The organism is Metapseudomonas cellulosilytica (genome assembly GCF_049334135.1).
GTDB lineage: Bacteria > Pseudomonadota > Gammaproteobacteria > Pseudomonadales > Pseudomonadaceae > Metapseudomonas.
The window spans coordinates 55,902-110,649 of the sequence record NZ_JBHZGN010000001.1 but is presented as its reverse complement, the minus strand read 5'-3'; the positions used below and the strand labels follow the sequence as shown (position 1 = coordinate 110,649).

Genomic DNA, 54,748 nt, shown 5'->3' with positions numbered 1-54,748 from the left:
CGTCGCCCGCTCCCAGGTGTCCGACTGGCGGCCGCTGACCGACCCGCTGGCGCCCCTGGCCCATCCCTGGATGCTCTGGGTGAACACCGCGCTGCTGGCCCTGGGCAGCGCCAGCCTGCAATGGGCCAAGGTGTCGATCGGACGCAATCAGGCGGGCACGGCGACCCTGGCCTTCCTGCTCGGTGGTGGCTTCGCCATCGCCTTCCTCGGCGGGCAGCTCTGGGTGTGGCAGCAGTTCGCCGCCTGGGGCTATTTCGTCTCGGGCAATCCGGCCAACAGCTTCTTCTACCTGCTCACCGGCCTGCATGGTCTGCACCTGGCGGGCGGCCTGGTGGCCTGGGGCGTGGTTGCGCAACGCCTGCTGCGCCACGGCGCCATGGAGCGGCTGCGCACCGGCATGGAACTCTGCGCCTTCTATTGGCACTACCTGCTGGGACTGTGGCTGGTGCTCTTCGCGCTGCTCACCAGTACGCCGGAAACCTACCAGGCCATCGCGGCCTTCTGCGGATTGAGGTAACGCCATGGCCACATCGACGCGGGAGACCCCGGCCGGGAACCCATCGGCCTGGCGGGGCATAGCCCAGGACTGGTCCTCGGATCGCGATGCCTTCAAGCAGGTGCCCTGGGGCAAGGCGATGATGTGGATCTTCCTGCTAAGCGACACCTTCATCTTCACCTGCTTCCTCACCGGCTACATGTCGGTGCGCATCAGCACCACTGCCACCTGGCCCAACCCCAGCGAGGTCTTCGCCCTCAACATAGGCGGCGCCCACATCCCGCTGATCCTGATCGCCATCATGACTTTCGTGCTCATCAGCAGCAGCGGCACCATGGCCATGGCGGTGAACTATGCCTATCGCCACGACCGCGTGCGCAGCGCCGCACTGATGCTGACTACCGCGGCCTTCGGCGCCACCTTCGTCAGTATGCAGGCCTTCGAGTGGAGCAAGCTGATCGCCGAAGGCGTGCGGCCCTGGGGCAACCCCATGGGCGCGGCGCAGTTCGGTGCCTGCTTCTTCATGATCACCGGGTTCCACGGCCTGCACGTGTCGGTGGGGGTGATCTATCTCAGCACCGTGGCCTTCAAGGTGCTGCGCGGGGACTACGAGAAGCGCGGGAACTACCAGATCGTCGAGATCGCCGGCCTCTATTGGCACTTCGTGGACCTGGTCTGGGTGTTCATCTTCGCGTTTTTCTATCTGTGGTAAGGGCAGGGGAGTGATGCAGATGGCGCATGCGCAAGGTCAACAACACCCGATCAGCCTGTACCTGAAGATATGGGGGCTGCTGTTTATCCTCAGCACCCTGTCCTACCTGGTGGACTACTTCCATTTCGTTGGTCTTTTCCGCTGGTCGATGATCATCATCCTGATGCTGTTGAAAGCGGGGCTGATCGTCTCGATCTTCATGCACATGGCATGGGAGCGCCTGGCGCTGGTCTACGCCATTCTGGTGCCGCCGCTGTGCCTGCTGGTGCTGGTGGGGCTGATGGCCGCCGAGGCGGACTACGTGTTCTTCACACGCGGACTGTTCCTTGGCCAGTAGCCCCACGGTTCCCCCGGAGGATTGCTAGATGGTCCGCTTGAACTGATGCCAGCGGTGCAGCCAGGCGACTATCCAGTGCGGTGAAGCCGATCCCGTTCCGGCCAGCCGCAGCTGCGGGTGGTGAACGATGATCCGGTCGAGAGTGGATTCCTGCTCCGGCTCCACATCGACGAAGAAGATGTGTTCGCCTTCCTTCACCTTCTCTTTCAGATTGCGGAAGTGCGCATTGGGCACCTGAATGCCGAAGAAGCCGCCTTCCCAGATGCAGAAGCCCAGCACCACCACGGCCAGGAACACGAAAGGCACCCAGCCTGCCGGCGTATCGGTCCAGCCCGCCAACCAGGCACCCAGCAGGATCAGGGCGGCCAGCGGCACACCGATCACCGCGCCGATTTCGCCGGAGTGGACGACGTCCTGCTTCATGAAGGAATTCACATCATGGAGATGGTGCTGTTCAACGTCCGCATCCCTGTCGCTCAATACATGGATCTGCTCGGTGTTGATGCCGTTGGCCTCGAGCTCGGACTCAACGGTTTCGAGGTCATCGAGATTGTCACTGATGTAGTAGTGCCGATTCATGACACACCTCCGGGCGCTTGCTCAAAGTTGTCGGCCGTCCCCCGCAACAGATGGTTTTATTCCTGGTGGTTATCCTCGAAACATCAATAGAAATTCAGGGTTCTTTCACCGGGAAATTATAGCACCCGGACTTTTTTGCAATTCCGCGAGCCCTTGCCACGCGCGGCTTTGGCGATGGCTGACGCATTCGCACTGCGGGGCTTGTCTAAACTGGGGATTGAACATCAGGCGCGGCAACGCCCAAGTCAGGAGGTCGCTAGATGAATACCTTGACCATCAAAAGCTGGTGCAAGCCCCAGGGGGCGGAAAAGTCCATCCCGATGGGTGATCTTCATTTCCACGTCAACGACTCCGATCACCTGCGGCTCGAAGCGGCGGAAGAAAGCCTGCAGAAGTCCCACGAGCGGGAAGTGATGATCGACGCCGACATGGAACACATGGAATTGATCACACCCGCCGAATGCGGCTCGCTGTCCGACCTGCAGTTCCGCGTCTACCTGAGCAAGGGCGACGAGCGCGGGCAGTTCCACCTGGTAGGGCATCGGGAGAGCGACGGCAGCCTGGTGTACACCAATTCGGTGATGATCGATCAGCTGGGGTAGGGCGCGATGCAGCCCGGACCGGCGCCCGGTCCCGGTCCGGGGCCTTTCGATTGTCCGCCGCGGCAATCCCGATCATCAATTTCCAATCTGGCTCGCCGATCGGTGCGTCGTCATTCCGCGCCGCCATGAAGCCCCACTGATCCATTCGAGCAATACCGATCTGCCCCTGCCGCTTCACCCTGCCTCCGCACAGGCCATTCACTTCTGTGCGACAGGATCAATCAACTGTCATTTTCGATCATTGAGCCTGTGTATTTAGGACCGTATCGTCCATTGCCACTGACCTGATCAGTGAATGGATGTGCGGCCGGGAATCGCCTGATTCACCTCCATCCCTTCGCGGCCCTCGACCCGGGTTCGCGCCTGGCCGCATACCTCTGACCGGACTTCCAGAACAAGAACAACTGAAGGGGAACAGCATGTCTGAGCTGAAACTGCATCCCAAGGCGGCTGCTTCGCTGCACCGCTGGCACACCATGGTCGCCCAGGGCGATCTCTCCGCCCTGCCCGAACTGCTGGATTCGAACGCGGTGTTTCGTTCGCCCATGGCGCATACACCCTATCCTGGCGCCGAAGTGGTTTCGACCATTCTCAATACCGTGATCAAGGTCTTTACTGACTTTTCCTATCACCGCGAATTGGTTACGGGCGATGGCCTCAATGTGGTGCTGGAGTTCAGTGCCCGTGTCGACGGACGCGATCTGAAGGGCATCGACATGATCCGCTTCGATGAAAACGGAAAGATCGTCGAGTTCGAGGTGATGGTCCGTCCCATGAGCGGACTGCAGGCCCTGGGCGAAGAGATGGGGCGGCGCCTGGCCCCCTATCTGGCCGCAGCCAAGGCTTCAGCCTGAGGACCATGTGGGGGAGCGTCAGGCTCCCCCGATCATTTTCAGGAGGTGTGCAGATGAAGCAGACAGCCGAGTTCGACCTTATCGTCTACGGCGCTACCGGCTACACCGGTCGGCTGGTGGCCGAGTATCTCAGCCAGGCCTATGCCGATGGCGCCAACTTGCGTTGGGCAATGGCCGGCCGCGATGCCGGCAAGCTGGCCATGGTGCGCCAGGAGATCGGCGCGCCGACCGATACCCCCCTGGTGGTCGCGGACATTGGCGACCCTGCCAGCCTGCGGGCGATGGTCGGGCGTACCCGCGTGGTGCTGACCACCGTCGGGCCCTACCAGTTGTACGGCGAACCGCTGGTGGCTGCGTGTGCCGAGATGGGAGCCGACTATGTAGACCTCTGCGGCGAGCCCGCCTGGATGCGCAAGATGATCGACACCTACGGCGAGGCCGCAGGTCGTAGTGGCGCGCGTATCGTCTTTTCCTGCGGCTTCGACTCCATTCCCTTCGACCTCGGCGTGTTCTACCTGCAGCAGGCCGCACGGCAGCGCTTCGGCGCCCCGCTTCCGCGGATCAAGGGCCGGGTACGCAAGATGAAGGGCACCTTTTCCGGCGGCACGGCGGCCAGTCTCAAGGCCACCCTGGCGGCCGCCAAGGCCGATCCACAGGTACTCCGGTTGCTGGGCGATCCCTTCGCCCTGACACCCGGTTTCAATGGCCCGCCCCAACCCGCCGCGGACCGCCCGGCCTACGACGACTCCCTGGGCAGCTGGGCGGCGCCGTTCATCATGGCGGCCATCAACACCCGTAATGTGCACCGCTCCAATTTCCTGCTGGGCCACGCCTATGGTGAGGACTTCGCCTATGACGAGATGCTCCTTACCGGCCCGGGCGAGCAGGGCAGGGCGACCGCCGAGGCGGTGGCCAGCGACCGTTCCCTGGCCAGCGACAAGGCACCCAAGCCCGGCGAAGGCCCGAGCCGGGAGGAACGGGAGAATGGTTTCTACGATCTGCTGTTCATCGGCGAGATGGCGGATGGGCGTACCCTCCGGGCGAGTGTCGCCGGCAAGCGCGACCCGGGTTACGGCTCCACCTCGCGGATGATCGCCGAGGCCGCCCTGTGCCTGGTTTGGGAAGCCCAGGAAACGCCAGGCGGCATCTGGACCGCGGCGCCGGCAATGGGCGAGAAACTGATCCGGCGGCTGACCGAGCGCGCCGGGTTGACCTTCAGGATGGAGGCGTGAGGCCCAATGGCAACCACGACTGTGCGGGACTTCCTGGTCGACCGTTCCGACCTGGCGCGCTGCGAACTCCGGGAGACATCGCTCGCCCCGGATTCCCTTGAACCGGGGCAGGTGCTGCTACGAGTCGACCGCTTCGCCTTCACGGCCAACAACATCACCTACGCAGCCATGGGTGAAGCCATGCACTACTGGCGATTCTTCCCGGCCCGGGAGGGTTGGGGGATCGTCCCGGTGTGGGGCTTCGCCGAGGTCCAGGCCTCGCGCTGCGAAGGGGTCGAGACGGGCGAGCGCTTCTACGGCTACTACCCGATGTCCACGCACTTGCTGGTTACCCCGGTGCAGGTGAAGGAGGGTGGCTTCGTCGATGGTACCGCCCACCGTCGGCAACTGCCGATCATCTACAACCAGTACCTGCGCTGTACGCGCGACCCGCTCTACAGCCAGAGCAGTGAAGCCTTGCAGATGTTGCTACGCCCGCTGTTCACCACTTCCTTCCTGCTCGACGATTTCTTTGCCGACAACCGCTTCTTCGAGGCCGAGTGCCTGGTGCTGACCAGCGCCTCCAGCAAGACGGCCATCGGCATGGCGTACCTGCTGCATCACGAGCGCGTCCGGCGCGATCGACAGTGCGAGATCGTCGGCCTGACCTCGCCGGGACACCGGGCGTTTGTCGAGGACCTGGGCTGCTACGACCGGGTACTCGATTATGGCCAGGTGGCCGAACTGGACGCTGGAACGCCAACGGCGACCGTGGATTTCGCCGGCAATGGCGAGCTGCTCGGTCGCCTGCACACCCACCTTGCTCCGCAGTTGCGCTTCAGCTGCCTGGTGGGGGCGGCACACTGGGACCAACGCCGTGGTCTGCCCAAGGAGCTACCCGGTCCGGCGCCGCAACTGTTCTTCGCGCCCGCGCAGGCCGAACACCGCTTGAAGGAGTGGGGTGGGGCGGTTTTCCAGCAGCGCCTTGCCGAGTGCTGGCAGGCCTTCCTCGGCTTCGCAGGGCAATGGCTTCTCGTCGAGCAGGGCGCGGGGGCGGATGCGGTCGAAGGCGTGTATCGGGAAATGCTGACCGGCCGCGCCAGCCCGCAGGCCGGCCATATCCTGTCGTTAGCGGTGGATCCCAGTCGGTAGACCCTGTGAATGGCCGGGCCAAGGACATTTCGTAGGCTGGTGCTGAGCCTGCGAAGCCCCGCGATGTGCGGGTTGTTGGGCCTCGCTGCGCTCGGCACCAACCTACGGAATCCGAGGTGGTCACGCTCCCTTCCAGGGTCAAAGGCAAGTCCAGGTTCCAGGAACGTGGATCCTTACTCCTGCTTCTGTCGCATCTGGACGAACAACGCTTCCACCTTTTCCCGTGCCCAGGGCGTCTTGCGCAGGAAGGTCAGGCTGGATTTGATGCTGGGGTCGCTTTTGAAGCAGCGGATGTCGATGCGCTTGGCCAGCCCTTCCCAGCCATAGTGGGCCACCAGTTCGTTGAGCAGCTTTTCCAGGGTGATGCCGTGGAGCGGATTTTTCGGGGGCTGGGTCATGGCGTGTCTTGATCGGTGGCTGGTGAAAGGTGGGCACTATGTGCGCTTTTGGCCATAAGTTGAAGCCGGACCGATAACCCGAGGCGCTGCCGAAAGCCGGCAGCGCCTGTGTCCCTGCTCAGTACCGGCCCACTGCCGTCTCGGCAAGGCCCTCCTCGCGTTCGGCGCTCTGCGGTGACCTGGCGCCCTTGGCCGGCCAGGCGCCCGGGTCCAGGTCGAGGTCGGCGAAGCGGCTGGGGTCGAACAGCGGGGCCTTGATGCCGGCCTTGCGTTGCGCGTCGTAGTCCTGCATCACCCGCAAGCCGACCTTGAACAGCAGGGCCAGGGCGAGCAGGTTGACCAGCGCCAGCAGGGTCATGGTGATGTCGGCGAAGGCGAACACGGTGCCCAGGTCCTCGATGGCGCCCCAGAAGATCAGCACAAGCACCAGGGCGCGGTAGCCGATCACCAGCGGCCGTTTGTTGCCGAACAGGAAGCGCAGGTTGTTCTCGCCGAGGTAGTAGTTGTAGAGGATCGAGGTGAACACGAAGAGGGCCAACGCCACGCTGATGAAGGTGCGGCCCCAGTCACCGACCACCGCTGCCAGGGAGTCCTGGGTCAGCACCAGGCCATCGCCTTCGAAGCCGGGGGTGTAGAAGCCCGAGAGCAGGATCAGCAGTGCGGTGCAGGTGCAGATGACGAAGGTGTCGAAGAACACGCTGAAGGCCTGGACCACGCCCTGGGAGGCGGGATGGTCCACCTTGGCGACGGCGGCGACATTCGGCGCACTACCCAGACCCGCCTCGTTGGCGAACACGCCGCGCTTCACGCCCATCACGATGGCACTGCCCACCAGGCCGGAGAACGCCTGGTCGAGGCCGAAGGCGCTGCGGAAGATGGTCAGCAGCATGTCGGGCACGTGCTCGAACTGCACCACGATCACGTACAGGGTGACGCCAATGTAGGCGAGCGTCTTCAGCGGCACCAGCAGGTCCGACACGGCGGCGATGCGTTTGATGCCGCCGATGAACACCAGGGCCAGCAGCACTGAAAGTGCTATGCCGGTGTAAGTGGTGGAGAAGCCGAAGGCATTGTTCAGCGAGTGGGTCACTGCATGGGATTGCAGCCCGTTGAAGGCGAAGCCGAAGGTGACCAGCAGCAGGGCGGCAATCAGCATGGCCAGCGCGCGGCTCTTCAGGCCGTACTGGATGTAGTAGGACGGGCCGCCACGGAACTGGCCGTTGGCGTCGCAGCGTTTGTAGAGCTGCCCCAGGGAACACTCGAAGTAGCTGGTGGACATGCCCACCAGTGCCGTCAGCCACATCCAGAACACTGCGCCGGGGCCACCCAGGGTGACGGCGACGCCGACCCCGGCGATATTCCCGGCGCCGACCCGGCCGGCGAGGCTGAGCATGAGCGCCTGAAAGGAGCTGATTTCACCCGCGCTCTTGCGCAGGCTGTCGCGGAACACGCCGAACATGTGGGGGAAGTGGCGTATCTGGACGAAGTTGGAGCGGATGGTGAAGTAGGCGCCGAGCCCTACGATGAGCACGATCAGGACCTTGCCGGAAAGAAAGGCGTTGAGGGTTTCGAGCATGTGAGTCTCCTCGTTCTTGTTCTGCTGGAGTGTTTGCACAAGGCGTACGGAGCCGCTGCGACCGGCGGGCCGGGCGCAGGGAAATCCGTCAGCGATGGAAGGGTCGATTGGCCTGCGTCAGCCGGTGGCGCAGAAGCGTTGCAGGTGGGCGATGCGTTCCCACATGGCGGTGGGGTTGGAGTACATGGGGAAGTGGCCGCAGTTGCGGATTTCGGCCAGGTGCACGCCCTGGCTCTGGATGTAGGCCAGGTAGGACAGCGAGGTGTTCTGCTCGCCATACATGAACATGCGCGGGAAGGGCAGGGAGAGGAACTTGTCCATCAGCTCGCCGTGGTCGGACAGCTCCACCATTGACTCGAAGATCCCGCGCACCGCGCCAGCACGCACCTTGTGGCGCAGGCTGGCGGCGTAGAGCGCGCTGGCGTAGGCAGGGGCATGGCGGGTGCGTTCGATGAAGTCCTCGAAGAAGCGCTCGGCGTCGTCCTGCGGGTAGTCGTGGATCTGCCGGCTGAGGAAGCAGTCTTCCGGGGCGATATTGCCTTCGATGTCGACGAAGCTGAGTACTCGATCTGGGTGCTGGTGGGCCAGCAGCAGCGAGGTGAGGCCGCCCATGGAGTGACCGACCAGATGGAAGCGCTGGATGCCGAAGTGTTCCAGCATCGCCAGGGCGGTCTTGACCAGGAAGGGGATGGAGATGCGCGACAGGTCGGCGCAGGTGGTCTCGCCGCATCCCGGGGCGTCATAGGCGAGGAAGGGGTGCCCATTGAACGCGGCGTATCGGACGACGTCGGCATAGTCCTCCTTGGTGGAGCCGAAACCGTGGAGGAAGACGATGGGCGCCTTGTCGCCGTCGCGATGCAGGGCGGCAACCCGCAGGTCGACCCCGGCGATGCTCAGCGGCACGCAAGAACGGATGAATTCTTCTTGTTTGGACACGTTGGCGGCTCCTGGGAATTGGCGTTGGCGCAATGCCCTTCACTCTCGGGTCAGGCGATCCTTCTGTAAATTCCTAAGGTGGTAAGCCATCCATATGCTGAACCTATGGATTCCAGCTGTGCACAGGAAGTGTGGGGGCGATTTCATTCGCCAAGCAGGACGTAGTCCTGCCGCACTGCAAGTAGGAGCGAGCTCTGCTCGCGAACGAGTCCCCTTCGCGAGCAGAGCTCGCTCCTACGATGGATTTGGCCAGCCTCAACATTCAACGCAGGCAGAGCCATATCAATCGCGAATGAACGCGCTTCCACCCATCAGGCTTTCGTCGAAAGCTGCGCCACCATCGCCTCCACAAGCGGGTTGGCCCGCGCGGCATTCCACACCACGGCGGTGGTCACCACGCTGAGCTTGGGCGTCAGAGGCTTGAGCACCACATTGTCCGGCGCCAGTTTCTTCATCGAGGCGGGCACCAGGGCGACGCCCTGGCCGCAACTGACGAAGGCGATCTGCGACGCCACCGAGCGAACCTCGTGCAGCACGCGGGGGTTGAGGCCGTTGGCCTTGCACACGCCGATCAGGTAGTCGAAATAGTTCGGGCTGACCTGCCGTGAGGACATCACCAGCGCCTCGTCCGCCAGGTTGGCAAGGGTCAGGCGAGTGCGGGCGGCGAGGGGGTGGTCGCGGGGAATGGCCACGGCCAGACGGTCTTCGGTCAGCGGCACGGAGCGGATGTCCTTGCCCAGATTGCCTTCCAGCCGGGCGAAGGCAAGGTCGATATCACCGGACTCCAGGGCGGGGATGGCTTCAGCGCTGTCGATCTCGCGCACGGCGACGGTGATCTGCGGATGCTCGGCCTTGAAGCGGTCGATCAGGGGCGGCAGCACATCGATCATGGCGTTGGTGATGGCGCCGATGGTCAGCACCCCGGCCTGGCCGGACACCGCCTCCAGCACCGCCAGCTCCAGGCGCTCCAGCTGGTCGGCGAACTTGCGCACGGCGGGGAGGATGGCGGCGCCGACCGGGGTCAGCTGCGCGCCCCTTCGCGAGCGTTCGAACAGCTTGATCTTCAGGGAGTGTTCGAGGATCTGGATCTGCTCGGTCAGCGGCGGCTGGGACATCCCCAGGCGCTTGGCGGCGCGGCTGAAGCTCTGCTCCTCGGCCACCGCGAGGAACAGCCAGAGGTGCCGGATCAGGCGAAAGTTGATCATGTTCTTTCCATAGGTTGGGCATATGGGAGCCTTACTTGATCAGGAATATACCTATGGTACGCGGCTGTCGATACTCGGGGCTCCACACAACAAGGTCCGCTTCCCATGAACGCAACCAACCCCCTCACTCGACTGTCCGCGCTGGACACCAACACGGTGTCGGACGCGTTGGACTTCCTCGGCCTGCCCGGCGCCACTGTCGGGCTGCGGCCGCTCTGGAACTGCCCGAAGATCGTCGGCCGCGCCAGTACCGTGCAGCTGGCGCCCAAGCAGGACGCCGCGCCCACCGTTCACCTGATCACCCCGGTGGTGGCGCGCATCGAAACCGATGACCGTGTACTGGTGATCGCCGGCGGCGTGGAGGGCATCTCCAGCTGGGGCGACATCCTCGCCAACGCGGCCCGCCGGAAGGGCATCCGTGGCTCGGTGATCGACGGATTCAGCCGCGATATCAAGGGCAGCGAAGCGATCGGTTATCCGGTGTTCGGCCGTGGTGTGACCATGATCAGCGCGCGCAACCGTCTGGTGCAGGTGGATGCCGGCTGCACCGTGACCGTGGCAGGCGTGACGGTGAAGGAAGACGACTACGTGATCGCCGACGAATGCGGCACCGTCTTCGTACCGGCCGAGGCCATCGAAGACGTGCTCGACCTCGCCGAGCGCATCGACCGGCGCCAGGCGGGCATGGTGGAGGCGGTGAGGGCAGGGCGCTCGGTGGAGAGCGTGATGCATGACAGCCAGTTCGAAGCCATCAAAGCGGAGGCCCAATGATGATCCTTGAAGACAAGGAACTGGTCGCCCTGTTCGAGGGCCTGGATACGCCGGCGGTGTCAGATGCCATGGACAAGCTGGGCCTGCCCGGCCAGTGCCTGGACATCGCGCCCCTGGCCGATTACCCGCAGGTCACCGTGGGCCCGGCGTTCACCGTGCAATACGTTTCCGCCAGCACGCCGCCCGGTACCGTGGGCGACTTCATCGACGATGTGGCGCCGGGTGATGTGGTGGTGATCGCCAACGGCGGGCGCACCGACTGCACCGTATGGGGCGACATCATGACCCAGTACGCCCTGGCCCGCGGCATCGCCGGCACCGTGATCGACGGCGTCTGCCGCGACGTGAACAAGGCCCTGGGCGAAGGCTACCCGCTATTCACCAGGGGGCGCTTCATGCGCACCGGCAAGGACCGCGTCGAGGTGGTGGCGGTGAACCAGCCTGTGAGTATCGGTACGGCACGCGCCTGCGCCCGCGACATCGTGGTCGCCGATGCCAATGGCGTGGTGGTGGTGCCCCGTGGCCGCGCCCGTGAAGTCGCCGAATGCGCACGGCAGATCGAGCAGGTGGAAGCTCGGATCCGCGAACAGATCGCCAGCGGCAAGACCCTGAAAGAAGCCCGCGCCGCACTCGGCTACCACGACCTGCAGAGGAAATCCTGATGAGCGCCAACTTCGAAAGCACCATCGCCCAGCGCGCCCAGGCGCTCGGCAGTTCCACCCTCTACGAAGCCTCCGGGTTGCCGACCGCCGTCGACCCGGCGATTCGCCCTCTCTGGCGCGGCGCCTTCATCGCTGCCCCGGCCTTTCCGCTGGAGTGCTCGCCAGGGGACAACCTGGCTTTGCACCTGGCCCTGGAGCGCGCGCCGAAAGGCAGCGTGCTGGTGGTGGGCACCGGCAACTTCGTGGCCGGCTACTGGGGCGAGGTGCTGACCGTGGCGGCCCAGGCGGCGGGCGTGGTCGGCCTGGTGATCGACGGCGGCGTGCGTGATATCCAGGCCATCGAGAAGCTCGGCTTCCCGGTGTTCTCCCGTGGCGTGTCGGTGAAGGGCACGGTCAAGGCCACCGCGCCTTCCATTGGCGAATCGATGCCGTTCAATGGCGCGCAGGTCGCACCGGGCGATCTGGTGGTGGCCGATGACGATGGTGTGGTGATCATTCCCCGGGCCGAAGTGGAGCGCACCCTGGCCGAGGGTGAGGCGCGCGCTGACAACGAGGCGCGGATGATGGCCGCCCTGCGTGCCGGAAGCACCACCGTCGAACTGATGGGCCTCAAGCGCCAGGAGGTGGGCCAGTGAGCCGGGACTTTCAGGGCCTCAATCGCCGTCTTGCGGTTGCTCAGCCCTCAGCAACTTATCGAATCATTGATCGTGTCGCCGCACGCCGCGCGGAAGGCGCCCGCATCATCTCCCTGTGCGCTGGAGAGCCCGATTTCGATACCCCCGCGCATATCCGCGAGGCCGCCATCGCCGCGATAGACGCGGGCCACACCCGCTACACCCAGGTAGCTGGCCTGCGCACCCTGCGCGAGGCCATCGCCGCCAAGTACCGCGACGAGAACGGGCTGGCGGCTGGCTGGGAAAACACGCTGGTGTGCAGCGGCGGCAAGCAGGTGATCTACAACGCGCTGGCCGCCACGCTGAACGAAGGGGACGAGGTCATCATCCCGGCGCCTTACTGGGTGAGCTACCCGGAGATGGTCCAGCTGTGTGGTGGCCGATCGCGCATCGTCACCTGCGGCGCCGACAGCGGCTTCAAGCTGACGCCACAGGCGCTGCAGGGCGCCATCGGCCCGGACACCCGTTGGCTGATCCTCAACTCGCCTTCGAACCCCACCGGTGCGGTGTACAGCCGTGAGGAACTGCGCGCCCTGGCCGAGGTATTGCTGGAACATCCGCAGGTGCTGATTCTCTCGGACGACATCTATGAACACCTGATCTTCGACGCTGCCGAGTTCCACACCCTGGCCCAGGTCGAACCGCTTCTCGCCGAACGCACCCTGACCATGAATGGAGTCTCCAAGGCCTACGCCATGACCGGCTGGCGCATCGGTTTCGCCACCGGCCCGCGCTGGCTGCTGGAGGCCATGGAGAAGCTGCAGGGGCAGCAGACTTCCGGGGCCTGTTCGATCTCCCAGCACGCGGCGGTGGCGGCACTGAATGGCCCCAAGGACTTCATTCGCGAGAGCCGCGAAGTATTCCAGCGCCGCCGGGACTTCATGGTGGCGATGCTCAACGACACCCCCGGCCTCCAGTGCGACCTGCCGGCGGGGGCTTTCTATGCATTCGCCGACTGCTCCGCGCTGATCGGCAAGGTGTCGCCTGGCGGTCGTGGGCTGTTCAGCGACGAAGACGTGGCCCACGCCCTGCTGGACGAGGTCAATGTGGCGGTGGTGCCGGGCAGCGCCTTTGGCCTGGCCGGATACATACGCATCGCCTATGCGCTGGATGATGAGTCGCTGCGCGCGGCCTGCGAGGCGATCCGGAGCTTCTGCCTGAAGGCGAAATAGCACACAGCCAGTAGGATGGGTAGAGCGGAGCGAAACCCATGCTGTCGGATTGATGGGTTTCGCAAGCTCGCGGAACGCCGCCCGACCCATCCTACAAAGCTGACTCGGTGTGATGGGTGAGGTCTCTACTGTGGGAGTGATTCATTCGCGATGGTCTTCGCCGGTAATGCATTTCGATCACTCCTGTACGACTCCAACCTCCTGTCGCAATGCCGCCGCCAGTGCCCGAAAAGCGTCCACCAGCAACCCGTCATCATGGGATGCATTACTGACGCTGGCTCGCACGAACTGGGGCACCGCCGCCCGGCCCACTGCGAAAGCTTCAGCCGTTGAGATCAGGTAGTCCTTCGATTTCAGCTCTGCCTCCACATCCGAGGCGCGCCAGGGCTCCGGTACTTCGATCCAGAAATGCGGGCTCTGTGGATGCGTTCGGTAGTTCAGCCCCTCCAGCATCTCCTGTACCAGCGCCTTGCGCCGCTCTATCTCGCATATCTGCTGGTGCAGCAACTGCTCCGCGATACCATTTTCGATCCAGTCACTGGCCAACTCCATCGCCAGCGGTGTGGCCATCCAGCAAGATCCGCGCAGGGCCGCCGCCAGCCGCCCCACCAGCGCCGCCGGAGCGTGCAGGTAGCCCACGCGCAGACCCGCCGCTACCGCCTTGCTCAGGCCACTGATCAGGATGCTGCGCTCTGGCGCGCAGTGGCTCAACGGCAGCGGTCGGTCCTCCAGCAGAACAGCGTGAGCCTCGTCCTCGATAATAAGTAGGTTGTGTTCCCGACATAGTTCGGCAATTGCTTGTCGTCGCGTAGGCGACATCACCGCCGTCGTGGGGTTCTGTAGGGTAGGGGTGCAATAGAGGGCGCTCACCCGGTTGTGCCGACAGAGATCGTCCAGGGCTGCCGGGACCAGCCCTTCATCGTCCATTTCAACACCCAACAGCCGGATGCCCAGCATGCGCGCGGCGGTGATCAGGCCGGGATAGGTGAGTTGCTCGGTGACGACGGTATCGCCGGGTCTCAGCAGCGCCATCAGCGTACAGAGCAAGCCGTGCTGGCCACCGTTGGTGCACAGCACCTGCTCTGTCCGCGGCTGGAACTTGCCGTTGGCCAGCCAGTGGGCGCCATTCTGGCGGTGGCGCGGCAGGCCCTGTTCCGGGCTGTAGACCATCAGTTCGTACAACCGCTGTGGATCGCCGGCCAACTGCAACAGGCTCCTGGCGAGGAAGGCGGTTTCCTGCCCCGGGATATGCATGTTGCGGCTCATGTCGAAATGCCCGTTCGTCTCTTCCGTAGCGTTGCGAAAGCCCTCATCCCGCTTGTGGGCGAGCTCGCGGTGAAGCACGAAGGTCCCGTCGCCCACCCTGGCGATCACCAGCCCCAGGTGCTCCAGTTCGGCATAGGCGCGGCTGACCGTACCGGCGGTGACGCCCAGGCGATCGGCGAGGATGCGATGGGGCGGCAGCTTGCTGCCGGCCTCCAGGCTGCCGCTGCGAATCTGCTTCTCCATTGCATCGGCCAGGCGCTTGTACTTGGACCCCTGGCCCGACTCCAGCGCATTTTTGAGTAATGACAGGGTGTCATTAATTGGATTGACAGCCATTTCAAGTCCAAATAGCGTGAATTGATCGCACAAATCTAGCAAATTGGATGCATTGATATCATGTCAATTCTAGAGTCCACCACTAATCTGGCCACGACAAAATCACCCTGGTTAGCCGGATTGGTCAGCGCGCTCCTGTTTCTCATTGTCTGCGTCAGCTGGGGCACCACCTGGCTGGGCATCAAGATCGCCGTGGAAACCGTGCCGCCGCTCACCGCCTCCGGCCTGCGTTTCCTGATCGCTTTCCCGCTGTTTCTCGGCTTTGCCCTGCTGCGAGGCGACTCGATCCTCTTTCCTCGACGGGGGCTGGGCTTCTTTACCTTCGTGACCCTGTGTTACTTCGGTTTGCCGTACTACCTGTTGAACTACGGTGAGTTGCATGTTTCTTCGGGGCTCACCGCGCTGCTGTTCAGCTGCATGCCGGTATTCATCCTGATCTTCTCGGCGCTCTTTCTCCGCGAGCGAATCTACCTGTCCCAGGTGCTTGGTATTGCCATCGGATTCGGCAGCCTGTTCATGATCCTCCGTAGCCAGGGCATGAACCTGGAGAGTTCTGGTTTCGGCGGCGTGCTGGCCATCCTTGCCGCCGCACTTATGCATGCGCTGTGCTACGTGGTGACCAAGCAAAGGGGCACTGAGATCAGCGTCATCACTTACAACACGCTGCCCATAGGTGTAGCCGGACTAATGCTGTTCCTCATGGGGCTCGCAATTGAGCGGCCAGACTTCCTGGCCATAAGCGCTCGATCCTGGGGGGCGCTGGCCTACCTTGGGCTGTGCGCCTCGGTGGGCGGCTTCATCGTCTATTTCTTCCTGCTTAAGCGCATGAGCCCGGTGGTGCTGTCGTTCGTCTTCATCATCTTTCCAGTGTTTGCCGTCATCATCGGCGCCTGGTACGAGGGCCAACCAATCTCTTACGACCTCGCGGTCTTTTCCGCACTTCTATTGGCCGGCTTCGCCATCACCAAGGTGCCGCTGGAAAGGTTCCTGCTGAAGGGGGAATAACAACTTGGCCTATAAGTACGCGAGGACGGAGACAAGGTGCTGTTCCCGCGCTCCCCCGCATCCACTGATGGGTATCGCTTCGCTCCACCGCATCCTACGCAGGCGGAATCCGTTACCGGGATTCCACCCTGGGCGCTACGAAGTCTGAACTTGTGGGAGTGAGTTCAATCGCGAAAGGACGGCGGATCTTCGATCTGCAATCGCGATCGGGGCTACGGATCGCTCCCACAGGCAGTCGGCGCCGTCAGGAATCCAGCCATTCGCGGAGCAGCGAAAGCGTCCGTTCCGGCATTTCCAGCGGCGGCAGGTGCCCGCATTCCGGCAGGATTTCCAGGCGCGAGCCGGCGATGCGCTCATGCATCAGGCGTGCCTCGGCAACCGGAGTGAGCTGGTCGTCGGCGCCTACCACTATCAGGGTCGGGACGCGGATATCCGCGAGCAGGGGCAGGGAATCGGCGCGGTCGATGATCGCCTGCTGCTGGCGGATGAAGCCTTCCTTGCCCACGGCCGCCGCCATCTGCTGCACCGTGGCAGAGACATGGGAGTCCAGCCAGCGCGGATGGATCAGGCGCGGCATCAGTTGCGGGCTGACGCCGATGAAGCGGCCGCGATGGGCCAGCTGCAGCAGCCCCCGGCGAGTGGCGGCGCGTTCCGCCGAGTCGAGGCTCGCCATGGTGTCGAACAGGGCCAGGCGCAACACCCGCTCCGGCGCCTGGCGCATGATCTCGAAGGCGACGTAGCCGCCCATGGACAGCGCCGCCAGGGCGAAGCGGGGAGGGGCCTCGTCGAGCACGCGCCGGGCCATGGCGCCGATGCTGTCGTCCTGGCTGAGGTCGGCGATGTGAGTGTCCACGTCCGCGGACAAGGCGTCGGCCTGTTGCGCCCAGAGGCGCTCATCGTTGAGCAGACCCGGCAACAGGACCAGGGCGGGAAGGTTCGCTTGCATAGGGAACTCGAAGGGGTTGCGTGACAAGCCGGGGCCGGGCGCGCACCCGCCCCGGGGATTCAGAGCATGTGGCCAGCCCAGATGTTGCGCTCCACCAGGTCGGCGATGATCTCGATGAATGATTCGCCGACGAACCTGGCGGCGGGGCTGACCCGGCGGTCGGCCGGATAGACCAGCACCAGCCTGCGCGTCGGTTGCGGGTCCACCAGCGGGGCGGCGCTGAGGGCGCCATTCTGCACCTGAGCATAGATGGGAGCCAGCGGCAGGATGGTCAGGCCGAAGCCATTGCGCACCAGGTCGATCATGGCGCCGAACGAGTCGGCCTCGACGTTGCAACGCAGCTTGATCTCGGCCTGGCGCGCGCAATCCTCGACTATGTTGCGCAGGCCGTGGCGGTTGCTCGGCACCACCACCTGGCTCTCCTTGATGTCGGCGAAGCGCACCGGGGTGTCCAGGCGCAGGCCCGCGTCGGCCGGCCCGACCAGCATCAGGTTCTCCATCATCACCGGCTGGATGCGCAGGGTGTGCAGCGGTTGCGGGTCGTAGGACAGCGCCAGGTCCAGCTCGCCACGCTGCAGCCAGTCCAGCAGGTAGCCGCTGAAGGCAGAGGAAAAGCGCACCGCCAGGTGCGGGTGCCCGTCGCGGATCTTGCGCACCAGGGGCACGGTGATGATCTCGGCGACGGTCGGCGTGGTGCCGATGGTGACCGTACCTCGATAGGACGATCGCCCGCCCGTCGCCGTGGTGCGGATCGACTCCATCTCCTCGAGGATGCGCGAGGCATGGGCCAGCACCTCGCGGCCGATGTCGGTGATCACCATGCCCCGGCCGTGGCGCTCGAACAGGTAGGTGCCGAGCTCCTGCTCCAGCTGGCGGATCTGCCGGCTCAGGGCCGGCTGGGCGATGTGCAGGCGATCGGCGGCCTTGCTGAGGCTGCCCAGTTCGGCGACGTGGATCAGGGTCTTGAGCTGAACGATGTCCATCGAGGAACCATTGGCGAGGGGCAGATGACGCGCCGGGCCCGGTCGGGAGCGGCTGCGCTGAAAGTGTAATGCCATTCGCTGCGGAACAAACCCGCACTTCCCCTTGCGAGGCAATCCGCCGTTGCCGCGAAAGGGGCGCCAGGGCCCTGTCTTCGGGCCTTGGCGGGCGAGCGATAGAATTTGGGTATAGCTGATAGATGCAGGCGCGGCTTATTCGCCAGCCCCGGCTGGCGTAGCGTGGTTTCCGTGAGTATTCGCCGCTCCCCGGGAGCAGGCACAAGACAACAATAAAAGCTCGAGGGCATGCCCGATGACCTGTAACGCCGCTTCACTCCCTGTCCCGTTCTTCCGAGCTTGTGGGCTCGCCCGTATTCCCGCCCAGCATCCACCGACCTGACTACCGGCATCCGTTCGCTCGCCGATGCAGCGCTGATCCCGCGTTCCATCGCCCGACAATCCGCAGCCGAGCATTGCGAGCCTGCCCCGTGGCCAGCGCTCAGTCCCGGCTCGCCTCGAAGAAAGGACAACAACAATGACCTCACCCGCTTCCGAGCCCCTCCGCGCCGCCAACGACACAAGCCCGAAGTCGGCTTCCAGTCGCGCCCGCTCCATCCTCGGGGCCTGCTCCGGCAACCTGGTGGAGTGGTACGACTTCTTCATCTACGCCTACACCTCGATCTATTTCGCCGCAGCCTTCTTCCCCAAGGGCGACCAGACCACCCAACTGCTGGCCACCGCCGGGGTGTTCGCCGTGGGCTTCTTCATGCGGCCGCTGGGAGGTTGGTTGTTCGGCTGGATCGCCGATACCCGGGGCCGCAAGGTCTCGATGATCATCTCGGTATTCCTGATGTGCGCCGGCTCCCTGCTGATCGCGCTGATGCCCACCTACGACAGCATCGGCATCGCCGCACCTGTCCTGCTGCTGATCGCCAGGCTCATCCAGGGCCTTTCGGTGGGCGCCGAGTACGGCACGGGAGCCACCTACATCAGCGAAATGGCGACTCCCGGGCGGCGCGGTTTCTTCGGCTCGTTCCAGTACTTCACCATCATCGCCGGGCAGATCCTAGCGCTGCTCACGGTGGTCGTCCTGCAGCAGACCCTGAGCAAGGAAGAGCTGACCGAGTGGGGCTGGCGCATTCCATTCTTCATCGGGGCGCTGAGTGCGATCGTGGTCGTCTACCTGCGTCGCGCGATGCATGAGAGCGCCTCGAAAAAGGACATGCACAGGAAGGAGGCCGGCTCGCTGAAGGGGCTGTTGATGCACAAGCGCGCCGTGGCCCTGGTGATCGCCTTCACCATAGGCGGCTCGCTCTACTTCTATACCTTCACCACCTACATGCAGAAGTTCCTGGTGATCTCGGTGGGGTTGCCAGCCGAGACGGTGAGCTTCGTCATGACTGCGGCGCTGCTGTGCTTCATGTGCTGCCAGCCGTTCTTCGGCATGCTCGCCGACCGCTTGGGGGTGAAGACCCATATGCTGCTGTTCTCGGGCATCGGCATGCTGATGGTGGTGCCACTGCTGTTCGCCCTGCGCTCCGTTGGCAATCCCTATGTCGCGTTCCTCCTGGTGTTCACCGGCCTCGTCGTCGCCTCGCTCTACACACCCATCTCCGGCCTGGTGAAGGCCGAACTCTTTCCGGCATCCGTCCGAGCGCTTGGGGTGGGCTTTCCCTATGCCATCGGCAATGCGCTGTTCGGTGGTACGGCGGAGTACGTGGCGCTGTCGTTCCGCTCCCAGGGCCTGGAGACCTGGTTCTTCTTCTACGTCGCCTGTGTGCTGGTCGTGACGTTCATCGCCTCGCTGCTGATGCCGGACCTGACCCGCTACGGCTACCTCGACGGTACTGGCGAAATCGAGCAGAAGACCGGACTCAAACATAGCGGAGCCATTTCCAGCGCTCACTCCTGAGCTATGCCGAGCGGGCATATCTCATTGAAAAAAACGGTAGTCGTCGCTGACCGCCACGCCCCTCAGAATCGAAAAAAACACAGGGCATCAAGCCTTTCGGAGACAAGCATGACAACACCCGAAATCGACTGGCAGGTGGACGTGTTCAACGTCCTCAAGGCGCACGACGTCAAGCACGTGGTCTACGTACCGGACGCCGGCCACTCCGCCGCCATTCGCATGTCCATCGCCGACCCGGACATCCATGACGTGGTGCTGACCACCGAGGAAGAGGGCATCGGCTACCTGGCCGGCGCCTGGCTGGGCGGCGAGCGTGGCGCGCTGCTGATGCAGTCCAGCGGCGTGGGCAACTGCATCAACAATCTGGCCCTGCAGGTCTGCGCACGCTTCCCGCTGCTGATGGTGGTGACCATGCGTGGCGACTGGGCCGAGTTCAACCCCTGGCAGAACCCCATGGGCCAGGCCACCGAAGCTTCGCTGAACCTGATGGGCGTGATGACCTGGCGTGCCGACGATCCCAAGGACGTGGCGCCGCTGCTGCACGGCGCCGCCACCATGGCCTTCAATGGTGATTCCGCTACCGCGCTGCTGCTGGGCCAGCGCCTGATTGGAGAAAAGAAATGGGTCAAGTAAGCGCCAACCACATTCTCGACCGCCGCGAAGTCGTCAAGACCCTGCTGGCCGACCGCAACGACGTGTTGGTCGTCACTGGCCTGGGTTCGGCCTCCTACGACGTGATGGCCGCCGGCGACCACGACAACAACTACTACCTCTGGGCCGCCATGGGCAGTGCGACGATGGTCGGACTGGGCATTGCCAAGGCGCAGCCGGACAAGTCCGTGGTCGTCGTGACCGGTGACGGCGAGATGCTGATGGGCTTCGGCTCCCTGGCGACCATCGCCCTGCAGAAACCGGCGAACCTGACCATCGTGGTGCTGGACAACGGTCACTTCGGTGAGACCGGCATGCAAGTCAGCCACGCCGGCCATGGCATCGCCCTGGACCAGGTGGCGAAGACCTGCGGCTTCGGCTGGACCGACGAGATCCGCGACATAGACGGTGTGCATCAGCTGCGCGAGCAGATCGGTGCCCGCAACGCCGGGGTCAAGTTGGCCACCGTGAAGATCAAGGCGGAGAACCCGCCGCGCGTGCTGCCGCCGCGTGATGGCAGCTACATCAAGAACCGCTTCCGCGCGGCTCTTGGTCACCCGCCCATCTGAACATCGAGAGGTGCCTTCCATGTCGAACCTTGAGCGCTTCCAGAACCTGGTCGATGGCCAGTACCGCACCAGCAGCACCGGGCGCTGGCTGGCCACGGCCAACCCCTTTACCGGCGCCGAGTGGGCCGAGGTGCCGCAGTGCGGTGCCGAGGACGCGACCCTGGCCATCGAGGCTGCGCACCGTGCCTTCAGCAGCGGACCCTGGCCGAAGCTGTCGGCCACCGCACGAGGCAAGCTGTTGCGCCGCCTGGGCGACCTGATCGCCCGCGATGCGGAAAAGCTCGCAGCCATCGAGGTGCGCGACAACGGCAAGCTTTACGCCGAGATGCGGGGCCAGCTGCGCTACCTGCCGGAGTGGTTCTATTACTTCGGCGGACTGGCGGACAAGATCGAAGGCGGCGTGCTGCCCAGCGACAAGCCGCAGATGTTCTCCTACACCAAGCGCGAGCCCTTGGGTGTGGTGGTGGCCATCACCCCCTGGAATTCGCCGCTCATGCTGCTGACCTGGAAGCTGGCGCCGGCGCTTGCCGCCGGCAACACCCTGGTGATAAAGCCGTCCGAGTTCACCTCCTGCTCCACCCTGGCGCTGATGGCGTTGGTGAAGGAGGCCGGGTTCCCTGATGGCGTGGTCAACACCGTCACCGGCTTCGGCCACGAAGTAGGGCCGACCCTGGTCAGCCACCCGCTGGTGGCCAAGGTCGCGTTTACCGGCGGCGATGCCACCGGCGCCGCGGTCTATGCCCAGGCGGCCAAGCACATCAAGCACGTGACCCTGGAGCTGGGCGGCAAGTCGCCGAACATCGTCTTTGCCGACGCCCATATCGAACACGCGGTGAATGGCGCCATTTCCGGCATCTTCGCCGCCTCGGGGCAGACCTGCATCGCCGGTTCGCGCCTGTTGGTGCAGCGCAACGTCTACCAGGAGGTCAGCGAGAAGGTGGTGGCCCTGGCCCGCACCGCGCGTCTGGGCGACCCGATGCTGGAGAGTACCCAAGTCGGCCCCATCACCACCCAGCCGCAGCGCGACAAGGTGCTGCAGTACATCGATATCGCCCGCGAGGGTGGTGCCGAGTGCCTGCTGGGCGGCAAGCGCCCCGAGGCGGCGGAACTGGCCGATGGCTGGTTCGTCGAGCCGACCATCTTCGCCGACGTGAACAACCAGATGCGCATCGCCCGCGAGGAGGTCTTCGGCCCCGTGCTGTCGATTATCCCCTTCGACGATGAAGACGAAGCGGTCAGCATCGCCAACGACACGCCTTATGGACTGGCCGCAGGTATCTGGACCTCGGATATCCGCCGCGCCTTCCGCGTCACCGATCAGGTGCGTGCCGGCACCGTCTGGGTCAACACCTACCGCGCCGTGAGCTTCATGGCGCCCTTCGGTGGCTACAAGCAGAGCGGTATCGGCCGGGAGAACGGCCAGGTCGCGATCGAAGACTACCTGCAGACCAAGAGCGTCTGGGTGAACCTGGCCGATGACGTCCCCAACCCCTTCGTCCTGCGTTGAGGAAAGAACAACAATGAGCATCCGTAACAACGAAGAACTGAATGCGATCCGCGAAGGCGTGCGCGCCCTCTGCGCCGAATTTCCCGCCGACTACTGGCGCAAGATCGATGAAGAGAAGGGCTTCCCCGAAGCATTCGTCGCCGCCATGACCCAGGCCGGCTGGCTGTCGGCGATGATCCCGGAAGAGTACGGCGGTTCCGGCCTGGGCCTGGCCGAGGCCTCGGTGATCCTGGAAGAGGTGAACCACTGCGGCGGCAACTCCGGGACCATCCACGGGCAGATGTACAACATGTTCACCCTGCTGCGAAACGGCAGCGAGGAGCAGAAGCGCTACTACCTGCCGAAGCTCGCCAGCGGCGAACTGCGCCTGCAGTCCATGGGCGTCACCGAGCCCACCACCGGCACCGACACCACCAAGATCAAGACCACGGCCGTGCGCCGGGGCGACAAGTACGTGATCAACGGGCAGAAGGTGTGGATCTCGCGCATCCAGCACTCCGACCTGATGATCCTGCTGGCGCGCACCACGCCGCTGGCCGAGGTGAAGAAGAAGTCCGAAGGCATGTCGATCTTCCTCGTCGACCTGCGCGAGGCCATCGGCAACGGTCTGACCGTGCAGCCAATTGCCAACATGGTCAACCACGAAACCAACGAACTGTTCTTCGACAACCTGGAGATCCCGGCCAGCAGCCTGATCGGCGAAGAGGGCAAGGGCTTCCGCTACATTCTCGACGGCCTCAATGCCGAGCGCACCCTGATCGCCGCCGAGTGCATCGGCGATGGCCGCTGGTTCACCGAGAAGTCCGCGCTGTACGCCCGCGATCGTGTAGTGTTCGGCCGGCCCATCGGGCAGAACCAGGGCGTGCAGTTCCCCATTGCCGAAGCCCATATCGAGATCGAGGCGGCCGACCTGATGCGCTGGCGCGCCTGCGAGGAGTACGACGTGGGGCTGAATGCCGGTGCCGCTGCCAACATGGCCAAATACCTGGCAGCCAAGGCCAGCTGGGAAGCGGCCAACGCCTGCCTGCAGACCCACGGTGGCTTCGGCTTTGCCAACGAGTACGACGTCGAGCGCAAGTTCCGTGAAACGCGGCTGTACCAGGTGGCGCCCATCTCCACCAACCTGATCCTGTCCTATGTGGCCGAGCACCTGCTCGAATTGCCGCGTTCGTTCTGATCCGGCCCGGGAGACTTCAAATGAGCCAACCAGCAGTGCGCCCCCTCGATGACATCACGGTGGTCAGCCTGGAACACGCCATCGCCGCGCCGTTCTGTACCCGCCAACTGGCCGACCTCGGCGCACGGGTGATCAAGGTGGAACGCCCCGGAGTGGGCGACTTCGCCCGGGGGTACGACGAGCGTGTCAGTGGTCTCGCCTCCCATTTCGTCTGGACCAACCGCTCCAAGGAAAGCCTGACCCTGGATCTGAAACAGGGCCTGGCCCTGGAGGTGCTGGAGCGGCTGCTGGAGAAAGCCGATGTGCTGGTGCAGAACCTCGCGCCCGGTGCTGCCGCGCGCATGGGGCTCTCCTTCGAGATCCTGCACGAACGCTTTCCGCGTCTGGTGGTGTGCGACATCTCCGGCTACGGCGAGGGCGGCCCCTATGAAAGGAAGAAGGCCTATGACCTGCTGATCCAGAGCGAAGCCGGCTTTCTGTCGGTGACTGGCGGGCCGGGCGAGGGCGAGATGGCCAAGGCCGGTTGCTCAATCGCCGATATCGCTGCCGGAATGTATGCCTATACGGGCGTGCTCTCGGCACTGATGCTGCGTGAACGCACCGGCAAGGGCAGCCGGGTGGATGTGTCCATGCTGGAGAGCCTGGTGGAGTGGATGAACTACCCGCTGTACTACGCCTACGAAGAGGCACCGCCGCCTCCTCGCGCCGGTGCCGCCCACGCCACCATCTATCCCTATGGACCCTTCCCGGTGGGCGACGGCAGCAGCGTGATGCTCGGCCTGCAGAACGAGCGGGAATGGCAGGCCTTCTGCGAGAAGGTCCTGGGCGCGCCGGAGCTAAGCACGGATGAGCGCTTCTGCGCAAACTTCAAACGGGTGGAGAACCGCGCAGCGTTGCGCGAGATCATCGTACGCACCTTCGCCCAGCTGGACTTCGACTCGGTGATCGGGCGCCTGGAACGGGCGCAGATCGCCAATGCCCGGGTCAACGACATGCAGGGCGTCTGGGATCACCCGCAGCTGAAGGCGCGGGACCGCTGGCGGGAGATCGGCAGCCCGGCCGGCCCTTTGCCGAGCCTGCTTCCGCCGGCCAGCAGCAATGCCTTCACGCCGCGTATGGACCCGGTGCCCGCCCTCGGCCAACACACCGAGGCGCTGCTGGCGGAGCTGGACGTACCTGCCGAGCAGGTGGAGCGGATGCGCCGGGCCGGCATGGTCTGAGCGTCACCCCTATTGCAACCCAACACTGAATTCGAGAGCCCCATGAAGGTACTGGTAGCTGTCAAACGAGTGGTCGACTACAACGTCAAGGTCCGCGTCAAGGCGGACAACTCCGGCGTCGACCTTGCCAATGTGAAGATGTCGCTGAACCCCTTCTGCGAAATCGCCGTGGAAGAAGCCGTCCGTCTGAAAGAAAAAGGCGTAGCGAGTGAAATCGTCGTCGTCACCATCGGCCCGAACACCGCTCAAGAGCAGCTGCGTACTGCCCTGGCCCTGGGCGCCGACCGCGCGATCCTGGTCGAATCCAACGACGAACTGAATTCCCTGGCCGTGGCCAAGCTGCTCAAGGCCGTTGTCGACCAGGAACAGCCGCAGCTGGTGATCCTCGGCAAACAGGCCATCGACAGCGACAACAACCAGACTGGCCAGATGCTGGGCGCCCTCACTGGCTACGCCCAGGGCACCTTCGCCTCCAAGGTCGAAGTCGCTGGTGACAAGGCCAACGTCACCCGTGAGATCGATGGTGGCCTGCAGACCGTTGCGCTGAACCTGCCGGCGATCGTCACCACCGACCTGCGCCTGAACGAGCCGCGCTACGCGTCGCTGCCGAACATCATGAAAGCCAAGAAGAAGCCGCTGGACGTGGTCACCCCGGACGCCCTGGGTGTTTCCACCGCTTCCACCGTATCGATCCTGAAAGTTGAAGCACCGGCCGCCCGTCAGGCGGGGATCAAGGTCAAGTCGGTGGCGGAACTGGTCGAGAAACTGCAAAACGAAGCGAAGGTGATCTGAGATGGCTGTCCTGGTAATCGCTGAACACAACAGCAGCGCGCTGGCCGCTGCCACCCTGAATACCGTGACCGCCGCGCAGCAGATCGGTGGCGAGGTGGTCATCCTGGTGGCGGGGCAGGGCGTCGGTGCCGTTGCCGAAGCCGCTGCCCAGATCGCCGGCGTGGCCAAGGTGCTGGTCGCCGACCATGCCGCCTACGCGCACCAGCTGCCGGAAAATATCGCGCCGCTGGTGGCCTCCCTCGCCGCTGGTTACAGCCATGTGCTGGCGCCGGCCACTACCAATGGCAAGAACTACCTGCCGCGCGTAGCGGCTCTGCTGGACGTCGACCAGCTCTCCGAGATCATCGCCGTCGAGAGCGCCGACACCTTCAAGCGGCCGATCTACGCCGGCAACGCCATCGCCACCGTGCAGTCCAGCGCGGCCGTGAAGGTGATCACCGTGCGGTCCACCGGTTTCGACGCCGCTGCCGCCGAAGGCGGTGCCGCTGCCGTTGAAGCCGTGGCCACCGTGTCCGACGCCGGCAAGTCCGCGTTCGTCGGCGAAGAGTTGGCCAAGTCCGACCGTCCGGAACTGACCGCGGCCAAGATCGTCATTTCCGGCGGTCGTGGCATGCAGAACGGCGAGAACTTCAAGCACCTGTACGCCCTGGCCGACAAGCTCGGCGCTGCCGTCGGCGCGTCCCGTGCCGCGGTCGACGCCGGCTTCGTGCCGAACGACATGCAGGTCGGCCAGACCGGCAAGATCGTCGCCCCGCAGCTGTACATCGCCGTGGGCATCTCCGGGGCCATCCAGCACCTGGCCGGCATGAAGGACTCCAAGGTCATCGTCGCCATCAACAAGGACGAAGAAGCCCCGATCTTCCAGGTGGCCGACTACGGCCTGGTGGCGGACCTGTTCGAAGCCGTGCCGGAACTGGCCAACGCCCTTTGAGCGCATTTCAGGAGCATCCCGACATGAGTGAAATCGACCTGTCCGCCTGGATCGGCCGCTCCGAGGAAACCCATGACCAGATCAGCCGCAACCTGGTCCGTCGCATTGCCGCCACCCTCGGCGAGCCGACTCCCTCCCATGGCGAGGCGTTGCCGCCCCTGTGGCACTGGGCGTTCTTCCAGGCCCCGGTGTTCGAATCCGGCCTGGGTGCCGACGGGCATCCTGCGCGGGGTGGCTTCCTGCCCCCGGCGGACAATCGCAACCGGATGTGGGCGGGCAGCCGCCTGGAGTTCATCGAGCCGCTGAAGGTGGGCGGGGAGGTGACGCGCATCTCCACCATCCTCGACGTCCAGAAAAAGCGTGGTCGGACCGGTTCCCTGCTGTTCGTCACCGTGCGCCATGACCATTTCCAGGACGGCCGCTTGGCCCTGCGCGACGAGCAGGACATCGTCTACCGAGAGCCGACCCCGCCCAAGCTGTCGAGCCCCGAGCAGTTGCCCAGCGGCACATGGCTGGAGACCGTCGAGCCCAGCCCCACACTGTTGTTCCGCTACTCGGCGGTAACCTTCAACGGCCACCGCATCCACTACGACTGGCCCTATGCCACGGAGCGGGAAGGTTATCCGGGGCTGGTGGTGCACGGGCCGCTGATCGCCACCCTGAGTCTGCGTGCCTTCTGCCGTGCCAATCCGCAGGCGCGCCTGCGCCGGTTCTCCTTTCGGGGTGTGCGCCCGCTGATTTGCCCGGAGTCCTTCGAGGTGGGCGGCCAGCTGGTCGGCAGCGGCAAGGCGGACGTCTGGGCGGGTAACCAGACCGGCCTCGCGCAGGTGGGCGAAATCGAGTTCGATTGACGAGGAAGACTATGAGCAAGACAGCCATACGCTCGGCGCTTTTCGTGCCGGCGACCCGTCCCGATCGTATTGCCAAGGCGCTGGCCACAGGCGCGAGCCGGGTGATCGTCGACCTTGAGGATGCCGTGCAGGAAAGCCTCAAGGTGGAGGCTCGGGACAACCTCGAGCGCTTCCTCGTCGAGCATCCGGACGTTGAAATCCTGGTGCGGGTGAATGCGCCGAGCCACCCTCAGCACGAGGCCGACCTGGCCCTCTGCCAACGGCAGGCGGGTGTGGTCGGCGTGATGCTGCCCAAGGCCGAAACCGCCGCCCAGGTTGGCAGGGCCGCTGCCACCGGCAAGCCGGTCTGGCCGATCATCGAGAGCGCCCGAGGGCTCTGGGCCGTCGCTGAGATTGCCGCGGCGGGCGGTGTCGAACGCCTGTCCTTCGGCAGTCTCGACCTGGGCCTGGACCTCAACCTTGCCAGCGGCAGCGAGGCGGCGGAGCAGGTGATGGGGCATGCCCGCTATGCCGTGCTGCTGCATTCCCGACTGGCCGGATTGGCGCCGCCGCTGGATGGGGTCTATCCGGATATCCAGAACGCCGGAGGGCTGGCCAGCACGGTGCGCTTCGCGCGCGACATGGGCTTCGCCGGACTCCTGTGCATCCACCCGAGTCAGGTCGAGGTGATTCACCGCGAGCTGATGCCCAGCGACGCCGAACTCGACTGGGCCCGGCGCGTGCTCGCGGTGGCTGCCTCGGGCGAGGCTGTATTCGTACTGGATGGGGCGATGGTGGATGCCCCCGTGATCGGCCGTGCCCGGAGCCTGCTGGAGCGGGCCGGGGAGTAGCGCATCCGTTGTGAGCGAATGCATTTGAACGTGGCCATGAGTCACCGGCTCGACCTGTTACGACTCACGTCGCTTGGCTGGAGCGACGGAGCCAGCCCGGTAGGGTGCGCCGTGCGCACCAGGGGCTGGACGTCGCGCCGGGCCTGACCCCGGAAGCGGTGCGCATGGCACACCCTACGGTGAGGGCGGGTGCGGGCGTCCTGCCTAGGGGGGCAAAACGCGCCCCGCCTTATCTGGAATCACCGCGGTTGCCTGTGGGTGACCGTCGTCGAGATGGGCGAAGCGGGAAAGGTTCCGGATTGGCCGGAAATCCATCGACGATAGCGACGGGTCCGGAACACGGTGAAAAGCTGTTGCTGCAGCAACGCGACGAGCGGGGAGACCTCAGGCCGCGTGCTTCTGCCGTTGCTCAGCCGCAACAGCTGGTACTTGACCACCGCCATGTTGGCCATGGCACCGAGGGTCTTGTTCTTCCAGGTGATGGGGCGCAAGGCGGGGGCACTGTCGGTGTCCGCGGACCACTCGTGTGGCAGGTTCGGGTTGATGGACAGTGCGGTTGCCATGCCGGCCATGGCGATGCCGCTCTGGATCACACGCTCGGCCACGGCGCGGCGCCTGATACCGCCGGTGACCATCAGCGGCATCCGGGCTACCGCCGCGATGTTCTCGGCGAACTCCAGGAAGTAGGCTTCCCGCGCCAATGTACGGCCGTCGCGAGCCTGGCCCTGCATGGCCGGGGCTTCGTAGCTGCCACCGGAGAGCTCGACCAGGTCGACCCGCAACTCGTTGAGCATGGCGACTACGCGGCGCGCATCTTCCGGGCTGAAACCGCCGCGCTGGAAATCGGCCGAGTTCAGCTTCACCGAAACGGCGAAGTCGGGGGAGACCACCGCGCGCACCTGCCTGACGATATCGATGAGCAGTCGCGCGCGGTTTTCGATGGAGCCCCCCCAGCGATCCTGGCGCCTGTTGCTGATCGGTGAAAGGAACTGGCTCAGCAGGTAGCCATGGGCGGCGTGAAGCTGCACGCCATTGAAGCCGCTGCGCTCAGCCAGTCGGGCGGCATTCACGAAGCGTTGCAGGACCTCGTCGATTTCCACCTCGGACATTTCCCGTGGCACGCCGAACTGCTTGGAGAAGCTGCCCAATTCCAGCGCAACGGCCGAGGGCGCGAGTGTCGGCTGGCCGAGGGCCGCAGGCGTTTGCCGGCCGGGGTGATTGATCTGCATCCACACCTGCGCCCCGCGCGAACGCGAAACCTGTGACCAGCGCTGGAAACGATCGAGGTGGGTGTCGCGCTCCAGCACGACACCGCCGGGGCCGGTCATGGCGCGGCCGTCGACCATGACATTGCCGGTGATGATCAGCCCGGCACCGCCATCGGCCCAGCGCTGGTAAAGGCGCAGCAGGGCTGCAGAGGGCGCATGGTCATCGTCGGCCATGTTTTCTTCCATGGCGGCCTTGGCCAGGCGGTTGGTAATCAGCGTGCCATTGGGCAGGGCGAGGGGGTCGAACAGGCTCATCGTTGGCTCCTCCATTGCGGAGCCAGAACGCTAAGCTTAAAGTCAACTTTAATGTCAAGCGGATCGATGGACCCCATGAAAATCGGCGAACTCTCCAAACGCAGCGGCCTGGCCGCATCCAGGATTCGTTTCTACGAGGCCAAGGGGCTGCTCAGCTCCGTGGCCAGGAAAGCCAACGGTTACCGGGAATATCCGGCGGAAACCTTGCTGATGCTCGACATCATTACCGGGGCGCAGTCAGCGGGTTTCTCCCTCGATGAGATTCGCGGACTGCTCCCGGTAGGCCTTGAAGAATGGAAGCAGGACGAGCTGCTCGAGGCGTTGCAAGGCAAGGTTGCGGACATCGAAGCGATGGAGCGCAAGCTCGCCCTGAGCAAGGCCAATCTGCTGACCCTGATCCGGCACATCAGGGAAAAACCCGAAGGCGTGAGCTGCTTCGACAACGCCAAGCGGATCATGGAAGGCTTGAACGACCCGCGAACGGTCCGGTGAAGGTCAGGCTTGGTTGAGCGGACGCTTGCCCTTGCCAGATGCTGCACCCGCTGACGGGGCGCGTATCCCTCTGTATCCGGTCCCGGTGCCGGGCGACTCGCTTACAAATGATTCTCCCGCTTGATACGTCCCGGATACATGGCCAGGGCGAAATAGCCACACCCGAACGAGGTCAGCCCAGGCGCCTCGCTCCAGGGTTAATCCGCCCTAGTGGCATGACCCGCGTGGCGTGGCCGCGCACAGTATCCGGAGAAGCACCATGTCCCGTTCCCAAATCTCGAACAAGACCCGCATTGGCCTGATCGCTGTTGCCCTGGCCGGCGGCATGAACCTGGCCTCGTCCGCCGCCTTCGCGGTGGAGGCGCTGCCCCAGGGCTACCAGCTCGCCGCGGCCGACAAGGCGGGCGAAGGCAAGTGTGGCGAAGGCAAGTGCGGTGCCGCCGAGGCCAGCAGCGCCAAGGCAGCCGAGGGCAAGTGTGGAGAAGGCAAGTGCGGCGATGCGTCCTTCGCCCGTACCGACACCGACGACGACGGCCGGGTTTCGCGCAAGGAACTGCTGACCGTGGCTCCGAACGGCGAAGCGGAGTTCATCGCGATGGACACCAACAAGGACGGTTTCCTGTCCGAGGGCGAGGTCTACAAGTTCCGCACCAACCAGTACATCTCCAACGGCAAGAAAGTGCCCACCGAGCTGTTCACCAAGCTGAGCCAGGCCAAGAACTGATGCGGCTCCATTGATCCAACGCCGAGCCCCAGGCCCTGGCTCCGCTGGAAATCCCGCGCACCCAGGGCGTGGCGTTCGGCACGCCTGACTGGCGCGCCATGCGAAGCGGGCGCCCGCCGGCTCGTTCTTTCACTTCCAAGGAGTTTTCTCAATGACAGATGTCCTGAAAAACATCATCTACACCGGCCGCACCCGCACCACCGGCGGCCGCGATGGTCACGGCAAATCCACTGATGGCGAGCTGGTCGTAGGTCTGAGCCGTCCCGGCTCAGGTCGGCCGGGGAGCAATCCGGAGCAACTGTTGGGTGTTGGCTGGTCGGCCTGCTTCATTGGCGCCCTGCATCGCGCGGGGCAGAGTCTGTCGATCCGCCTGCCGGAGGATGTGGCGGTGGCCGCCGATATATCCCTGGGCAACACCGCCGACGGCGGCTTCGCCCTGGCGGCGAAGCTGAGCGTTGAACTGCCCGGGCTGGCGACCGAGGACAAGGCGCGACTGGTCGAGGCAGCGCACCAGCTCTGCCCGTACTCCAAGGCCACCCGCGGCAATATCGAGGTGACCTTCGACATTCCCTGAGTGCCCTCGCAAGCAGAAAGCCCGCGTACCTTGCCAGGTGCGCGGGCTTTTTTGAGAGGTTTGCTTGTTGTCCAGGAGTCCAGCTCATTGCCGAGCGGGCGTCGGGTTTCTGTTTCGCCCTCCCGGGCGACTCCCTTTTGCAGTCGCCGGAGTGCCGCCCACCCAAAAGGAAGCAAAACGCTTGCCCCTGCATCCGGGTTCGGCTTCGCCGAACTCCCCTTGCTCCATCGTTCCTCCGGGGGCCCGGCGTGAGGAGCCATCCCTGGCCCCACAAGCCTCTCGCGGCATCCATGCCGCTCGTCCCCCTCTGCAACGATTCCGCTCGGCCTCCTGACGGGGCAGAGTCGCTGCCCCACCATGCTTGCTCAGTTTCAGGCCGCTGTTGGCTTCAGGACTGTTTGTGCCTAGCCGGCGCGAGTCACCCCTCTCCCTCCGGGAGAGGGGCCGGGGGAGAGGGATACATCCGGCTGCGCGGAGCCAACCAATGCCACTCATACGAAATTGGCAATCACGCGTGAACTCAATGTATCCCCGAAACTCCGCCAAGATTCTTTTTCTTGGGCCCTTGCCCGTGTCGTGGCTTGTAGCCTCTGACCAGCCGTTCCGCCCGCTACGGCGCTCTCCAGGGTGCACTAGCACCTCTAGGTTCGGCCGCGACGAACTCTGCAAGGTTAAGGGTAGGGCGCTGAAGTCCGATTCCATCCCTCCGTGCCGGCTGGCGGTCGCCACCGTCGCTTTGTCGCGACAGATATGGATGGGCCGATCACCTGTCCTATCGTCATCTCCAGTTCATGTCCGATAAGGCGCGAACCAGAGTGGCCGTGCAGCCCCCGCAAGACATGCAGTCCGTTCAACAAGCACAAGGGGAGAACCTGTCGTGGAAGAAGCGACGGCAAGGGAAACCGCCAAGACCTATCAATACTGTTCCGTGCAGTTGAATGCCTTTTCCTTGATGCTCGTGACGGCCCTCAGCGCCTTCTGCGGGGGGATTGGCTGGGCGTTGATTCTTCTGGTCGCCAACTGGCTGGGGATGATCACCCTGGATAGATTTGGCAATCACCTGGGGAACTTCCTCTTCTTCCCGATCTTCGGGGCCTTCTCCTCAGCGCTGTTTTCACTCCTGGGCTACCCGATATACAACTGGGTGTGCAGGAACCGCCGTGGCCAGCGCCTGGTGGGCATTTTTCATGATCCCCACAACTGAGCGCGGCCCATAGTTCCTGGCGGGAAAAAGGCGCTATCCACGCGGCGATGCGCGCTGCCCCTCAGGCCGTGGTGCCGAGCTCCAGCTGCGCGCACAGGCCGCCACCTTCGCGGTTGCGCAGGCTCAGGCGGGCGCCGAGGGCCTGGCTCAGTTGCAGGGCGATGGCCAGGCCGAGGCCAGTACCGCCGGTGCTGCGGTTGCGCGAGCTTTCCACCCGGTAGAAGGGCTTGAACACGGCGTCCAGTTCCTCTTCGGCGATGCCCGGCCCGTTGTCCAGGACTTGCACCTGCACCTTGCCATGCCCATCGCGGCGCACTTCCAGTTGGGCGCTGCCGCCGAATTTCAGGGCGTTGTCGATCAGGTTGGTGAGGACCCGACGCAGGGCATGGGGACGGGTTTCCAGCAGCACGCCACTGGTTCCGTCGAGGCTCACCGCCTGGCCGCTGTCCTGGTAGTCGAGGACCAGGCTGTCGAGGAAGGCGTCGAGGTCGATCCGGTACGGGGCCTCGCTGGCTCCGTCCATGCTGCGCGCGTAGGCGACGCCTTCACGTACCAGGTGCTGCATTTCGTTCAGGTCGCTCCAGAGCCGGTCCCGCTCCAGCGAGGTATCCATCTGCTCGACACGCAGCTTCATGCGTGTGATGGGGGTCTGCAGATCGTGGGAGATGGCCGCCAGCAGTTGCATGCGCTCTTTCAGGTAGGCGGCAATGCGGCCTTGCAGGGCGTTGAACGCGCGGGCGGCGTAGGCCACTTCGTTCGGGCCGCGCTCGTCGAGTTCCGGGCCAGGGGTGTCCGGATCGAGGTGGTCGACGGCCCGGGCCAGGCGCGTCAGGGGACGGATCGCCATGCGTACCGCCAGCCAGGTGCAGAGCAGCAGCAGGGCCAACTGCAGGATCAGGACCACCGGTAGCCACTGGGCCACCGGGATGGGTGCGGGGGTGACGTCAATCGTCAGCGGGCGGCCGTCGCTCAGCACCAGGTGCGCCTGGAAGTGGGGGTTAGGTCCGGGAATGTTCTCGAAACGCAGGGCATGGCGCTGGCCGATGGCCCGCTCGATGGAGGTCGCCGCCATATGTGCCCGGTCCATGTCCATGGGTTCGCCGGGCAGGCCGGCATCGAGTCGATAGCGGTAGTTGCGCCGATCCAGCAGCGGCAGCCAGGTGGCACGTTCCTCCGCCGGCAGGCGATCGATCAGTGCCACGGCGGTGCTCACGTCATGCTCCAGGTTGCCGAGCATCACCTCGCGGCCGGTCTGGTAGCGCTCGTAGAACTGCGAGCTGAAGGACAGGCCGTAGGCCAGCACCAGCCCGATCAGGAAGATCAGCCCCAGACGGGCGGCCAGGGTGCTTGGCCAGCGGGGCAGGGCCATCACGGCGTCGGCTCGATCAGTACCACGGGCAGCGAGAAGACGTAGCCTTCGCTGCGCACTGTCTTGATACAGGCGGGTTCGCGGGCGTCGTCCTGCAGGCGTTGGCGCAGGCGGCTGACCAGCAGGTCGATGGAGCGGTCGAACACGTCCGCCTCGCGGCCCTGGGTGAGGTTGAGCAGCTGCTCGCGGCTGAGCACCCGTTGCGGGTGGTCGAGGAAGACCCGCAGCAGGCGGTACTCGGCGCCGCTCAGGGCGACCAGGGTGCCCTCGTTGTCCAGCAGGTGCCGCGCACTGGTGTCCAGGCGCCACTTGCCGAAGCCGATCAACCGGCTGCTCTCACTGATCTGCAGGTTCGGCGGCAACATCCGGGTGCGGCGCAGTACGGCGTTGATCCGGGCCAGCAGTTCACGAGCGGAGAACGGCTTGGTCAGGTAGTCGTCGGCGCCCATTTCCAGGCCGATGATGCGGTCGGTCTCGTCGTTGCGCGCCGTGAGCATGAGGACCGGCGTGGCCTTGTGCTTGCCCACGCGCAGCTCACGGCACAGGCGCAGGCCATCGTCGCCGGGCATCATGATGTCGAGGACGATCAGGTCCACTGCATTGGATTCGAGAAAGGCGCGCATCTGCCGGCCATCGGCCGCCAGGCTGACGCGCAGGCCATTCTTCTTCAGGTAGTTACCCACCAGTTCGCGGATTTCCCGGTCGTCGTCGACGATCAGGATGTGATCGACATGATCCATGGACAAACCTCGCACAACTTGATCAGGGAGCTAGTGTATCGGGCTCGACGACGCTTGCCCGCCGTCCTTTGTATTGCAGTGTATCCAGCGTCGTCCAGATACCTGCGCTTGCACAAACCTTGCGCGTATCCGTCCGTACGAACGGTCGCCGCCGATTGCGGCGCGGCCCGCTGGCGCGTCGGGAGACTTGCCGAATCCATCCCCGTGCGGGGGCGTACAGTGCCACTTCGTTTGGTACCGGGTGCCGGTGGTGTTAGGTTCTTCCCCCGATTCAAGAGCAAAGGACGATCTCGATGCCACCAGCAGGAAAGCGCCATGTACAGTCACTGTTGCTCGCCCTGGCCACCTCGCTCGGCAGCCATGCCATGGCGACTGGCGACCAGGGGCGCATGGATGCCACCGTGCAGCAGGCTGCCGAGGAGGTCATGCGGCAGTACGGCATCCCAGGCCTGGCCATTGCGGTAACGGTCAAAGGTGAGCGGTACTTCTACAACTATGGCGTTGCGTCCAGGGCGACCCACCAGGCCATCACCCGCGATACGTTGTTCGAAGTCGGCTCTGTGAGCAAGACGCTGAATGTAACCTTGGCCACTTACGCCGAAGCCCACGGCAAGCTCTCCCTGACCCGCAGCCCCAGCGATTACCTGCCGGAGCTCAAGGGCAGCAAGCTCGACCAGGTGACGCTGGTCAACCTGGCCACCCACACCGCAGGCGGTTTTCCGCTGCAATTGCCTGATGAGGTCAGGAACGACCAGCAACTGATGGACTACTACCGGTCCTGGCAGCCCCGGTTCGCTCCCGGCACACACAGGACCTACGCCAATCCCAGCATTGGCCTGCTCGGCGCGGTTACTGCCAGGCGCCTCGGTTTGTCCTACGCCAAGGCCATGGAGACCGAACTGCTGCCGAAGCTCGGAATGGGAAACACCTTTATCGAGGTACCGGCGAGTGCGATGCCGCGCTACGCGCAGGGATACAGCAAGGACGACGCGCCGGTTCGGCTGAACCCGGCGGTACTGGCCGACGAGGCCTATGGGGTGAAATCCAGCAGCCAGGACCTGCTGCGCTTCGTCGAGGCGAACCTGGGCCTGGCGGAAGTGGACGCGAACCTTCAACGCGCCATCGATGCCACCCGGACGGGGTACTACAAGCTGGGGGCCATGACCCAGGACCTGATCTGGGAGCAGTACCCGTACCCCGCGGCGCTGGATACGCTCCAGGCAGGCAACAGCAGCCGGATGGCCCTGGAGAGCATGGCGGTGACTGCACTGAATCCGCCCACGCCGCCGCAGGAGGCCGTCTGGGTCAACAAGACCGGTTCGACCAATGGCTTCGGCGCCTATGTGGCCTTCGTGCCGGTGAAGAAGCTCGGCATCGTGCTGCTGGCCAACAAGAACTACCCGAACGAGGAGCGGGTGAAGCTGGCCTATCGCATTCTGGGCCAGCTGGAGTGACGGCACGGGAAGCCCGTGGCCGATGCTGGCCCGGGCTCCCTGGAGCAACCGGCCTCAGTGCGGGGCGCGATTGCGGATGGTCTTGAGCAGGTCGTCGGGGGTGATCTGGCCGACCACGCCGCCGCTGGCGGCGCTGCCCGGCTGCGGCAAGTCGAGGATATGGCCCTTGATCTTGCCGACCACGTGCATTTCGCAGGGTTTGCAGTCGAACTTGAGGGTCAGCACCTCGTCACCGTGCACCAGTTGCATCGGCGCCACCTTGGTGCGCACGCCGGTGACGCCCTTGGCCTGCTTCGGGCAGAGGTTGAAGGAGAAGCGCAGGCAGTGCTTGGTGATCATCACCGGCACCTCGCCGGTTTCCTCGTGGGCCTCGTAGGCGGCGTCGATCAACTGCACACCGTAGCGGTGGTAGAAGTCCCGGGCCTTCTGGTTGTAGACGTTGTAGAGGAACGACAAGTGCGCCTCGGGATAGACCGGCGGCGGCACGCTGACCGCCTTGCGCGAACCGCGCGGGTGGGCGGCGACACGGGCCTCGGTCAGCGCCTCGATGGCTTCGCGGCGCAGGGCCTTGAGCTGGGAGGCGGGAATGAAATACGCCTGCGGAGCATCCAGTTCGATGTCCTTGGCGAAATAGGCGGTGGTGCCCAGTTGGCTGAGCAGGTCACGCAGCTGCTCGAGGGCTTGCTCGGGCTTGTTCGCCGCGCCGAAGGGGCCGTCCAGGCCAACGGTCGTGCTCACTCCTTCTTCGCTGGTGGCGGTCAGCTCCAGGCGCTCTTCGCGCAGGCTGGCCTTCCAGTCGAGCCCTATGCGGCGCTCGGCGGAGGTCTTGAGCAACGCCTGTTGCCAGTTGTGGTCCAGGTTGCGGGAGAGCGGATGGTTCGGGCGCAGGCGGGAGAGGGCGGCCGGCATCTCGTTGGGCTCGACGCGGTAGCGCCAGCGCTTCTCGCCGTCTTCCTCGAATTCACCCTTCAGGTCGGCGATGTTGGCACGGAAGCCCACCACTTCGCGCTTGACCAGGACATTGAGGCCATCGCCGTTGGTGAGCGGCTCATGGGTCACGGCAATCAGGTCGCGCTTGCCGACTTTCTCCACCTGGCCCACCGGCAGGCCGGTGAAGGTCGGCGTGTCGAAGGCGCCGATGTCGATCTTGCGCTCGCTGACGAAGTAGTCGGTGCTGCCGCGGTGGAAGGTCTTGTCCGGGTCCGGCACAAAGAAGTGGTCAGTGCGGCCGCTGGAGGCGCGGGCGAGGTCCGGGCGACCTTCGAGGATGCCGTCCAGGCGCTGGCGGTAGTAGGCGGTGATGTTCTTGACGTAGCTCGCATCCTTGTAGCGCCCCTCGATCTTGAAGGAGCGCACGCCGGCGTCGACCAGGGCGCTGAGGTTGGCGCTCTGGTTGTTGTCCTTCATCGACAGCAGGTGTTTTTCGAAGGCCACCACGCGGCCCTGGTCGTCCTTCAGGGTGTAGGGCAGGCGGCAGGCCTGGGAACAGTCGCCACGGTTGGCGCTGCGGCCGGTCTGGGCGTGGGAGATGTTGCACTGCCCGGAGAAGGCCACGCAGAGGGCACCGTGGATGAAGAACTCGATGGCCGCGTCGGTCTCATCGGCGATGGCGCGGATCTGCTTCAGGTTGAGCTCGCGGGCCAGGACCAGCTGGGAAAAGCCGGCCTTGTCGAGGAACCTGGCGCGTTCCAGGGTACGGATATCGGTCTGGGTGCTGGCGTGCAGCTCGATAGGCGGAATGTCCAGTTCGAGGACGCCCATGTCCTGCACGATCAGCGCATCGACACCGGCGTCGTAGAGCTCGTGGATCAGCTTGCGCGCCGGCTCCAGCTCATCGTCATGGAGGATGGTGTTGATGGTGACGAACACCCGCACATGGAAGCGGTGGGCGAACTCGACCAGCTTGGCGATATCCGCCACCTCGTTGCAGGCGTTGTGGCGGGCGCCAAAACTCGGACCGCCGATGTAGACGGCATCGGCCCCGTGCAGGATGGCCTCGCGGGCGATGGTGACGTCGCGGGCGGGGCTGAGGAGTTCGAGGTGGTGTTTGGGTAAAGACATGGCAATGACATCCGGCACTGGGGCAGGCGCGCATTGTACCGGGCAAGCGTCCGGTGGACACCCTTGGAGTGCCGGATGGCGGGTTGGCGTTCAGCGCGGCCGGGCGGGCGGAATCGAGTAGGTGCCCACGACGTGGGCCACCGGCTCTTCCAGGCCTTCCGAATACAGGGCCACCTCACCCACGGCGAGGGTCTTGCCGACCTTCATCAGCTGGCATTCGCCGATGATGCGCTTGCGCGCCTCGGGCTTGCGCAGGAAGTTGATGGTCAGGCTGGTGGTGACTGCCAGCGGCACGATGCCGATCTCCCCGAGCAGGGCGACGTAGAGCGCCACATCGGCGATGGCCATCAGCGTCGGCCCGGAAACGGTCCCGCCGGGGCGCAGGTCGGACTCGTCCACCGGTTGCGAAACGGTGGCGCCACGGTCACCCACGGCTTCGACCACGACCCGGGTCTGGGGGAATTCTTCGCGGATGAAACGGGCAATGGATTCTTTCTTGTCGGCCATACCGGACTCCCTGGTCTGCACTGTCGCCCGGACGCTGCCACAACCGCGATGGCGATGTCCATGCCGGGTCGCCACGGCATTGACCTGATGCAACATCATTCTCATGTTCGTTGGCTATGCTCCCCGGACGTGGATTCGAAGGGTAGCCGGGATGTCATTCATCGATTCGATCGTCGCCCAGGTACTGGGACTGGAAGTTGGGCTTCATCACGCCTATGCACGCCTTGCCTGCCGTACCGATGACGAGGCGCTGCACGATCTGCGAATCAACCTGCGCAAGCTGCGCAGCCTGCTGCGGCCGATGCGCCGGCTGGAGGCACCCAGGGCGCTGGATGCGGCGGCAGCTGACGTTGGCCGGCTGACCACACCGGTACGGGACCTCGAGGTGCTGATCGGCGAGCTCGAACACCAGGGCTTCCAGGACCAGGCTGAGCGGCGCAAGCACCTGCTGGAGTCGCGCTATGCCGGCATCGAGAGCAGCGTCACGGTACAGCGCTTCATGACGGTGCTGGATGGCTGGCCCGCGCAAATGCGCGAAGCCGGGCGCGATGGCGAGTTGGGACGACTCCGCGAGCGTGTGCGGATTCGCCTGCAACGGCAGTTGCAACGCTTGCGCGAGGCCCTGGCCGATCCGGCGTTCGACCGCCACGCCCTGCGCCTGCTGGTCAAGCGCATGCGCTACGCCCACGAAGCCTATCCAACGCTCTCGCCGATCCCGAATGACGCCATCTACGCCCTGAAGGCCGTGCAATCGGCCCTGGGGGACTGGCATGACCATTTCCAGTGGTGCCTGAGAGCCGAACAGGAAGCGGACCTGCTGGTGCTCAAGGACCGCTGGGAAGTCGCCGGCGCGGCGGAGCTCAATGCTGCCGAGGTCGAGCTTTCGATCCTCGCCGAATGCCTCGCCGGACAGGCTCCCAGGGAGGTACAGGGCACCCTGGCTGCTCCGGGCGTTTCGGGCGCCTGACGCTTCCCTCAACCGGCGATAAACGCGGCGATGTGCGCGGCGCTGGCCTGCGGATACTGCAGGTGGGGCCCATGCCCCGTGCGTGGCAGGGTCACCAGGTGCAGGGTGGGCAGGGCGCCACTGAGGGCATGCCAGTTCTCCACCGGGAAGACAATGTCATGGTCGCCCCCGAGGTGCAGGACAGGCGTCTCTGTCGTGCGCAGCGCGTCCAGCGCCGCTGCCAGTGGAAACATCGGGTTGCGCGGGCCAGCCCCCAGCTGCTGGCCCGCCCATTCATGGGGTACCTCCGGGCAGCGGCCTTCCTGGCGCGCGGCCATGCGCTCGGCGGAGCGGATGGCGGCTTCGCGGCTGGCGGACGATGTCGGCTCGAAGAACAGCTGCACGAAATCCTCGAAGTCATTTTCCCGGCGTGCCAGTTCGTAGAACAGTGCCTCGCCGGTCTTCACCAGTTGGCCGGGTGGTGTCGTGCCTAGCAGCACCAGGTGGCTGACCAGCTGCGGCGCCTGCAGCATGACCACCTGCGCGGCGATACCGCCCAGTGACCAGCCGCCGAGCACGACCTTGCCCAGCCCCAGCGCGGAGATCAGCTCGATGGTGTCGCGCGCCAGCGACGCCGGGTCATAGCTGGGCGTGCCACCGGACAGGCCAAGGCCGCTGTAGTCGAAGACATGGATCTTGAAACCCTGTGCCGCGAGCGCGTCGAGGAAGGCCGGATCCCAGGAGTCCATGACGCCGCGAAAGCGCAGGCACAGCACCATGGGCGTGCCCTCGCCGATGATGCGATAGGCGAGGCGGCGGCCATTGCATTCGACGAACCGGTTGGGCACCTGGCTGGCGGACTGGGTGTTCGGCATGAGGTCGCTCCTGGCAATGCAAGGGTGGCAACCATGCAGGGTAGTTCAGCCGCCGGGCAGCGCTGGAGCAGGCCGCTGCCGCCGATCGGGTGGGTGGCGGCGCGACCCGTTGCAGCCATCCAGGGCCAGGTCATGTTGACCAGCCACCGCTTGCCGGCCCGGCAAGCGCCCTTCACCCGGGCCGGCGCCGCTTGTCACAGCGCCAGGCTGTGGATCAGTTGGGCGGCATCCTGCGGGTCCCGCTGGCACTGGAACCCCAGTTCCCGGGCCAGTTCATGCATCTGTGCATTGGCTGCGGCGTCTACCGAATACATCCGCGTGAAACCATTGCGCCGGGCATTGTCGATAAGGTGACGCATCAGGGAACGGCCAAGTCCACGGCCCTGCCAGGCGTCGGCCACCGTCACCGCGCATTCGCACTGGCCGGCCGCATCCGAGGCGGCGTAGCGGCTGACTCCCACCTCGATGAGCTTGCCGTCCTGGTGCACCAGGGCGACGAAGGCCATCTTGTGCTGGTAATCCACTTCCATCAGGTGGTCCAGCAGGGCGGGGCTCACCTCCTTGATGGCGCCCAGGAAGCGGAAATGCCGGGTTTCGGGAGAGAGGTTGCTGATGAACTCGACTTCCCGCGCCCGGTCTTCGGGGCGCAGCGGTCGGATCAGGACATGGGTGCCGTCGTCCAGGGGCTCGATCCAGTGCTCATCGGTCTGTGCAGCGGGGACAGCGGCGAGTGGCTGCGTACTCTGTTGCGTAGACATGCTGCGAACTCCATTTGGGGAACCTCGGCAGATTTTCACGCCCAACCGGCAGGCACGACTTGACCGGGGTCAAGCGAGGGAAGAGGGCGGCAAACTGCCCAAGCCGGGCCTGGAGAACCCTTGCCACCGGTCAATACGAAGGCGGTTCGGCGGGCGCACGCTGGTTCCATCAACGAGCCGACCCACAGGAGGTCCCGCCATGGCCAAGACCATTTCCGTTCGTTCCACTTCGGCGGCTACGCCGAGGCGGACCGGCCTGCGAGGCTGGGTCGGGCGCCTGCGCGGAACCCTCGACCGGCTGATCTTCCAACTGATCAGGCTGCCCTGCGCAAGTGTCGACAAGGGAACGGAGGCGGACAAGAAGAAGGGGCGGCGCTAGCCGCGTCGGATCGAGGCCCCGGCGTTGCCTCGCCGGTATTGCGCTGATGGGAGGTGAATCCGAGCTGGCCGGATGAAAATTCGGCCAATGCCTTTCCCGAATCGGGAAGCTAGAATTCACCCCATCCCTGTCAGCCGGTCCAGGACGGACCGCACCGGGAGCCTGGGTTGTGGACCAGTTGCTCGAATGACGCGGCGGTACCTGCAGTCCGGAAATGGAACTTTCCGAGTGGTGCCTACGTGAAACGTGATATTCGCCTTGCCGTACTCCTGTTGTTCGTTGTCTGCATGTCGCTGTCGCTGGCGACCGCCTGGCAGATCTGGTCGGCGCGAGCGCGCACGCTGGCCGAAATCGCCACCCACAACCTCAACCTGACCCAGACCCTGGATACCTACGCCGAGGGCATAGTCACCCAGAGCGCCATGCTGCTCCTGGGGCTGGCCGAGCGCCTGGAGACCGAGGGCACCGGGCCTGAGCACATGCGGCGCCTCCATCAACTGGTGGACCGCCAGGAGCACCTGCTGAACCAGCTCAATGGCCTGGTCATCTATGACGCCCGGGGCGACTGGCTGATGTCGTCCAATGGCAGCGTCCCCGAGGGCGCGAACAGCGCTGACCGAGCCTTCTTCATCCATCACCGGGATAATCCGTCCCAGGACATCTTCATCGGCCCACCGATCCGCAGCCGTTCCACCGGCGACTGGGTGATCACCGTCAGCCGGCGGTTCCAGGACCTGCGGGGAGAGTTCGGCGGGGTCATCTCCATCACCCTGGGCATCGAGAATTTCCTGCGCCTGTTCGGCAAGATCGACGTCGGCGATCAGGGGGCCATCAGCCTGGCCACCACCAGCGGGCAGTTGCTCGTCCGCTATCCCTTCCGCGAGCAGGACGTGGGGCGGGACTTCTCCAAATCGCAGAACTTCCTTCGCTACTACTCGGGCGCCAAGTCCGGCACGGCATCCTTCAAATCCGGCCTCGACGGCACGGAGCGGATCTACGCCTTCCGCACCAACGAGCGCTATCCCCTGGTGACCACCGTGGCGCTGGGGCGGGAAGAGGCGTTGCAGACCTGGCGGCAGCAGAGCCTGCTGATCGTCGGGGTCGTATTCGCCCTGCTGGTGATCATCGTGACCATCGGCCGCCTGCTGATCCTCGATATCAAACGCCGCATCCAGGCGGAGGGGTCGCTGGTGGATGCCCGTGAAGACCTGCTTCAGGCCAACCGCCAGCTGGAGGTGCTCGCCGCCCAGGACCCGCTTACCGGTCTGGCCAATCGCCGCTGCTTTGACGAGATGCTCAAGCTGGAGTCGAGGCGGGCCGGTCGGGAAGGCGCGCCGCTGTCGTTGCTGCTTCTCGATATCGATCATTTCAAGGGCTTCAACGACACCTACGGCCATATCGCCGGTGACGAGTGCCTGCGCCAGGTCGGCGAGCAACTGCAGCAGTGCGTCAAGCGTCCCGGGGACCTGGTGGCCCGTTACGGCGGTGAAGAGCTGGCGATCATCCTGCCGAACACCGATTTTTCCGGCGCCCTTGCCGTGGCCGAGCTGCTGGTCGAACGCATCAACGCCCGGGATATCGCCCACAGTGCCAGCCCCCTGGGGCGGGTTACCGTCAGTATCGGAGCCGCCACGCTGCATGGCGCCCAGGCCCAGGGCCGTGAGCTTGAGCTGATCGAAGCCGCCGACCGGGCGCTGTACCGGGCCAAGTCGGCGGGGCGCAATCGCGTGGAAGGCTGAGCGACCGGCCTCGCTGATCGAGGGCCGCCAAGGACGAGCGAGCACCTGCGCCGAGCTCTGCAGCCACCGCCATCATTGGCTATCGTTGCCACGTGGTACTCAGGCACCCGGCTTGGCCAGGGTGAGCTCCAGGCGCAGAGCGGAGCGACGGCCAGCCCTTAGCGAGGCCCCGAATGAGGCAATGGATGAACCCCTGCACCCTGGCCCTGGCAGGCCTTGGCGCCGCACTGCACGTCTACATCGCCACCTTCGGGTCCGCGAACGGATTGGATGCATTCACTGCACCCTTGATGTTCTGGGCCTTTACGCCCTATGTCGTCTGCGTGCTCCTGCTGGCCGCGTTCAGGGCGCAGCTGGTGCCCTTGCTGGCGGTCGGCCTGGTGCTCGTGGCCGACTGCGCGCTGTTTCTCAGCGTCTTCGCCTGGCCGGACAGTGCCACCGCGTCAGCGGAACTTTCGTTCGCCCCGCTGGGCAATCTCCTGGTGTCCATCCCGTTCGGCGTGCTGCTCGGCTGGCTGGCGGAATATCGGGCGCACAAGTAGCCACTTGCGTGCGGCAGGGCTCGGCTATGGGGCGACCGTGCCCTTTGCCGCCACCCGTGGCAGCGTGAAGCAGAACATGGCGCCATGGGGGCTGACGTTCTGCGCCCAGATCTCGCCCCGATGGCGGGAAATGATGTTCTTGCACAGTGCCAGACCGATGCCATTGCCGCTGACCTTGGAGGAAAAGAAGCCGTCGAACAGCTTTTCCTGGTGTCCGGCCTCGATGCCGCGCCCCCGGTCCTCGACACAGAGGATCGCCGAGTCGCGGCTCAATGCCGTGTAGATCCGCAGCCTGCGCTGGGCCAGGGGCAGGTCCATCAATTCTTCGATGGCATTGAAGGCGAGGTTGAGGATGACCTGGCCGATCAGCACCGGCTCGCAGCTCACCAGCAGGGGCATGCTGGCCGGCGTGACCTCGATCCGTACCCGGCAGGGTTGTCCCTTGAGGCTGATGAAGTACTGGGTCTCGGCAAGCACCTCATTGAGGTCGACGACCTGTTCGGCTTGCTCCAGCTTCACCACGTAGCCGCGCACGCTCTTGATGATCAGCGAGGCGTGCTCGATCTGTCGCACGGCACTGTTCAGGCCGAAGGCGACCTGCTCGTTGGCCGGGGCGTTGCGGTCCAGGCGCAGCAGCGCCCCCTCGATGAAATTGCGGGTCGCCGCCAGGGGCTGGCTGAGTTCGTGGGCGATCGCCACGGCCATTTCGCCCATGGCGTTGTGCCGGGCCAGGTACTCCAGTTTCTGTTCGCTGGCCCGGCGCGCCTCTTCGGCGGTCACCTGCTCGGTCACATCGCGGAACAGCAGCAGATGGCCGCGCAGGTCGTCCTCCAGCTCGATGTAGCGGCATGTCGCATGGTGCCAGTGCCAGCTGCCGTCGCCGTGGCGAATGCGGTAGGGGACGCTGTAGGAGGCGCGGCTGGGCGGTTTGCATCCCAGGTTGGCCAGCAGTCGCTGGCGCGACTTGTCATCGCACAGCTCGGTGAAGCTATGGCCCAAAAGGTTCCCCTCGCTGCAGCCGATGAGGCGCAGGCCGGAGTCGCTGATGAAGCGGATGGCGCCGTCGGCATCCAGTACCGCGACCCCTTCCGCCAGATCCTGCATGAAGGTCCGCAGCCGGCTCTCGAAACGTCTCAGGTCGCGCTTGACCTGTTCCTCGCGGGAAATGTCGCGGAACTGCACCATCAGCACATCGCGCTCGGCGAGACGGACCAGGGTGGCGACCGCCTCGGAGAGGATTTCGACGCCCTGCTTGGAGCGATAGCACCATTCGATGGCACGTTGTCCGGTGCGGGCCGCGCCCTCCAGCCAGCGCAGGCCGACCGAGCGGCGGTATTTGGGCGCGCTGCTGGTCATGTCCGGTGCCTTCAGCGGCACCAGTTCCTCCAGGGTGAAGCCCAGCACAGCGAGTGCCGCGGGGTTGGCCCAGAGGATCTCCTTGGTCCTGGCGTCATGCAGGATGATGCACAAGGGCATCGCCTCGATGAGTTTGCGAAAGTCGCTGTCCTGGGGTGTGAACATCTTGCGGCCTCCGAATCGATCCAATCACCGCCTGGGTGGACGATTACTGCTTTATACCCTCAGCCTGCTTCCGGGATGCTCAGAAATTACACGGCCCTGGTTGAGTGTGGGAGAGGCGTAGCGGGGTAGGGTGTGCCGCGCGCACCGGCTGTTGGCAATGGCGCGGGTCTTGATCCCGGACTGCCCCGGGAAAGCGCGATGAACCAGAAAAAAGGCCGGTCAGCCCATCCTGGGCTGGCCGGCCTTTAGTTTGCCCGTTCCATGCTGGGCGACCCGGCCAAGAGGTGCGGCGCGGGACTGGGTGTTCGCCGGGGATGGCGCCCACCCGAGCTCGATGCTGCGGCCGAACCATCGCTGCGTCAGGGGCAGTGGTCCGTGCCGTGGGGAAACTCGAGTGGCAAAGGTACAGGAGGTCGCTTAAACGAAACTTAAAATTGGGCTTCAAGGCCTGTGGCTGCGCTCAGCGACGTCTTCGCTGGTCAGGTTGAGCACTTCGCGCACCAGCATGGCGATGTTGGAGACGCCCAGCTTGTCCTTGATCTTGGTGCGGTGCACATCCACCGTCTTGACGCTGATGTTCAGTTCCCTGGCGATGACCTTGCTGGCCTTCCCATCGACCACCATCATCAACACCTCGCGCTCGCGGCTGGTGAGCTGACTGAGCTTGCCTTGCAGCTGCTTGCGCTGCTCCATGCCAGCATGCACCTGTACGGCGCTCCTGAGCGCCGCCTGGATGCGCTCGAGCATCTGCTGGGGGTTGTAGGGCTTCTCGACGAAGTCGATCGCGCCGTTCTTCATCGCCTTGACCGACATGGGAATGTCGCCATGGGCGGAGACGAAGATGGTCGGCAGGGTGATGCCGCGATCGTTGAGGATTTCCTGCAGCTGGAAGCCGCTGGTTTCCGGCATGCGCACGTCCAGCACCAGGCAAGCCGGTACCTTGGGATCGTAATGGCGGAGGAAGTCCTCGGCGCCGGCATGGCATTGCGCGGCGATGCTCACCGACTCCAGCAGCCAGGCCAGCGAGTCGCGCAGATCCTGGTCGTCGTCGACGATATAAACGAGCGGTGTGCGGGGTTCGGTCGGGGTGTTGGTCACGGTCTGCTGCTCGATCGGCTGGCACTTTCCGGCATAAGGAAACAAGTAGACGACTCGCGGCGATCCCTGTGGGCGATGGTGATCGCCAGAATTCAATGGGACCGCATGCAGGCCAAATCTGCGCCCCTCGCTCCCGGATTGGAAGGGGGCTGGAAAAAGCCCCGCGCCGGGCGGGGCTCATTCCTCAACGCTGCAACCAGGATTCGGCCTCTGCCACCTGCCTGGAATCGAACGTCTTGATCGTCAGGCCCGGAATCAGTGAGCCCTCGACTTCGCTGACGGTCCTTACCCATTTCTTGTCGGCTACGACGGCCATGCGATCGAACCGCCGAATGAAGCGGAACAGTTGCGGGATCCGCGACACTTCAACGGCCATGGCGCCCAGCGTAGGAAGCTCGAACTCGCCGATTCGATAAAGCATGCGACCATGCTCGATGCCATCGGATTTCCGGGTCAGCTCGTCAAGCCCGACACGCATGTCATTGCTGTCGAGCTTGCCGGCAAAGTCGACGTCGATGCGGTTTTCGCCATTGCGTATTACCTGGAACATAGCGTCACCTCCACGGGACTGGAACTTTCACGATACGCCGCCTTCCAGCATCGAAAAAGTGCCTTTTGAGGCCGGTATCGATGGGTATCGCTTCGTTCCACCACATCTTGCGAAGGCATCGGTGCGAGGGCTTATTCTCCGGCTCCTGAGCGCAGGCCTTGGCCCGCTTGGCGACAGGAAGCGCCCCACGAAAAGTCTGCCTCCCAGGGGGCGGCCGGACTCCGCGCCTCATCGCAGGGGCGACAACCTTCAGGCCTCGTTGATCATGTCCAGGAAGGTCATGAGAATGCGCCGCGAACTTTGTGCGCGGAGACAGGCGAGGGTCTCGGTGAAATGACGCTGGCAGTCGACGATCGGCAAGGCGCGCAGCCGTGAATCGAAGCCCAGTTCGGCGGCGGAAATCACGCCTACGCCTATGCCGTATGCCACTGCCTCCAATGCGGCTTCACGCCCTTCGACCTCGATCGCCTTGTTGATCGAAAGGCCCGCCGCCGCCATTTCTTCCTCCAGCGTCAGGCGAGTCACCGACCCCTGTTCACGCATCACCAGCGGCGTGCCGTCCAGGTCTGCGAGGCGGATGGATTCGCGTGTCGCCCAGGGGTGCTCCAGGGACACGAAAGCCACCATGGGATCGCGGCGCAGCGGCAGGGCGAGCAGGCGTTCATCGTCCACGCTGCGCCCCAGCAGGGCCAGGTCGGCGCGGTGGCTGAACAGCCGTTGCAGGACTTCGTCGGTATTGGCCGTTTCGATCCGCACGTCGATGCCGGGATAGCGCGCGCAGAAGCGGGCGACATAAGGCAGCACGTGTACAGGGGCGTCCACCGCGAGGACCAGGCTGCCGGTGGTGAGCCCGCGATAGTCCATCAGCAGTTCGTGGGCGTCGATGCTGATGTCGAAGAGCCGCCGGGTGAGGCCGAACAGCCGTTCGCCCACTTCAGTCAGGCGCACGGAGCGCTTGTCCCGATGGAACACCATCACCCCGTAGTACTCCTCGAGCTTGCGCACCTGGTCGGAAACCGCCGGCTGCGACAGGCAGAGCTGCTCGGCCGCACGGGTGAAGCTGCCGGCCTCTGCCACGGCATGGAAGGCCCGCAACTGGGAATGAGAAATCTGCATGGCGGTGTCGTTTGGATAAGTTGAACTTATTTGAAAATACAACAAATCGATTTCAGCTATTCAAGCCAAATTGTTCTGATGGCTCCCGCGACCTGCCTGACCTTCCCGAATCCGCCATACGGAGATGAAAACGATGCGACCCTACTGGCTCGACCAGGCCCTCAGGACAGAACACTCGGTATCCTGCCCACCGCTCGCGCAGGACACCCGCGCAGATGTCTGCATCGTCGGCGGCGGTTATACCGGCCTCTGGACGGCGATCATGCTCAAGGAGCAGAACCCCGAGCTCGACGTCGTCATTGTCGAGGCGGACATCTGCGGCGCGGGTGCCAGTGGCCGCAATGGAGGCTGCGCGCTGTCCTGGTCCGCCAAGTACTTCACCCTCGAACGGCTGTTCGGACGCGAAGAGGCCGTGCGCCTGGTCCGGGCTTCGGAGGAGAGCATCTATGCCATCGGCGATTTCTGCAAAAAGTACGGCGTGGATGCCGAGTACCGACTCGACGGCACGCTCTACACCGCCACCAACCGGGCGCAGCAGGGCTCCACCGATGGCGTGATCGCGGCACTGGAACGCAACGGCATCAACTCCTTCGTCCGTTGCCCGCTGCCTGAATTGCAGCGTAGGTCGGGTTCGACCCGGCACATCGAGGGCTGGTTCTCGCCGGCGGCCGCCAGCGTGCAGCCGGGCAAGCTGGTGCGCGGCCTGCGCCGGGTGGCGCTGGAACTGGGCGTCCGCCTGTATGAGGGCACGCCGATGACTGGGCTGGATGAGGGGAGACCCGCCGTGGTGTCGACGCCTTCCGGGCGCGTCGTCGCCGATCGGGTCGTGTTGGCCATCAACGCCTGGATGGCGCGCGCCTTCCCGCAGTTCGAGCGCACCGTGGCGATCGTGTCCAGCGACATGATCATCACCGAGCCACGCCCGGACCTGCTGCAGCGCATCGGCCTCACCAGCGGCGTGACGGTGCTCGATTCACGCATCTTCGTGCACTACTACCACAACACGCCGGACGGCCGGATCATGCTGGGCAAGGGCGGCAATACCTTCGCCTATGGCGGGCACATCCTGCCCGTGTTCGACCAGCCTTCCCCTTACCAGCCGCTTCTGCGCCGCACCCTGGACGAATTCTTCCCGGCGTTCTCCGAGGTCGGCATCGCCGCGAGCTGGAACGGCCCTTCGGATCGCTCGGTCACCGGGTTGCCGTTTTTCGGCCGGCTGGGCCAGAGCGACAATGTCTTCTATGGCTTCGGTTATTCGGGAAGCGGCGTCGGTCCCTGCCACATGGGCGGGCAGATTCTGTCGGCGCTGGTGCTGGGGCTGGACAACCCCTGGACCCGTTCGCCGCTGGTACAGGGTCCGCTCGGCTACTTCCCGCCGGAGCCGATCCGCTACCTGGGCTCGCTGATGGTGCGCAACGCCATCCGCCGCAAGGAGCGCGCCGAAGACCATGGCCGTCGCCCGCGTCGACTGGACGTGCACCTGGCCAAGTTCGCAGCGGCGGCTGGCAAGGCTGACAAAGGCTAGCGGGACGGGCGGCTCGCTCACGAATGGCTGCTGCCGCAACCCGGACCGAAGCCATGTGAACCATACTGACGCCTCTGTGCAGTGAGGAGCGACTGCTGCGGGCAGCCCGTGAAAATCTACTAAATTGAGTTTCAACGCGGGGAACTCGAAATTGGCCAGGTAGGGTGCGCCGCGCGCACCTGCGGTTGGGTGTAGCACACCGCAATCGGTGCGCATGGCGCACCCTACCGTGGGCCGGCAGCAAACCCTGAATGTCTACTCGGTTGTCGAGCGCTATCGGAGGGCGTGGAACGTGCCGAACTCGATATTGAACAGATTCATCGATCGCGCCACTGAGCTGAGTCGTATGCAGTCAGAACCCTGCGACTGCGTGGGGGCTCTGGCGCCGCTCATGATGGAGCTCATCGACACCGCACCTGGATTTCTGGAGCCCAGGCATTTTCGCAGCGATCCTGGGCACTACTCGCGCAACCTCATCTTTCGTGCCGAGGATGACGGCCTGTCGCTATACGCCCTGGTGTGGATGCCCGGGCAATGGACACCCGTGCATGACCATGGCAGTTGGGGCGTGGTGGGTATAGTCGAGGGCGTGCTGGAGGAACGCAGTTACGTATGCCTGTCCACGGACCGTACTCGCGATGAGGGCATCGAGCTGGTTCGCGGGGGCGTCATTCTCTTGCCGCCCGGTGCCGTCACAAGCTTCGTGCCCAACCCGGATCACATCCATATCACCGGCGTTCCCAGCGAAAGAGAACGCGCGGTGAGCCTGCACCTGTATGGGCGGATGATGAACAACTTCCACATCTACGATGTGCAAGCGGGCACGCGCCATCTTGCTGAGCTGGAACACAACCCTAATGAATGGGATGGGGTGGATTACCAGGCGGGCTCGACCTGAGTGCCAAGCACGACGCCTTGGCTGCGCAGGTTTTGCAGCAGGGCCAGACCCTGCGGCAGGATCGCCTCGCCTTCGACACCAATGGACTCGGCCAGCGCCTCCAGGTGCTGGCGGCCGCTGCAGCGCCGCTCTTGCAGCGAGACGAGCAGCGCATGGGCCAGGGGCGCCATGCGCGAGAAATGCACCTGCAGGTCCGCCCCGCGCCGGGCCAGCAACAAGGTCGGCTGTGGCGGCGCTTCCTGCGGGAGCTGGCCGGGTGCGATCTCGCTGACCGGCCACTGGTAGGCCAGCGGCCAGGCCAGGTTCGACAGCAGTGGAACCCCTTCGAGCAGGTCGCCCTCTGGATCGTGGGCGGGTTCTTCCTTGTCGCTCAGGAGCAGCGCCGCCTCCACCCACTCGTAATGGGCCAGCTCCACCACCCAGGGCGGCAGATCCAGGGCTGCCCCGCCACCGGCTTCGAGGAAGCTGACGAACTCCTCGGAAATTTCAGTGAACAAGGGCGTCTGGCAACGGTAATCGGCGTAGAAGGATTCGATCAGCGCCTGCCACGTCGTCGGCCCGAGACTGGCGCGAAGCACCGGGAAGCCGCCTGACAGCAGCGATTCCACATTGCCGAAGAACAATTGCCGGTACACCGCCAGGCGCCGCGCCTCGATACCGGGCGGCGGCGCGTTGTGCCGCGGGTCGCGCACATAGCGGGCCATGCTCATCAACTGGTCACGCAATACCTCATGCATGGCGCACCTCCGGCCAGCCCATGGCAGTCTGCTGGCGTAGGCGAACCTGCTCCACCTCGGTCAGCAGTTCAGCGAGGGGCGGGAAGTTGAAGTCTCGTTCCAGCAAGGTCGGCAGCGCACCGAAACGCTGGTAGGCCAGTTCCAGCAGGGACCAGACATCATCCTTTACCGTGGCGCCATGGGTGTCGATCTTCAGGTCCGGCGCTTCGTCGTAGTGGCCGGCCACATGCATGTACACGACCCGCTCAGCCGGCAGCGCCGACAGGTACTCGGCGGCGTTGTAACGGTGATTGATCGAGTTGACGAAGAGGTTGTTGACGTCCAGCAGCAGGTCGCAGTCTGCCTCCTCCAGCACCGCGCGGAGGAAGTCGATCTCAGAAAGCGCCTGGTAGGGCGCCGCGTAGTAGGAAATGTTCTCCACCGCAATGCGTCGCCCCAGGGCGTCCTGTGCCTGGCGAATGCGCGAGGCGACATGCCGCACCGATTCGTCGGTAAAGGGCAGCGGCAGCAGATCGTAGAGCTGGCCATCGTCCGAGCAGTAGCTCAGGTGCTCGCTGAAGAACGCCACGTTGTGCCGGTCGAGGAATTCCCGGGTGCGCCGCAGCAGCTCGCGATCCAGGGGAGCCGGGCCACCGAGGGACAGCGACAGCCCATGGCAGGCCAGCGGAAAACGCTCGGCCAGGCGCGCCAGGCCGTCACCATAGCGGCCACCGACATTGATCCAGTTGTCCGGGGTGCATTCCAGGAAGTCCACGGCGCCGGCATCCATCGCCAGCAGTTCAGGCAGCAATGCGCGGCGCAAGCCGAGGCCTGCACCATGGGGGAAGGAAGCAGTGTTCATGGGCATTCTCCAAAGGGGTGTAAGCCAGCTTCAAGTCCAGGTCAGGCTCTGTTCCGGAACAGCAGGGCATCCAGGCTGAGACGTCCGGCACCCTTGAACAGCAGGGGCAGGGCGGCCACCAGGTAGATCAACGGCAGCTTGTAGTTGCCGTAGCCCTTGTCGCTGATGGAGTAGCCCAGGGCCAGCTCCGCCAGGCTCGACCAGTGCGCCGGCCAATGCACGGCGGCGATGGCGACTACGGTCAGCACCATCAGCGCCAGGGTTGCCAGGCGGGTGCCGAGCCCGAGCAACAGGAGCAGCGGCGCGATCAACTCGACCCACATCGAGAGCTGCCAGCTCAGGTCGGGCGGGAGCAGGTTGAACGGGAAGGGGAAGGCCGACTGGATGTCCACGAACCAGTTCTGGCCGTTCCATTTCTCCAGGCCCGATTCGTAGAACTCCCAGGCGAGGAACAGGCGCAGGGGGATGTCGGCGCTCCAGGCGCCCAGGCGGTCGAGTCGGGTGAGGGCGTGATTCAAGGGGGAGAGGGCTGAGCGCATCATGGGTGGGTTCCTGTGGTATGAGTGCGCCGACCGGGTGCCGTCGCTGCTCGTGTTGGCATGCTGGCAACGCGGTTTGTCTCGCATGTGTCCGCCGAGGGGCCTCGTGTATCCCTGTGTACAGGCCCTGCGAAGTGTGCCCGCCGGCCATTGCAGTGCAGGGCGCCCGGCGCCGAGTATCAGCGTGTATCCGCGGCCGATTTCGATACCTGCTGTGGCAATGGCCGATGGCACTGGACACATCATCGATACCTCCCGCCGGTGGAATGGGCACACCGCGGATGCCGGGCGCATCCACCCCATCCCCTTCGAGGTGCCTATGCTGCTTGTCGCCTTTCTCGGCGGGGTGCTGACCCTGTTCAGCCCTTGCGTGCTCCCTGTATTGCCGTTGCTGTTCTCACGTGCCGGCGGCCCTGCCTGGTCGCCATTGCTGACCCTGGCCGGCCTGGCTTCGGGCTTTGCCGCGCTGGCGAGCCTGGCGGTCGTCTCTAGTGAATGGGTGATCGAAGCCAGCCAATGGGGACGTTACCTGGCCCTGACGCTGATGGCCGTGTCTGCCGCAGCGCTGCTTTCCACTCGTTTCGGGACCTGGTTGTCGCGCCCCTGGCTTTGGCTGGGCGACCGGCTGCACGGTGATGCCCGCCGATTCTCGCCGGCGTTGTCGGCCTGGTTGATGGGCTGCGCTGCCGGGCTGCTGTGGGCACCCTGTGCCGGTCCCATCCTGGGGCTGATCCTGTCCGGCGCCATGCTCAATGGGCCGAGTGCCTCCACCAGCCTGCTGCTGCTCAGCTACGGCCTCGGCAGCGCCGTGGCAATGGGTGCCCTGATCTTCCTCGGGCGCGGCGTGTTCCAACGGGCAAGGCTGTCGCTGCCGGCGGTGGAATGGTTGCGTCGCGGTGCCGGCGCCCTGGCCCTGCTGGCGGTGGTTGGCATCGGTAGCGGTACCACCGACCAATTTGCCGGTGCCGGCTCGTCGCGCCTGGCGGCCGGCCTGGAGCGCAGGGTCATCGACGGTGTACCGGCGCTGCTGGAGAAGCTGGTGGGCAGCGCCCGCGCCGACAGCATCGAAAGCCTCCCGGACCTGGGCGCGATGCCGTCGCTGGACGGGGCCACCCAGTGGCTCAATGGCCCGTCGTATAGCGCAGCAGACCTGCGCGGCAAGGTGGTGTTGGTGGACTTCTGGACCTACGACTGCATCAACTGCCGGAACAGCCTGCCGTACGTGAACCAGTGGGCCGAGCGCTATGCCGACCAGGGGCTGGTGGTGATCGGTGTGCACACGCCCGAGTATCCCTTCGAACGGATCATCGACAACGTGCGCAAGGCGATCGTGCGCTTGGGCGTCAAGCACCCGGTGGCCGTCGATAACGAGTACCGCATCTGGAATGCCTTCACCAACCAGTACTGGCCGGCGCATTACTTCATCGATGCCAATGGGCGAGTCCGTCACCTGCACATCGGCGAGGGCGATTACGAAGAGCAGGAAGCCATCATCCAGAAGCTGTTGCAGGAACGGACGGCCATGGAGCAGGGCGGCGACATCGCCCCGCCGCGATAGGTGGTCTGAGCGTGCCAGGAGCCCGCTCAGGACGCAGGCCAATTCATCGACCTTCAGGAGCTGCCCGAGCGCCGAATCAGCTCTGACTTGCCTCGCCCTCATGCTTTGGCGGGACATGTCCGACTGACTTCAGTTGCGTGTTTGCCTCGGCAAGGCGTTCCAGGAGGC

At 64.8% G+C, this 54,748-nt stretch carries 57 protein-coding genes (2 of these 57 only partly in view); 34 read left to right on the top strand and 23 right to left on the bottom strand.

Annotated elements, in window-relative coordinates; all coding sequences use genetic code 11:
• The 3 genes in view from ACFW0H_RS00550 to ACFW0H_RS00540 are tightly spaced (at most 19 nt apart) and all read left to right on the top strand, a layout consistent with a single transcriptional unit that may run on beyond the window.
• Positions 1-517: the 3' portion of a cytochrome c oxidase subunit 3 gene (locus ACFW0H_RS00550; RefSeq protein WP_422911954.1), read on the top strand. The gene continues 173 nt to the left of window position 1, outside the view; only the last 517 of its 690 coding nucleotides appear in the window; the start codon falls outside the window, past its left edge; it ends in the stop codon at positions 515-517.
• A gap of 4 nt (positions 518-521) precedes the next feature.
• Positions 522-1,208 (top strand): heme-copper oxidase subunit III family protein, encoded by a 687-nt coding sequence (locus ACFW0H_RS00545; protein WP_422911953.1) that lies wholly within the window; start codon positions 522-524, stop codon positions 1,206-1,208.
• 19 nt (positions 1,209-1,227) lie between these two features.
• A complete protein-coding gene (locus tag ACFW0H_RS00540; RefSeq protein ID WP_422911952.1) occupies positions 1,228-1,545 on the top strand; it encodes a cytochrome C oxidase subunit IV family protein in 318 nt (105 codons plus the stop codon).
• Positions 1,546-1,569: 24 nt separating this feature from the next.
• On the opposite strand, the gene ACFW0H_RS00535 is transcribed toward ACFW0H_RS00540, so the two are convergent.
• A complete protein-coding gene (locus ACFW0H_RS00535; RefSeq protein WP_422911951.1) occupies positions 1,570-2,124 on the bottom strand; it encodes a magnesium transporter in 555 nt (184 codons plus the stop codon).
• A 260-nt stretch (positions 2,125-2,384) separates the two neighbouring features.
• On the opposite strand from ACFW0H_RS00535, the gene ACFW0H_RS00530 reads away from it, so the two are divergent.
• From ACFW0H_RS00530 to ACFW0H_RS00515, 4 genes are all read left to right on the top strand, one after another.
• Complete coding sequence (locus ACFW0H_RS00530) at positions 2,385-2,726, top strand: hypothetical protein (protein WP_422911950.1); 342 nt, start codon at positions 2,385-2,387, stop codon at positions 2,724-2,726.
• Positions 2,727-3,145: 419 nt separating this feature from the next.
• The gene (locus ACFW0H_RS00525) at positions 3,146-3,580 is read left to right on the top strand and encodes a nuclear transport factor 2 family protein (protein WP_422911949.1); all 435 of its coding nucleotides are present in this window, start codon (positions 3,146-3,148) and stop codon (positions 3,578-3,580) included.
• 53 nt (positions 3,581-3,633) lie between these two features.
• On the top strand, positions 3,634-4,812 hold the full coding sequence (locus tag ACFW0H_RS00520; protein ID WP_422911948.1) for a saccharopine dehydrogenase family protein: 1,179 nt from the start codon (positions 3,634-3,636) through the stop codon (positions 4,810-4,812).
• Between the two features lie 6 nt (positions 4,813-4,818).
• Entirely contained in the window at positions 4,819-5,943 is a 1,125-nt protein-coding gene (locus ACFW0H_RS00515; RefSeq protein ID WP_422911947.1) for a DUF2855 family protein, read from the top strand.
• A gap of 173 nt (positions 5,944-6,116) precedes the next feature.
• Here the strand turns inward: ACFW0H_RS00515 and ACFW0H_RS00510 are convergent, their stop codons facing one another.
• The 4 genes from ACFW0H_RS00510 to ACFW0H_RS00495 form a co-directional block, all read right to left on the bottom strand.
• Positions 6,117-6,341 carry a VF530 family protein gene (locus ACFW0H_RS00510; protein WP_422911946.1) on the bottom strand — a complete coding sequence of 75 codons (225 nt, stop codon included), beginning with the start codon at positions 6,339-6,341 and terminating at the stop codon, positions 6,117-6,119.
• Between the two features lie 118 nt (positions 6,342-6,459).
• Complete coding sequence (locus ACFW0H_RS00505) at positions 6,460-7,917, bottom strand: alanine/glycine:cation symporter family protein (protein WP_422911945.1); 1,458 nt, start codon at positions 7,915-7,917, stop codon at positions 6,460-6,462.
• A gap of 117 nt (positions 7,918-8,034) precedes the next feature.
• Positions 8,035-8,853, bottom strand: coding sequence for an alpha/beta fold hydrolase (locus ACFW0H_RS00500; protein WP_422911944.1), 819 nt, complete (start codon positions 8,851-8,853; stop codon positions 8,035-8,037).
• 311 nt (positions 8,854-9,164) lie between these two features.
• On the bottom strand, positions 9,165-10,058 hold the full coding sequence (locus tag ACFW0H_RS00495; RefSeq protein ID WP_422911943.1) for a LysR family transcriptional regulator: 894 nt from the start codon (positions 10,056-10,058) through the stop codon (positions 9,165-9,167).
• 105 nt (positions 10,059-10,163) lie between these two features.
• On the opposite strand from ACFW0H_RS00495, the gene ACFW0H_RS00490 reads away from it, so the two are divergent.
• From ACFW0H_RS00490 to ACFW0H_RS00475, 4 genes are read left to right on the top strand one after another with little or no spacing between them, the layout of a single operon-like run.
• Positions 10,164-10,829 carry an RraA family protein gene (locus ACFW0H_RS00490; RefSeq protein ID WP_422911942.1) on the top strand — a complete coding sequence of 222 codons (666 nt, stop codon included), beginning with the start codon at positions 10,164-10,166 and terminating at the stop codon, positions 10,827-10,829.
• Positions 10,829-11,491: an RraA family protein gene (locus ACFW0H_RS00485; RefSeq protein WP_422912258.1), complete on the top strand. Its 663-nt coding sequence runs from the start codon at positions 10,829-10,831 to the stop codon at positions 11,489-11,491. The genes ACFW0H_RS00490 and ACFW0H_RS00485 overlap by 1 nt, the downstream gene beginning before the upstream one ends.
• Entirely contained in the window at positions 11,491-12,126 is a 636-nt protein-coding gene (locus tag ACFW0H_RS00480; protein ID WP_422911941.1) for an RraA family protein, read from the top strand. Before ACFW0H_RS00485 ends, ACFW0H_RS00480 begins: the two co-directional genes overlap by 1 nt.
• Positions 12,123-13,337: a pyridoxal phosphate-dependent aminotransferase gene (locus ACFW0H_RS00475; RefSeq protein WP_422911940.1), complete on the top strand. Its 1,215-nt coding sequence runs from the start codon at positions 12,123-12,125 to the stop codon at positions 13,335-13,337. The genes ACFW0H_RS00480 and ACFW0H_RS00475 overlap by 4 nt, the downstream gene beginning before the upstream one ends.
• 177 nt (positions 13,338-13,514) lie before the next feature.
• Here the strand turns inward: ACFW0H_RS00475 and ACFW0H_RS00470 are convergent, their stop codons facing one another.
• Positions 13,515-14,939 carry an aminotransferase-like domain-containing protein gene (locus ACFW0H_RS00470; RefSeq protein WP_422912257.1) on the bottom strand — a complete coding sequence of 475 codons (1,425 nt, stop codon included), beginning with the start codon at positions 14,937-14,939 and terminating at the stop codon, positions 13,515-13,517.
• A gap of 60 nt (positions 14,940-14,999) precedes the next feature.
• On the opposite strand from ACFW0H_RS00470, the gene ACFW0H_RS00465 reads away from it, so the two are divergent.
• On the top strand, positions 15,000-15,944 hold the full coding sequence (locus tag ACFW0H_RS00465) for a DMT family transporter (protein WP_422911939.1): 945 nt from the start codon (positions 15,000-15,002) through the stop codon (positions 15,942-15,944).
• Positions 15,945-16,188: 244 nt separating this feature from the next.
• On the opposite strand, the gene ACFW0H_RS00460 is transcribed toward ACFW0H_RS00465, so the two are convergent.
• Together ACFW0H_RS00460 and ACFW0H_RS00455 are read right to left on the bottom strand one after the other, a co-directional pair.
• Positions 16,189-16,890: an alpha/beta fold hydrolase gene (locus ACFW0H_RS00460; RefSeq protein ID WP_422911938.1), complete on the bottom strand. Its 702-nt coding sequence runs from the start codon at positions 16,888-16,890 to the stop codon at positions 16,189-16,191.
• Positions 16,891-16,949: 59 nt separating this feature from the next.
• On the bottom strand, positions 16,950-17,873 hold the full coding sequence (locus ACFW0H_RS00455; RefSeq protein WP_422911937.1) for a LysR family transcriptional regulator: 924 nt from the start codon (positions 17,871-17,873) through the stop codon (positions 16,950-16,952).
• Between the two features lie 532 nt (positions 17,874-18,405).
• Here ACFW0H_RS00455 and ACFW0H_RS00450 point away from each other — a divergent pair.
• From ACFW0H_RS00450 to ACFW0H_RS00405, 10 genes are all read left to right on the top strand, one after another.
• Positions 18,406-19,782 (top strand): MFS family transporter, encoded by a 1,377-nt coding sequence (locus tag ACFW0H_RS00450; RefSeq protein WP_422911936.1) that lies wholly within the window; start codon positions 18,406-18,408, stop codon positions 19,780-19,782.
• Between the two features lie 108 nt (positions 19,783-19,890).
• Positions 19,891-20,415 carry a thiamine pyrophosphate-binding protein gene (locus tag ACFW0H_RS00445; protein WP_422911935.1) on the top strand — a complete coding sequence of 175 codons (525 nt, stop codon included), beginning with the start codon at positions 19,891-19,893 and terminating at the stop codon, positions 20,413-20,415.
• Positions 20,403-21,002 (top strand): thiamine pyrophosphate-dependent enzyme, encoded by a 600-nt coding sequence (locus ACFW0H_RS00440; protein WP_422911934.1) that lies wholly within the window; start codon positions 20,403-20,405, stop codon positions 21,000-21,002. Before ACFW0H_RS00445 ends, ACFW0H_RS00440 begins: the two co-directional genes overlap by 13 nt.
• Before the next feature lie 19 nt (positions 21,003-21,021).
• A complete protein-coding gene (locus ACFW0H_RS00435) occupies positions 21,022-22,509 on the top strand; it encodes an aldehyde dehydrogenase (protein WP_422911933.1) in 1,488 nt (495 codons plus the stop codon).
• A gap of 13 nt (positions 22,510-22,522) precedes the next feature.
• Entirely contained in the window at positions 22,523-23,686 is a 1,164-nt protein-coding gene (locus ACFW0H_RS00430) for an acyl-CoA dehydrogenase family protein (protein WP_422911932.1), read from the top strand.
• A gap of 20 nt (positions 23,687-23,706) precedes the next feature.
• On the top strand, positions 23,707-24,906 hold the full coding sequence (locus ACFW0H_RS00425) for a CaiB/BaiF CoA transferase family protein (RefSeq protein ID WP_422911931.1): 1,200 nt from the start codon (positions 23,707-23,709) through the stop codon (positions 24,904-24,906).
• 42 nt (positions 24,907-24,948) lie between these two features.
• On the top strand, positions 24,949-25,698 hold the full coding sequence (locus ACFW0H_RS00420; protein ID WP_422911930.1) for an electron transfer flavoprotein subunit beta/FixA family protein: 750 nt from the start codon (positions 24,949-24,951) through the stop codon (positions 25,696-25,698).
• A gap of 1 nt (position 25,699) precedes the next feature.
• The gene (locus ACFW0H_RS00415) at positions 25,700-26,629 is read left to right on the top strand and encodes an electron transfer flavoprotein subunit alpha/FixB family protein (RefSeq protein WP_422911929.1); all 930 of its coding nucleotides are present in this window, start codon (positions 25,700-25,702) and stop codon (positions 26,627-26,629) included.
• Between the two features lie 23 nt (positions 26,630-26,652).
• Positions 26,653-27,480, top strand: a complete 828-nt coding sequence (locus ACFW0H_RS00410; protein WP_422911928.1) for an HTD2 family dehydratase — start codon at positions 26,653-26,655, stop codon at positions 27,478-27,480.
• A gap of 11 nt (positions 27,481-27,491) precedes the next feature.
• A complete protein-coding gene (locus ACFW0H_RS00405; protein ID WP_422911927.1) occupies positions 27,492-28,310 on the top strand; it encodes an HpcH/HpaI aldolase/citrate lyase family protein in 819 nt (272 codons plus the stop codon).
• 239 nt (positions 28,311-28,549) lie between these two features.
• Here the strand turns inward: ACFW0H_RS00405 and ACFW0H_RS00400 are convergent, their stop codons facing one another.
• Complete coding sequence (locus ACFW0H_RS00400) at positions 28,550-29,833, bottom strand: NADH:flavin oxidoreductase/NADH oxidase family protein (RefSeq protein ID WP_422911926.1); 1,284 nt, start codon at positions 29,831-29,833, stop codon at positions 28,550-28,552.
• Positions 29,834-29,908: 75 nt separating this feature from the next.
• Between ACFW0H_RS00400 and ACFW0H_RS00395 the strand changes: the two genes are divergently transcribed.
• The 4 genes from ACFW0H_RS00395 (at position 29,909) to ACFW0H_RS00380 (ending at position 32,827) form a co-directional block, all read left to right on the top strand.
• Positions 29,909-30,325 (top strand): MerR family transcriptional regulator, encoded by a 417-nt coding sequence (locus ACFW0H_RS00395; protein ID WP_422911925.1) that lies wholly within the window; start codon positions 29,909-29,911, stop codon positions 30,323-30,325.
• A 259-nt stretch (positions 30,326-30,584) separates the two neighbouring features.
• Positions 30,585-31,049 carry an HvfA family oxazolone/thioamide-modified RiPP metallophore gene (locus ACFW0H_RS00390; protein WP_422911924.1) on the top strand — a complete coding sequence of 155 codons (465 nt, stop codon included), beginning with the start codon at positions 30,585-30,587 and terminating at the stop codon, positions 31,047-31,049.
• A gap of 151 nt (positions 31,050-31,200) precedes the next feature.
• A complete protein-coding gene (locus tag ACFW0H_RS00385; RefSeq protein ID WP_422911923.1) occupies positions 31,201-31,623 on the top strand; it encodes an Ohr family peroxiredoxin in 423 nt (140 codons plus the stop codon).
• 877 nt (positions 31,624-32,500) lie between these two features.
• Positions 32,501-32,827, top strand: coding sequence for a hypothetical protein (locus ACFW0H_RS00380; protein ID WP_422911922.1), 327 nt, complete (start codon positions 32,501-32,503; stop codon positions 32,825-32,827).
• Between the two features lie 61 nt (positions 32,828-32,888).
• Here the strand turns inward: ACFW0H_RS00380 and ACFW0H_RS00375 are convergent, their stop codons facing one another.
• Together ACFW0H_RS00375 and ACFW0H_RS00370 are read right to left on the bottom strand one after the other, a co-directional pair.
• Positions 32,889-34,196, bottom strand: a complete 1,308-nt coding sequence (locus ACFW0H_RS00375; protein WP_422912256.1) for a sensor histidine kinase — start codon at positions 34,194-34,196, stop codon at positions 32,889-32,891.
• Positions 34,196-34,936 carry a response regulator gene (locus ACFW0H_RS00370; protein WP_422911921.1) on the bottom strand — a complete coding sequence of 247 codons (741 nt, stop codon included), beginning with the start codon at positions 34,934-34,936 and terminating at the stop codon, positions 34,196-34,198. The genes ACFW0H_RS00375 and ACFW0H_RS00370 overlap by 1 nt, the downstream gene beginning before the upstream one ends.
• Before the next feature lie 293 nt (positions 34,937-35,229).
• Between ACFW0H_RS00370 and ampC the strand changes: the two genes are divergently transcribed.
• The gene (gene ampC, locus ACFW0H_RS00365; protein ID WP_422911920.1) at positions 35,230-36,390 is read left to right on the top strand and encodes a class C beta-lactamase; all 1,161 of its coding nucleotides are present in this window, start codon (positions 35,230-35,232) and stop codon (positions 36,388-36,390) included.
• 54 nt (positions 36,391-36,444) lie between these two features.
• On the opposite strand, the gene ACFW0H_RS00360 is transcribed toward ampC, so the two are convergent.
• On the bottom strand, positions 36,445-38,451 hold the full coding sequence (locus ACFW0H_RS00360) for a peptidase U32 family protein (RefSeq protein ID WP_422911919.1): 2,007 nt from the start codon (positions 38,449-38,451) through the stop codon (positions 36,445-36,447).
• Positions 38,452-38,541: 90 nt separating this feature from the next.
• Positions 38,542-38,958, bottom strand: coding sequence for a PaaI family thioesterase (locus ACFW0H_RS00355; protein ID WP_422911918.1), 417 nt, complete (start codon positions 38,956-38,958; stop codon positions 38,542-38,544).
• Positions 38,959-39,109: 151 nt separating this feature from the next.
• On the opposite strand from ACFW0H_RS00355, the gene ACFW0H_RS00350 reads away from it, so the two are divergent.
• Complete coding sequence (locus tag ACFW0H_RS00350) at positions 39,110-39,925, top strand: CHAD domain-containing protein (protein WP_422911917.1); 816 nt, start codon at positions 39,110-39,112, stop codon at positions 39,923-39,925.
• A gap of 8 nt (positions 39,926-39,933) precedes the next feature.
• Here the strand turns inward: ACFW0H_RS00350 and ACFW0H_RS00345 are convergent, their stop codons facing one another.
• A complete protein-coding gene (locus ACFW0H_RS00345) occupies positions 39,934-40,779 on the bottom strand; it encodes an alpha/beta fold hydrolase (RefSeq protein ID WP_422911916.1) in 846 nt (281 codons plus the stop codon).
• 194 nt (positions 40,780-40,973) lie between these two features.
• On the bottom strand, positions 40,974-41,537 hold the full coding sequence (locus tag ACFW0H_RS00340) for a GNAT family N-acetyltransferase (protein ID WP_422911915.1): 564 nt from the start codon (positions 41,535-41,537) through the stop codon (positions 40,974-40,976).
• 199 nt (positions 41,538-41,736) lie between these two features.
• On the opposite strand from ACFW0H_RS00340, the gene ACFW0H_RS00335 reads away from it, so the two are divergent.
• From ACFW0H_RS00335 to ACFW0H_RS00325, 3 genes are all read left to right on the top strand, one after another.
• A complete protein-coding gene (locus ACFW0H_RS00335) occupies positions 41,737-41,916 on the top strand; it encodes a hypothetical protein (protein WP_422911914.1) in 180 nt (59 codons plus the stop codon).
• A gap of 239 nt (positions 41,917-42,155) precedes the next feature.
• Positions 42,156-43,655: a GGDEF domain-containing protein gene (locus ACFW0H_RS00330; RefSeq protein WP_422911913.1), complete on the top strand. Its 1,500-nt coding sequence runs from the start codon at positions 42,156-42,158 to the stop codon at positions 43,653-43,655.
• A gap of 185 nt (positions 43,656-43,840) precedes the next feature.
• Positions 43,841-44,197 carry a hypothetical protein gene (locus tag ACFW0H_RS00325; RefSeq protein ID WP_422911912.1) on the top strand — a complete coding sequence of 119 codons (357 nt, stop codon included), beginning with the start codon at positions 43,841-43,843 and terminating at the stop codon, positions 44,195-44,197.
• Between the two features lie 24 nt (positions 44,198-44,221).
• Here the strand turns inward: ACFW0H_RS00325 and ACFW0H_RS00320 are convergent, their stop codons facing one another.
• The 4 genes from ACFW0H_RS00320 to ACFW0H_RS00305 all read right to left on the bottom strand — a co-directional run bounded on the left by ACFW0H_RS00320 (position 44,222) and on the right by ACFW0H_RS00305 (position 48,482).
• Positions 44,222-45,718 carry a PAS domain S-box protein gene (locus tag ACFW0H_RS00320; RefSeq protein ID WP_422911911.1) on the bottom strand — a complete coding sequence of 499 codons (1,497 nt, stop codon included), beginning with the start codon at positions 45,716-45,718 and terminating at the stop codon, positions 44,222-44,224.
• A gap of 441 nt (positions 45,719-46,159) precedes the next feature.
• Entirely contained in the window at positions 46,160-46,816 is a 657-nt protein-coding gene (locus tag ACFW0H_RS00315; RefSeq protein WP_422911910.1) for a response regulator transcription factor, read from the bottom strand.
• 184 nt (positions 46,817-47,000) lie between these two features.
• Positions 47,001-47,366, bottom strand: a complete 366-nt coding sequence (locus ACFW0H_RS00310) for a SpoIIAA family protein (protein ID WP_422911909.1) — start codon at positions 47,364-47,366, stop codon at positions 47,001-47,003.
• Between the two features lie 249 nt (positions 47,367-47,615).
• Positions 47,616-48,482 carry a LysR substrate-binding domain-containing protein gene (locus ACFW0H_RS00305; RefSeq protein WP_422911908.1) on the bottom strand — a complete coding sequence of 289 codons (867 nt, stop codon included), beginning with the start codon at positions 48,480-48,482 and terminating at the stop codon, positions 47,616-47,618.
• A 133-nt stretch (positions 48,483-48,615) separates the two neighbouring features.
• On the opposite strand from ACFW0H_RS00305, the gene ACFW0H_RS00300 reads away from it, so the two are divergent.
• Both ACFW0H_RS00300 and ACFW0H_RS00295 read left to right on the top strand, forming a co-directional pair.
• Positions 48,616-50,007 carry an FAD-dependent oxidoreductase gene (locus ACFW0H_RS00300; protein WP_422911907.1) on the top strand — a complete coding sequence of 464 codons (1,392 nt, stop codon included), beginning with the start codon at positions 48,616-48,618 and terminating at the stop codon, positions 50,005-50,007.
• 391 nt (positions 50,008-50,398) lie between these two features.
• The gene (locus tag ACFW0H_RS00295) at positions 50,399-50,905 is read left to right on the top strand and encodes a cysteine dioxygenase family protein (RefSeq protein WP_422911906.1); all 507 of its coding nucleotides are present in this window, start codon (positions 50,399-50,401) and stop codon (positions 50,903-50,905) included.
• Here the strand turns inward: ACFW0H_RS00295 and ACFW0H_RS00290 are convergent.
• The 3 genes from ACFW0H_RS00290 to ACFW0H_RS00280 are packed head-to-tail and all read right to left on the bottom strand — an operon-like array spanning position 50,884 to position 53,022.
• Positions 50,884-51,642: an HvfC family RiPP maturation protein gene (locus tag ACFW0H_RS00290; RefSeq protein ID WP_422911905.1), complete on the bottom strand. Its 759-nt coding sequence runs from the start codon at positions 51,640-51,642 to the stop codon at positions 50,884-50,886. The genes ACFW0H_RS00295 and ACFW0H_RS00290 overlap by 22 nt on opposite strands.
• On the bottom strand, positions 51,635-52,483 hold the full coding sequence (locus ACFW0H_RS00285) for an HvfB family MNIO-type RiPP peptide maturase (protein WP_422911904.1): 849 nt from the start codon (positions 52,481-52,483) through the stop codon (positions 51,635-51,637). Before ACFW0H_RS00285 ends, ACFW0H_RS00290 begins: the two co-directional genes overlap by 8 nt.
• A 41-nt stretch (positions 52,484-52,524) precedes the next feature.
• The gene (locus tag ACFW0H_RS00280; protein WP_459077279.1) at positions 52,525-53,022 is read right to left on the bottom strand and encodes an HvfX family Cu-binding RiPP maturation protein; all 498 of its coding nucleotides are present in this window, start codon (positions 53,020-53,022) and stop codon (positions 52,525-52,527) included.
• A 319-nt stretch (positions 53,023-53,341) separates the two neighbouring features.
• On the opposite strand from ACFW0H_RS00280, the gene ACFW0H_RS00275 reads away from it, so the two are divergent.
• Entirely contained in the window at positions 53,342-54,580 is a 1,239-nt protein-coding gene (locus tag ACFW0H_RS00275) for a cytochrome c biogenesis protein DipZ (RefSeq protein WP_422911902.1), read from the top strand.
• A 76-nt stretch (positions 54,581-54,656) separates the two neighbouring features.
• Here the strand turns inward: ACFW0H_RS00275 and ACFW0H_RS00270 are convergent, their stop codons facing one another.
• Positions 54,657-54,748: the final stretch of a DNA-binding protein gene (locus ACFW0H_RS00270; protein WP_422911901.1), read on the bottom strand. The gene runs 910 nt beyond the window's last position; only the last 92 of its 1,002 coding nucleotides appear in the window; the start codon falls outside the window, past its right edge; its stop codon occupies positions 54,657-54,659.

Coding starts and splice junctions, on each gene's coding strand:
- ACFW0H_RS00545 (WP_422911953.1), top strand. CDS start 522: ATGGCCACATCGACGCGGGAGACCCCGGCCGGGAACCCATCGGCCTGG.
- ACFW0H_RS00540 (WP_422911952.1), top strand. CDS start 1,228: ATGGCGCATGCGCAAGGTCAACAACACCCGATCAGCCTGTACCTGAAG.
- ACFW0H_RS00535 (WP_422911951.1), bottom strand. CDS start 2,124: ATGAATCGGCACTACTACATCAGTGACAATCTCGATGACCTCGAAACC.
- ACFW0H_RS00530 (WP_422911950.1), top strand. CDS start 2,385: ATGAATACCTTGACCATCAAAAGCTGGTGCAAGCCCCAGGGGGCGGAA.
- ACFW0H_RS00525 (WP_422911949.1), top strand. CDS start 3,146: ATGTCTGAGCTGAAACTGCATCCCAAGGCGGCTGCTTCGCTGCACCGC.
- ACFW0H_RS00520 (WP_422911948.1), top strand. CDS start 3,634: ATGAAGCAGACAGCCGAGTTCGACCTTATCGTCTACGGCGCTACCGGC.
- ACFW0H_RS00515 (WP_422911947.1), top strand. CDS start 4,819: ATGGCAACCACGACTGTGCGGGACTTCCTGGTCGACCGTTCCGACCTG.
- ACFW0H_RS00510 (WP_422911946.1), bottom strand. CDS start 6,341: ATGACCCAGCCCCCGAAAAATCCGCTCCACGGCATCACCCTGGAAAAG.
- ACFW0H_RS00505 (WP_422911945.1), bottom strand. CDS start 7,917: ATGCTCGAAACCCTCAACGCCTTTCTTTCCGGCAAGGTCCTGATCGTG.
- ACFW0H_RS00495 (WP_422911943.1), bottom strand. CDS start 10,058: ATGATCAACTTTCGCCTGATCCGGCACCTCTGGCTGTTCCTCGCGGTG.
- ACFW0H_RS00490 (WP_422911942.1), top strand. CDS start 10,164: ATGAACGCAACCAACCCCCTCACTCGACTGTCCGCGCTGGACACCAAC.
- ACFW0H_RS00485 (WP_422912258.1), top strand. CDS start 10,829: ATGATCCTTGAAGACAAGGAACTGGTCGCCCTGTTCGAGGGCCTGGAT.
- ACFW0H_RS00480 (WP_422911941.1), top strand. CDS start 11,491: ATGAGCGCCAACTTCGAAAGCACCATCGCCCAGCGCGCCCAGGCGCTC.
- ACFW0H_RS00470 (WP_422912257.1), bottom strand. CDS start 14,939: ATGGCTGTCAATCCAATTAATGACACCCTGTCATTACTCAAAAATGCG.
- ACFW0H_RS00465 (WP_422911939.1), top strand. CDS start 15,000: ATGTCAATTCTAGAGTCCACCACTAATCTGGCCACGACAAAATCACCC.
- ACFW0H_RS00460 (WP_422911938.1), bottom strand. CDS start 16,890: ATGCAAGCGAACCTTCCCGCCCTGGTCCTGTTGCCGGGTCTGCTCAAC.
- ACFW0H_RS00455 (WP_422911937.1), bottom strand. CDS start 17,873: ATGGACATCGTTCAGCTCAAGACCCTGATCCACGTCGCCGAACTGGGC.
- ACFW0H_RS00450 (WP_422911936.1), top strand. CDS start 18,406: ATGACCTCACCCGCTTCCGAGCCCCTCCGCGCCGCCAACGACACAAGC.
- ACFW0H_RS00445 (WP_422911935.1), top strand. CDS start 19,891: ATGACAACACCCGAAATCGACTGGCAGGTGGACGTGTTCAACGTCCTC.
- ACFW0H_RS00440 (WP_422911934.1), top strand. CDS start 20,403: ATGGGTCAAGTAAGCGCCAACCACATTCTCGACCGCCGCGAAGTCGTC.
- ACFW0H_RS00435 (WP_422911933.1), top strand. CDS start 21,022: ATGTCGAACCTTGAGCGCTTCCAGAACCTGGTCGATGGCCAGTACCGC.
- ACFW0H_RS00430 (WP_422911932.1), top strand. CDS start 22,523: ATGAGCATCCGTAACAACGAAGAACTGAATGCGATCCGCGAAGGCGTG.
- ACFW0H_RS00425 (WP_422911931.1), top strand. CDS start 23,707: ATGAGCCAACCAGCAGTGCGCCCCCTCGATGACATCACGGTGGTCAGC.
- ACFW0H_RS00420 (WP_422911930.1), top strand. CDS start 24,949: ATGAAGGTACTGGTAGCTGTCAAACGAGTGGTCGACTACAACGTCAAG.
- ACFW0H_RS00415 (WP_422911929.1), top strand. CDS start 25,700: ATGGCTGTCCTGGTAATCGCTGAACACAACAGCAGCGCGCTGGCCGCT.
- ACFW0H_RS00410 (WP_422911928.1), top strand. CDS start 26,653: ATGAGTGAAATCGACCTGTCCGCCTGGATCGGCCGCTCCGAGGAAACC.
- ACFW0H_RS00405 (WP_422911927.1), top strand. CDS start 27,492: ATGAGCAAGACAGCCATACGCTCGGCGCTTTTCGTGCCGGCGACCCGT.
- ACFW0H_RS00400 (WP_422911926.1), bottom strand. CDS start 29,833: ATGAGCCTGTTCGACCCCCTCGCCCTGCCCAATGGCACGCTGATTACC.
- ACFW0H_RS00395 (WP_422911925.1), top strand. CDS start 29,909: ATGAAAATCGGCGAACTCTCCAAACGCAGCGGCCTGGCCGCATCCAGG.
- ACFW0H_RS00390 (WP_422911924.1), top strand. CDS start 30,585: ATGTCCCGTTCCCAAATCTCGAACAAGACCCGCATTGGCCTGATCGCT.
- ACFW0H_RS00385 (WP_422911923.1), top strand. CDS start 31,201: ATGACAGATGTCCTGAAAAACATCATCTACACCGGCCGCACCCGCACC.
- ACFW0H_RS00375 (WP_422912256.1), bottom strand. CDS start 34,196: ATGGCCCTGCCCCGCTGGCCAAGCACCCTGGCCGCCCGTCTGGGGCTG.
- ACFW0H_RS00370 (WP_422911921.1), bottom strand. CDS start 34,936: ATGGATCATGTCGATCACATCCTGATCGTCGACGACGACCGGGAAATC.
- ampC (WP_422911920.1), top strand. CDS start 35,230: ATGCCACCAGCAGGAAAGCGCCATGTACAGTCACTGTTGCTCGCCCTG.
- ACFW0H_RS00360 (WP_422911919.1), bottom strand. CDS start 38,451: ATGTCTTTACCCAAACACCACCTCGAACTCCTCAGCCCCGCCCGCGAC.
- ACFW0H_RS00355 (WP_422911918.1), bottom strand. CDS start 38,958: ATGGCCGACAAGAAAGAATCCATTGCCCGTTTCATCCGCGAAGAATTC.
- ACFW0H_RS00350 (WP_422911917.1), top strand. CDS start 39,110: ATGTCATTCATCGATTCGATCGTCGCCCAGGTACTGGGACTGGAAGTT.
- ACFW0H_RS00345 (WP_422911916.1), bottom strand. CDS start 40,779: ATGCCGAACACCCAGTCCGCCAGCCAGGTGCCCAACCGGTTCGTCGAA.
- ACFW0H_RS00340 (WP_422911915.1), bottom strand. CDS start 41,537: ATGTCTACGCAACAGAGTACGCAGCCACTCGCCGCTGTCCCCGCTGCA.
- ACFW0H_RS00335 (WP_422911914.1), top strand. CDS start 41,737: ATGGCCAAGACCATTTCCGTTCGTTCCACTTCGGCGGCTACGCCGAGG.
- ACFW0H_RS00325 (WP_422911912.1), top strand. CDS start 43,841: ATGAACCCCTGCACCCTGGCCCTGGCAGGCCTTGGCGCCGCACTGCAC.
- ACFW0H_RS00320 (WP_422911911.1), bottom strand. CDS start 45,718: ATGTTCACACCCCAGGACAGCGACTTTCGCAAACTCATCGAGGCGATG.
- ACFW0H_RS00310 (WP_422911909.1), bottom strand. CDS start 47,366: ATGTTCCAGGTAATACGCAATGGCGAAAACCGCATCGACGTCGACTTT.
- ACFW0H_RS00305 (WP_422911908.1), bottom strand. CDS start 48,482: ATGCAGATTTCTCATTCCCAGTTGCGGGCCTTCCATGCCGTGGCAGAG.
- ACFW0H_RS00300 (WP_422911907.1), top strand. CDS start 48,616: ATGCGACCCTACTGGCTCGACCAGGCCCTCAGGACAGAACACTCGGTA.
- ACFW0H_RS00295 (WP_422911906.1), top strand. CDS start 50,399: ATGATGGAGCTCATCGACACCGCACCTGGATTTCTGGAGCCCAGGCAT.
- ACFW0H_RS00290 (WP_422911905.1), bottom strand. CDS start 51,642: ATGCATGAGGTATTGCGTGACCAGTTGATGAGCATGGCCCGCTATGTG.
- ACFW0H_RS00285 (WP_422911904.1), bottom strand. CDS start 52,483: ATGAACACTGCTTCCTTCCCCCATGGTGCAGGCCTCGGCTTGCGCCGC.
- ACFW0H_RS00280 (WP_459077279.1), bottom strand. CDS start 53,022: ATGCGCTCAGCCCTCTCCCCCTTGAATCACGCCCTCACCCGACTCGAC.
- ACFW0H_RS00275 (WP_422911902.1), top strand. CDS start 53,342: ATGCTGCTTGTCGCCTTTCTCGGCGGGGTGCTGACCCTGTTCAGCCCT.